Here is a 57,671-nt window from a genome sequence, read left to right on the forward strand (position 1 = left end):
GTTGGGTGGGTGATTGAGTAAACTTGGTTAAGTACTTCAATCGTAGCATAGTCATGGGACATTTTTGTGTCCAAAATTATTATTTCATACACCAGGAAACTATAAAATTTTTCTACTGTGGATAAGCGCTTCGACATCCAGCTCCAGCGCCTAGCCCCTCGAGGTCATAAGCCGCAAATGAATCGAAGACAAAGAACGTCTTCTATTCATTTGCGTCTTATGCTTGTCGGGGCTGATCAAGGCGCTTGCGCTTTTGTTCTTTTCCTAAAAAGTATATAAGTATTTATACATATGACATTATGGGATTTTTCGAAAAAATTGCGCAATTTTTATATAGATAAGATATACTAGTAATTATTCAAAGTAGGAGACGTTAGCCCTGCTCAAAGCTTGGAAAAAGATATAGGAGAGTAGCTATGACAGCACATGAACAAGATTACCAATCATTTATCGAAAATATAAAAAGAAAATCTGGAATCGATTTATCGTTATATAAAGAGGCGCAAATGAAAAGGAGATTAACTTCTTTATATGAAAAACGAGGATTTAAAAGTTTTTCTGATTTTTTTATCGCAATGTGTGAGAACAAAGAATTATACTATGAGTTTTTAGACAGGATGACAATAAATGTTTCCGAATTTTTCCGGAATTACAAAAGATGGGAAGTACTTGAAAACGAAATTTTACCTAAGATATTAAGTAAGAATAATAATCAAATAAAAGTATGGAGTGCTGCTTGTTCTACAGGTGAGGAGCCTTATACTATTGCAATGATTTTGTCTAATCTGATGCCACTTTCAAAAGTGAAAATATTAGCAACAGATATTGATGAGAATGTCCTTGCACGAGCAAAATTAGGTATTTATCCCGAGCGATCATTAAATGAGGTCCCTTCACATATAAAAACTAAATACTTTCATAAAGATGGTAGTAACTATAAAGTCGCAGATGAGATTATCCAAGCTGTTCAATTTAAAAAGCAAAACTTATTAGCAGACCCATTTGAATCACAGTTCGACCTAATCGTATGTCGTAATGTCCTAATTTATTTTACTGAAGAAGCAAAGGAAATCCTGTATAAAAAGTTTAGTGATGCTCTTAAGCCTGAAGGAGTCTTCTTTGTAGGAAGCACCGAACAAATTTTTAATGCCGACAATTATAATTTGTCTTCAATAGAAACGTTTTTTTATCAAAAGAAATAAAAATAGTATGTTTTTAAATATAGTTATGTTATATTATTACTTAAAAGCGTTAGTGCGTTGAAGGGAGAGAGAGTTATGAGATATTTAACAGCAGGTGAATCACATGGACCTCAGCTAACAGCGATAGTTGAAGGAGTTCCAGCGGGTTTAAATTTAACGGCAGAAGATATAAATATTGACTTAGCTAGAAGACAAAAAGGGTACGGCCGTGGTCGTAGAATGCAAATAGAAAAGGACCAAGTGAAGATTTTGGGTGGAGTAAGACACGGTAGAGCTTTAGGCTCGCCAATTTCTTTAGTTGTTGAGAATAATGATTGGAAGCATTGGACGAAAATCATGGGAGCCGAACCGATCTCTCAAGAAGAAGAACAGGAAGTAAAACGTCAGATTACTCGTCCAAGACCTGGACATGCAGACCTAGTCGGTGCGATGAAATACGGGCATCGCGATATGAGAAATGTACTTGAGCGTTCGTCAGCACGTGAAACAACAGTTCGTGTTGCTGTTGGAGCTTTAGCGAAGCAGATTCTATCAGAATTAGGAATAAAAGTGGTCGGTCATGTCTTAGAAATAGGCGGAGTTAGGGCTGAAAATCAATCATACAAAAATGCAGATGATTTACTAGCTGTTACCGAAGAGTCGCCAGTTAGATGCTATGACCGTGATGCTGAGACTAAAATGATGGAAGCAATTGATACAGCCAAAGAAAATGGTGACTCTATTGGAGGTATAGTTGAAGTTGTTGTTGAGGGGCTTCCAGCTGGAATAGGAAGTTATGTTCACTATGACCGAAAATTAGATAGCAAAATTGCCGGTGCAATTGTTAGTATAAATGCTTTCAAAGGTGTTGAATTTGGAATAGGTTTTGAGGCTGCGCGTAAGTTCGGTAGTCAAGTTCATGATGAAATTCAATGGAATAAAGAAGATGGGTATACTCGTAAATCAAATCGTTTAGGTGGTTTTGAAGGTGGCATGACAACAGGGATGCCAATTGTTGTGAGAGGTGTTATGAAGCCAATCCCAACATTATATAAACCATTACAAAGTGTCGATATTGATAGCAAGGAACCATTTACAGCAAGTATCGAACGCTCTGATAGCTGTGCAGTACCTGCAGCAAGTGTCGTAGCCGAAGCTGTTGTTGCATGGGAAGTTGCAAATGCGATTGTTGAACAATTTGGTGTTGATCGTATGGAGCTAATAAAGGAAAATGTTGATAAATTACGTGAATATATGAGGGGATTTTAATGGAGTCAATTGTTGTCAATACGTCTGTTGATACGTATCCGGTTATTGTTGGCAATAATGCAAAAAGTGAAATTCCGAATATAATAGAGAGCCTGTCTCCTTCTAAAATCCTTATTGTTACTGATACAGCGGTTGATTCATTATATGGTGAAGAACTCTTCACCATATTAGCAGCTAAGTGGCCAACATTCAAATTTGTAATAAAGAGTGGTGAAGCATCAAAATCATTTGAGTCATTTTATGAATTACATACGTATGCACTTGAGCAAGAATTGGACCGGAAATCAGTAATCATTGCTTTTGGTGGTGGGGTTGTTGGAGATTTAACTGGTTTTGTAGCTGCTACTTATATGAGGGGTATCCCATTCATTCAAGTACCAACGACTTTACTGGCACATGACAGTGCAGTTGGTGGTAAAGTAGCGATTAACCATCCGGAAGGAAAAAATATGATAGGTGCCTTCTACCAGCCCAAAGCGGTTGTATATGATACGTCATACTTGAAAAGTCTTCCAGAGAGTGAATTAAGATCGGGATTTGCAGAGGTTATTAAACACTCATTAATAAGAAGCAACTCTCTCTACCAATTTTTATATAAAGAAATTAAACTGTTAAAACATCTATCAACAGAACATCTTCAAAAAGTGATACTTGAAGGAATCCAAATTAAAGCTGATGTCGTTTCAAAGGATGAAAAAGAATTAGGACTACGTGCAATTCTTAATTTTGGGCATACACTTGGTCATGCAGTTGAAGCTGAGGCAGGGTATGGTAAGTTATCACATGGGGATTCAATTGCAATTGGAATGATATTTGCAACATGGTTAAGTAATAAGAAAATCAATGCAAATTTACCTTATAAACAACTGAAAACATGGTTTTCATCGCTAGGCTTTCCGACTGTCATTCCTAGCGAATATAAAACAGAACAACTTATAAGTAGAATGAAAAAAGATAAAAAAGCAAAATCTAATCAGATTACAATGATTCTATTAGAGCAAATAGGTAACACATCAATGGTGAAATTTACTGAACAAGAGTTGTTAGCACTATTAGACGAGTGGAGAGCTATAGAACGAGGTGACAAGCTTGATTAGAGGTATCAGAGGGGCAATAACGGTCAAGGAAAATACCAGTGATATGATATTAACTGCAACAAAGAAGCTAATAATGAAAATGATTGTTGAAAATCACATTAAACCAGATGCTGTTGCACAAGTAATCATGACTGTAACAAATGACCTAAATGCTGCATTTCCTGCAAAAGCATTAAGAGAATTAGAAAATTGGAATTATGTACCTGTAATGTGTATGCAAGAAATACCTGTTCCAAATAGTTTGGAAATGTGTATAAGAGTCATGATGACTGTTGAAACAGAGCTTAGTCAGGATGAGATTAATCATATTTATTTGGAGCGAGCTGTTATTCTAAGACCTGATTTAGCTAATCAATAAATATCTCATTTGGAAAACATTCTTGACATTAATTGGTTCGATGTAATACGATGAGAGAGAAGATTAGTAATGATATGAGCAGAGTAGAATAGTATAGGGTAGTTGAGAATGAGTTAGTTTAGCTGAGGTTTTTTTAAAATGGCACAAGTCTACCCAAAAACAAGGAATTGTTTTTGGGTTTTTTTAAACTTGTATTAGTGTGAATATTTAAGTATTTGTAAAATTTCTGAATATTCATATTGTCACTTTTTAATCTTCAATTGTTAACCTCCTAAATCCTCATTCTCCAAACAAATTTGGAGGAGTGAGCCTATTGAATTTTTCTTCTTTTACAACCTTTCGTGAAGACAGCAAACATTTTCGTACGATACCAATCGTGCAAAAATGTGAAGTGAATCAAATAACACCCATTCAATTATTTCAGCTATTTCAAAAGGAAGCTGTTTATTTATTAGAGAGTAAGGATGCGGAGTCGGAATGGTCTCGCTATTCTTTTATTGGCCTCAACCCTTTTTTATTTATTGAAGAGAGTCACGGTGAATTTTCTATTTTAAATGAGCAACGAAAAACGTTAACAAAATCACCATCTATAACTGAAATTTTTAAAAAGCTACAAAACCACTTATCTATAAAAATGCCAGAAATAAAATTACCTTTCGTAGGTGGTGCTGTTGGCTATATAGGATATGATACGGTTTCAATCTTAGAAAAAATAGAAACACATAAAGTGGATGATTTAAAACAGCAAAATTGTATGTTTTTTGTTTGTGAAACGATTATAGCTTTTGACCATCATGAAAATGAATTGTACTTTATTCATTATGAAAGAGTTAACCGAAATGAAGACGAGGAACAGCTGAAGGCAATTTATCAATTAGCTCAAGCAAAACTTAATAAATATGTCAGTAAATTAAATATAAAGGTTCAACCAGACAATTTACCTATCGAAGAAATTGAAGAATTTGAAGTGAATTTTGATGGTATTAAATCTAATTACGAAAAAGATAAGTTTTTAAAAGATGTCGAACGTATAAAAGAATATATTCGTGCCGGTGATATATTCCAAGGTGTGCTTTCGCAACGATTTGAAATTCCAATAACATCTAGTGGGTTTTCTTTGTATCGAATTTTAAGAATTGTGAATCCATCTCCGTATATGTTTTATATTCGCTTTAATGATACAGAGTTGGTAGGAAGCTCCCCTGAAAGACTTATATACATCCAAAATAAGCATCTAGAAATCCACCCAATTGCAGGTACGAGAAGACGCGGGAAAACGATTGAAGAAGATATCTATTTTGAAGAAGAATTGAAAAATGATGAAAAAGAAAAGGCTGAACATTATATGCTAGTTGATTTAGCACGTAATGATTTAGGTAGAGTTGCTGAATATGGTTCTGTCCAGACACCAATGTTAATGGAATGCGGCCGTTTTTCGCATGTTATGCATCTAATATCTAAAGTTACAGCTAGATTGAAAGACGATGTTCATCCTATGGATGCTTTACTTTCTTCTTTTCCGGCTGGAACAGTATCTGGTGCCCCGAAAATTAGGGCAATGCAAATTATCCAAGAATTAGAGCCAACAGCTAGAGGAAGCTATGCAGGTAGTGTCGCTTATGTCGGGTTTGATGGAAATATTGATTCATGCATAACGATAAGAACAATTACGGTGAAAAATAATATTGCATATGTGCAAGCAGGTGCAGGCGTTGTAGCAGATAGTGACCCGGCACTAGAATATAAAGAAACTCGTAATAAGGCAAGTGCATTAATTAAAACTATTCAATTAGCTGAGAAGGTATTTACTAAGGGAGGTAGCGAACATGAAGAATTTGTTAGCACAATGTATTGAAGGAACAACTTTAACTGAGGAACAGGCAGAGGAAGTAATGAACCTTATTATGACTGGTAATGCTACTCCGAGTCAGATTGCTAGTCTAGTTTCAATTATGAGATTACGCGGCGAAACGGTTGAAGAATTAGTAGGTTTTGCGCGCTCAATGAAAAAACATATGACTTCAATCCCTTATGAGCATGATGTTGTAGATACATGTGGTACTGGTGGAGATGGGGCATCCACTTTTAACATTTCAACAGCTGCAGCTATCGTTGTGTCTTCTTTTAGCGTAAAAGTTGCAAAGCATGGAAATCGTGCTTTTACATCGAAAAGTGGTAGTGCAGATGTTATTGAAAAGTTAGGTATTCAAATTCAAACGACACAGGAAGAAGCGATAGAAAACCTTAATAAACAAAATATGAGCTTTTTATTCGCTCCGATGTTTCATTCATCAATGAAGCACGCGGTAAATCCGCGAAAAGAAATTGGATTCCGGACAGTTTTTAATTTATTAGGCCCTTTAGCAAACCCTGCAAATGCAAAACGACAAGTTATTGGGGTATATTCAACGGTTTATGCAGAAAAGATGGCTGAAGCATTAAAACGATTAGGTGCAGAACATATCTTACTTGTTACGGGTAGAGACGGATTGGATGAAATCTCAATCACTACCGAAACAGATGTAGTAGAATTGAAGAATGGGATTATTTCAAGATATGTTTTACACCCTAATGATGTGGGTCTCTCGGAGGGATGCTTAGATGAGTTAAAAGTTTCAACCCCTGATGAAAGTGCACGTCTGATTGAATCTGTTTTTAAGGGAAGTGCACCAGAAAGTGCTAAAAACATAGTTGCAGTTAATGCGGCTGCAGCATTATATGTTGCAGGGTACGTCCCATCAATAGGTGACGGTGTCATCCTTGCTAAGGAAGCAATAGTAAATGGAGGGGCACTCCGTCAATTAGAAATGCTACGGAACCAAGTGGAGGAGAACTATGCTTAATAAAATTTTAGAATCAAAAAAGAATGAATTAAGAGAATTAATTTTACCTGAGGATAAAAAGTTACCTCGATATTCCTTTTATGATGCACTTAAGTCTCCAAAAAGAGATTTAGCTCTTATTGCAGAAGTTAAAAAAGCCTCACCTTCAAAAGGCTTAATAAAAGAAAATTTTCAACCTATAGATATTGCGTTATCCTACGAAAAGGGAGGGGCGGATTGTTTATCCGTTCTAACTGATGAACCATTCTTTCAAGGGAAAAGGGAGTACTTAACAGCTATTAAAGAGAATGTAAAACTGCCGATTTTACGTAAAGACTTTATAATTGACCATATTCAAATAGAAGAAGCGAAAAGAATAGGTGCAGATGCTATCTTATTAATCGGTGAAGCTTTAGAACCGACATTATTAAAGGAATTATATGATCATGCAACAGAATTGAGATTAGATGTACTAGTTGAAGTGCATGCTCAAGACGTCTTAGAGTCAGTTCTAAAAGTTTTAACTCCTAGAATATTAGGGGTGAATAATCGAAACTTAAAGACTTTTGAAGTGAATATTGAACAATTAGCAGATATGGCATCCTTAATTCCAACAGATACGTTGTTAGTAAGTGAAAGTGGCTTATACACTAATGAGGACCTAGTACAAGTCAAAAAATACGGGGCAAAGGCTGTTTTAATAGGCGAGTCACTAATGAGAAAAGACGACCAAATCATTGCAATAAAGCAGCTCTTTGGAGAATCGGTACATGTCTAATGCTTTGATTAAATATTGCGGTGTTCGCTCCTTAGAGGATTTGCAAATTGTATCTGCTTCAAGGGCTGACTTTATTGGGTTCATTTTTGCTGAAAGTAAACGCAAAGTTTATCCTTTACAAGTGAAACAATGGTTAGAGAAAGTAGATTTAAAAGGTAAAAGGTTAGTTGCTGTATTTGTAAATCCAACATTAAGTGAAGTAGAAGAAGTGTTGTCAAATCTAGCAATCGATGTCATTCAATTTCATGGCAATGAATTACCCGAGCTGATTGAAAAAACGAAAGTGGCCTTTACTGGATCAATATGGAAGGCACTACATCATCACCAAGAAACGTTACAAGAAATCGATTACTATAAAGATTTTGTCGATGGTTTTGTCATTGACTCAAGAATAGATGGTCAATGGGGAGGGACAGGTGTTAGCTTTGATTGGTCGGCTGTCCCTCATTATATTAACTATACAGCTAGTATAAAAAAAGCTCTGCTAATAGCAGGTGGTGTCAACGAAAATAATATCGAACAATTAGCTTCAATTAATCCTCCAGGTATTGATATATCTAGTGGAATAGAAGAAAATGATAGGAAAAGTAAAATAAAGATACGGTTATTAGAAGAGAGGATGTTTAGAAATGACAAATTATCCTGATATAAACGGACGTTACGGGGAATTTGGTGGGAGATTTGTACCGGAAACATTAATGACTCCACTAGCAGAGATAGAAAATGCTCATAAGGATGCAATGAAGGACCCAACTTTTATGGAGGAATATTTTTATCTATTAAAGGAGTATTCTGGTAGACCCACAGCAGTAACGTTTGCCGGTAACGTCACACGTAAATTAGGTGGAGCAAAAGTTTATTTGAAAAGAGAAGATTTGAACCATACGGGAGCACATAAAATAAATAACGCAATTGGTCAGGCTCTACTTGCAAAACGAATGGGCAAAACTAAGGTTATTGCCGAAACAGGTGCTGGACAGCATGGTGTAGCAACAGCAACAGTAGCAGCTAAATTTGGTATGGAATGCAAGGTTTTCATGGGAGAAGAGGATGTTAAACGTCAACAGCTTAACGTATTCCGAATGCAATTATTAGGTGCTGAAGTGATACCTGTAACAAGCGGCAATAAAACGCTTAAGGATGCAACAAATGAGGCGATGAGGTACTGGGTACAGAATTGTGAAGACCACTTTTATATCATAGGTTCTGTTGTAGGTCCACATCCATATCCTTATATCGTTAGAGAATTTCAGCGTGTGATTGGTGATGAGGCAAAAGCACAATTTTTAGAAATAGAAGGTCAACTACCAACTAAAGTAGTTGCATGTGTTGGTGGTGGTAGTAACGCTATTGGTATGTTTTCAGCATTTTTGGATGACGAAAATGTAGAATTAGTCGCTACAGAAGCAGCTGGACTAGGTGTCGAAACGGATATGCATGCGGCAACAATTACGAAAGGAACGAAAGGTGTCCTACATGGATCACTTACGTATCTACTACAGGATAAATATGGACAGGTAATTGAACCATATTCCATCTCTGCCGGATTAGATTATCCTGGAATTGGACCAGAACATGCACATTTATCTAGTATAGGTAGAGTGAATTATGAATCAGTAACTGACAAACAAGCATTAGAGGCTCTAGAGTTTTTAGCTAAGGAAGAAGGTATACTAGCGGCAATTGAATCGGCACATGCATTATCATCTGCCTTTGAACATGCTAAAAAAATGTCTAGTCAAGAAAGCATACTTATCTGTTTATCAGGTCGTGGAGATAAAGATGTTCATACGTTAATGTCACATTATCAGGAGGAAGTTAAATATGACAACACTCTTCAAGCAACCACTTCAAAATAAATTATTTATACCGTTTATTACAGCAGGTGATCCTGACCCAGATACAACAGTGGAAATTGCTCTTGCATTACAAAATGCTGGTGCGTCTGCAATTGAGCTAGGGATACCTTACTCAGACCCTGTAGCAGATGGTCCCGTTATACAAAAAGCCTCTAGTAGAGCATTAGCTAACGGAATGAATATAATACAAGCTATGGAGCTAGTCCCAAAAATGCGGAAAAAAGGATTGAATATACCGATAATTCTATTTACGTATTACAATCCTGTGTTACAATTAGAAAAAGAATCCTTTTTCGCTTTACTGCGCAAAAATACAATAGACGGTCTATTAATTCCTGATATACCATTTGAAGAAAGTGAGGAACTACGTAAACAATGTAAGGAACATTCGATTGCCTTCATTTCGCTTGTAGCTCCAACTTCTTCGAGCCGTATCAAAATGATTGCAGAACATGCAGAAGGATTTATATACTGTGTATCATCCCTTGGTGTAACGGGTGTTAGAAACACATTTGACCGTTCTATTACTACTTTCTTAGATGAAGTAAAGAAATATAGTAAAGTACCTGTCGTTGTTGGCTTCGGCGTATCAACAAGAGAACAGGTTGAAGAGTTTTGCAAAATTTGTGATGGTGTTGTAGTAGGTAGTGCTTTAGTTAGAGAAATTGAGCGATTACAACCAAATTTAGCCAATGAACATTTACGTAAAGAGGCTATTAATGACTTTACAACATATGCGCAAACTTTTGGAGCTTAAAGTAGTTAATCATCAATAACAATTTTGGAGAACTAATAGTAATTTGAAATTGTTTTAGAGTAGGAGAGATGTTTTCTATGCAAGTTAAAGAGCAGCTATTGACATTAAAACCATATCAACCTGGTAAACCAATTGAAGAAGTAAAAAAAGAATTTAACCTAGACAAGATAGTAAAACTTGCATCGAATGAGAACCCATATGGATGTTCACCGAAGGTTAAAGATGCAATCGTAGAAGAAATGAACCATTTAGCCATATACCCTGATGGTTACAGTGCACTTCTACGCACCAAGCTAGCTAGTCATTTACAGGTTGAAGAGGAGCAAATTATTTTCGGTAATGGCTCAGATGAAGTCATTCAAATCATTTGCCGAGCATTATTGAGTCCTGATACAAATACAGTTATGGCTACACCAACATTCTCACAATATAAGCATAATGCAGTTATTGAAGGTACAGAAATTCGTGAAGTACCATTAGTAAATGGGGACCACGATTTAGATGCAATGCTCTCGCAAATTGATGAGAAGACGGCTGTTGTGTGGGTATGTTCTCCTAATAATCCAACAGGTACATATGTTAAGGAAAATGCATTATTTGATTTTTTAAAAAATGTGCCTGAGCATGTACTTGTTGTTTTAGATGAAGCGTACTATGAGTATGTTGTTGCAGAAGATTATCCCGAAACGACACCACTTTTAAAGGACTATACGAATATTATCATTTTACGGACTTTCTCTAAAGCTTATGGTTTAGCTTCGTTACGAGTAGGTTATGGTATAGCAAACGCAGACTTGATACGTAAAATTGAGCCAGCTCGAGGTCCTTTTAATACAAGTCGAATAGGGCAAGCTGCAGCAATTGCAGCAATTGATGACCAAGAGTTTGTAAAAGCTTGTAGTGAAAAGAACCAAAGAGGTTTAAAACAGTTTTATCAATTTTGTAAGGAGTTAAACCTTGATTACTATAAATCTGAAGGTAACTTCATTTTAATAGATTTTAAACGGGACTCAGATGAGGTGTTTCATGCATTGCTTAAAAAGGGATATATTGTCCGTTCAGGAAATGCACTTGGATTCCCAACCCATTTAAGAATTACAGTTGGCTCTGAACAGGAAAATTCAGAAATTATTGAGGTATTAAAAGAATTTATTAGTTAATAAATATAGTCCTCTTTCAAAGTAAAGAGGACTATATTGTGTATCAACATACTTTCTTTGAAAGAGAAGGAACTTATACTACTTCATAGGATTTGAACAGACGCGTACGAAGGTGATAATGCTAGCAGATAGGCTGAAAAAGGTGATATTGTTGACGGAAAAGATATATATTATTGGTTTAGGTTTAATAGGTGGTTCCATTGCATTGTCAATCAAACAACGGAACCCATCAGTGCACATACTTGGATACGATATAAATAATGATCAGGTTAATTTAGCTAAGAAAATTGGAGCGATTGATGAAATATCTACTGAGCTCTTTCCATATCTTGCGGATATAGATATGATTTTTATTTCAACACCTGTTCAGCAAACGATTCAAATAATTGAACAATTACAAGCGGTTGAATTAAAACAAGGAGTTATTATTACAGATGTCGGTAGTACGAAGGCAAAGATAGTAGAAACTGCAAATCGTTATTTAAATGGAAGAATTAAGTTCATTGGAGGCCATCCAATGGCAGGGTCACATAAATCTGGAATACTTGCTGCAAAACCTCATTTATTTGAAAATGCATTTTACATATTAACCCCATCTGAATATGTAACCACTGAAGATGTAAATAAATTAAAAACTGTGTTGGCTGGCACGAAAGCAAACATTATTGAAATGACTCCTGAGGAACATGACAAAGTAACAGGCGTCATCAGCCATTTTCCTCATATAGTAGCCGCTAGTCTAGTATATCAGGCAGAAAACTATGAAGAACAATTTCCATTAATGAAAAGGTTAGCTGCTGGAGGCTTCAGAGATATCACTAGAATAGCCTCAAGTAATCCAGCAATGTGGAGAGATATTCTTTTACATAATAAAGAACCACTCCTACAATTGTTTAATGAATGGATTTTAGAGATGGAACGAATCAAGCAGTTTGTGAAAGATGAAAATTCTGACCAATTATTTAACTATTTTGCTAATGCGAAGCAATATCGTGATGGGTTGCCTGAGAAGCAAAAAGGAGCAATACCGTCCTTTTATGATTTATTTGTTGATGTACCGGATTATCCTGGTATTATTTCAGAAATAACTGGTTACTTAGCAAAAGAGGAAATAAGTCTTACGAATATCCGTATTATCGAAACGCGTGAAGAAATTTATGGTGTTTTAAGGCTGAGCTTTCAAACTGAAAGTGACCGTGAAGCAGCAATAGCTTGTATTGCTAAATATTCAGATTATGATACTTTTATCATATAAAACTAGTAAATTAATCGGGGTGAAGAGAATGTCTAGTAATAAAAATCTATCAAAAATTAGTCGTTTAGTTGGAAGTATTGAAATTCCAGGTGATAAATCGATATCACATCGTGCTGTTATGTTTGGCTCAATGGCTAAGGGGAAAACTGAGATTTCAAACTTTTTAATGGGGGCAGATTGTTTAAGTACTGTTTCCTGCTTTCAAAAAATGGGTGTAGAGATTCAAGTAGAAGAAAAAGTTGTTACTGTTGAAGGGAAAGGAATTGATGGACTAAAAGAACCATCAGATATTCTTGATGTCGGTAACTCGGGAACAACAACAAGGTTAATGTTAGGAATTCTTTCGGGTACACCTATTCATGCTTGCATCATCGGTGATGAGTCGATAGCTAGAAGACCTATGTCACGGGTTACAAATCCACTTCGCTCAATGGGAGCTTCAATAGATGGAAGAGAAAACGGTCAGTACACACCACTATCAATTCGTGGTGGTAATTTGAAGGGCATTACGTACGAATCACCGGTAGCGAGTGCGCAAGTAAAATCAGCGATACTCCTAGCTGGACTCCGAACCAATAATGAAAAAACAACGGTTATTGAACCACATAAATCTCGAGACCATACTGAAAGAATGTTAAGAGCATTCGGAGTCGAGGTACATGAAGATGAAACATCTGCAACCGTAATCGGTGGCAAAGAACTTACAGCAACTGATATTTTTGTACCAGGTGATATTTCATCAGCGGCGTTCTTCCTGGTAGCGGGTGCAATTGTACCTAACAGTGAAATAACCTTAAAAAATGTCGGTATCAATCCAACGAGAACTGGTATCTTGGATGTTCTTAAGATGATGGGAGCAACAATTGAAATTATCCAACACGACGGTCAATCGTTTGAACCAATCGCAGACATTATTATTAAGACATCGACATTAAATGGAACAATAATTGGCGGTGATTTAATCCCGAAATTGATAGATGAAATTCCTGTTATTGCGCTTTTAGCAACACAAGCAGAAGGAGAAACAATTATTAAGGATGCAAGCGAATTAAAAGTAAAAGAGACTAATCGTATCGATACGGTAGTTAGTGAGCTTACAAAGCTAGGTGCTAATATTAAAGCGACCGATGACGGGATGATTATTAGTGGACGAACAACATTGAAAGGGAATGCAACTGTATCTAGCCATGGAGACCATAGAATCGGAATGATGCTTGCAATCGCTGCATGCATTGCAGATGAGCCAATCCAATTAATAGATGCAAAAGCAATCGATGTTTCATACCCTACTTTCTTTGAACATCTAGCTCAATTATCGAAATAGTAGTTTAAAACTTAGAGGATGACTCAGGGAAGTCAGCTCCTCCACAAACACGATAGATAGTATTTTTATCTATATATTTTGTTTGAGGGGACTGACACTCTGGGCTATCCTCTATTTTTTATGGGTTTTCGTCCAACCATATATAAATCACAATAATGATAAAAAATTCTTAAAATACGTTTTACAAAATAATCATAATTGCCAAAGTACACTCATAGCTTGTCTAATAAGAAGGTCATTAGTTAACGTAAGCATGTTACTTGGTTTCAACCATTAACTTAAATTGGATAATAATTCCAAACTAGTTTTGGAATTATGAATTGCCACTCGGGATAATCAGTAAAACTCATGCTGATTGTTAAAAAGGATTACAACTATCTATCCGTGACTTCTCAAGTACTGAAAACTTAATTGATACTAACATTCATTAGAGTTTACATAAGTAAGACTAAATTGATAAGGTGGGGAGTATAGTGAGTTATATAATTGACCATGCAAGCTTAATAAAAAACGATGGGTTAAGAAAAATATCGTTGCTAATTAATAACAATCGTATTGAATTTATGCGGAGTACAATGGATAATTTTCGGTTTATGAGAATGGATATGAGTCCTTTTTTGCTAACACCCGGCTATGTCATGCTTGACTTCTCACTACAATCATCATTAACATTTAAAGAATATAAAAGTTATTTCATTAATAAATATATAAAAAAGGGTTGTACAACTCTGATTACCGTGACGGATATAAAGGACGAAAAGGAGCTTCTCTCCAAAGTTAAACAACGAAGACACCTTATGATAAATTCACCAATAGACTATTATATTGGTGTTAAAGTAGCTTTTAAAGCATTAACTCCGGCAGTTATAAGAAAATGTAAACGTTATAATATTAGTATTATATTTGTAGAGTTGAACGAACATGATGATTTAAAAAATAAATCTTGGGGTTGGCTTAGAGATGCAATGTTTTCAAATCCTGTTACATTGATTCCTTATGTCAATGATGAGAAGACGAATATGGCTAGAAAGCAAAAGATTTTAAATCTATGGAAAAAAATTATGGAGGAAAACAGGCTATCATCGATATCATCAACATTAAATGAAGGAATTCCTATATCAAAAGAAGTCCTAATGAGATTAGGGATATACCCGATAAAAGGTGATATACGTGTCGGTGGACAAGTTAACTATAATTTATATAAGATTACTGATGTGCACTTCCAAAATGGTAAACCATTACTAAACACGAATCCGACAGTTACCGTACACCAAGGGAAAATTCTTAATGTTAATGGATTGGTTTCCTATGTACCTGGTATTGGAGAAGAATGTTATATCTCAATTACGGGACGTTTTATGCCACTTTCTGAGTCGATATGATGTAATATATAATGTAGATACTTTATTATGTATAGGTTGTTTTATGGGCTAGTCTTTGTTACAGTACGCGCTTGCTGCGGGCGGGTGGTGAATCTGTCTAGGTTCGGAGGCACGTATAAGCAAACATCAGGTCATCTCCCTACGATAAGTCATCTGTTCCTGTCTGAGTTTGTACGTTGTTACGCCAGTGGGGTCTATTTTCTCACGCATCCCGCAGGAGTCTCGCGATCAGCTCCAACCAAACCCTAATAAAATTCGTGAAAACCACATACTCTTAAGCTGTAAGAATAATTAAACAATAATGAATGAATAGATAATGGTATGAGAGTAACGAACTAATATAAGTTGCCTCGGTAGCCTTTTGCTGATTATTATGCGATATTGTAGTTGACTAATATTACTAGTAAATTAGCTGGAATCAATTGTTGATAAATTGAATAAAATTTGCACTAAGAAGGGAATTTATAATGTTACATACAGTACTCAATGAAGCAATTAATCTTGTAAATGACGGAAAAACTGAACAAGGACTAGAACTATTAGAGAACATTTTACCAACACTTCATGATGAGGAGAAACTTCAACTTGCTGACCAATATTTTCAATGGGGAATTGTCGATAAAGCCCACGATATCGTGAGTGAACTACACTTTCTTTACCCGGAAGAAATTCAAATTTCCCTTTTTTTAGCTGAAATCTTTCTGGATTTAGAAAAAGAAGAGGAAGCAATTGATTTATTAAATACAATCCCCGAAAGTGATGAATCTTATCCACAAGCATTACTACTGCTGGCTGATTTATATCAAATGCAAGGATTAGCCGAAGTAAGTGAACAAAAGCTTTTGGAAGCAAAGGGACTACTACCAGAAGAATTAGTCATTGATTTTGCCTTAGGGGAATATTACTTCCACCATGCGCAATATAAACATGCTATCCCTTACTATGAACTAGTTATCAGAGAACATGAGGAAATATCTGGAGTTTATATCGCTCACCGTCTTGCTGAATGTTTGAGTGCGATTGGAGAATTTGAAACTGCTTTAGACTATTATAAAAAAGCAATAAAGAGACATGAGGATGTAGATACTTTATTTGGATACGGTATGACAGCTTTCCAAGGTGGATTTTATAAGACTGCGATTCAGCAGTTAACTACACTTAAAGAAGCGGATCCACATTATTCTTCCCTTTATTTATATTTAGGCAAAGCTTATGAACACGAAGGATATTTAGAAGAAAGCTTGGAAACTGTACAGCAAGGTATTAAATATGATGAATACAATAAGGAATTATATTACTTCGGTGGAAAAATAGCGATAAAATTAGGTTCTTTAGTAGTAGCAGAGCAATTATTACGTGAAGTAATTGCCATTGACCCTGGTCATTTAGAAGCTATAATCACCCTATCACAAGTTTTTTTACAAGAAGAAAAATACGATGATGTAATCGAATTAATTACTGAGTGTAAAAGATACGGAGAAGAAGACCCACAGTTTGATTGGATTTTAGCACGATCATACCACCAAAAAGAAGAGTATACTGAAGCATTAAAACATTATAAGGAAGCATATAATTCATTTAAGGAACAGCATGAATTTTTACATGAATATGCTCACTTTTTATTAGAAGAGGGGCTGAGGAGTGAAGCAAAAACTATTTTCAGCAAACTTCTCGTTGAAGACCCTTCAAATGTCGAAATAAACGAGATTTTGATGCAATTAGAGGAAGAGTTTTAACCTGAGAAAAGAAGGAGTATCTAATGGTTTTGTGGAATAATGTGAGTATAAAAGAAATTGAAATTGCAGAGGAGGGATTTGTATGGTGGCCCCTGTATCTGTCCACGAAAAGAAAGATTTTATCAGGTGGTTTTTAAATCATTATCAGCTTAAGAGAAGAGAGTGTGTCTGGATTTTAAATTATTTAATGAGCCACGATACGTTAATGGAAAAAGTCCACTTTGTAGAGCAAGCACAGTATTGTCCAAGAGGTATCATTATGTCAACACATTGTGTAGAAGAAGTTCCATTCCGCTTTTATAAGGAAAATGTAATGACCACAGATGCAGAAAAATCTTTTCATGATATTCGTTTAAATAAAGAGGAAGAGTTATTTATCCAACTTAATTTTCGCGCTGCCTATCAATCACCACAATATGCTGCAGTATTGGAAACGAACCCATTTATACCTGAGCATCTATACGGTAATGACAAAGACCGTGAAGTTGCTGAAAAATTATTAGAGCATTCACTTGAAACATTTCAAAAACAAAAATTATATGAATTAATTGATAAAGCGCTAGATGAACAAAATAAACAAGAATTTGAAAGACTGACAGCAAAATTACTTCAATTAAGCAAACTTGAATGATTGTTACATTTATACTGGTTATGAATGCTGTACTTCGCACTTACTAGTGAGTGGTGAACAGCATTTGAATAGCCAGTTTTTCTTTTGGAATAAGCTATGGTATATTATTATTGCAATTATGAGTTATACTTACGTACCTTACTGCTAGCAATCACAGCTATACATAAAAAGAAATGTAAAATAAACTAGATAAATATTTAGTATGACCAAAGAGGAGAGAAGCCAAATGAAATGGATTCTTACTGATGTAGATGCTTATAATCAATCAAAAGAATATGTAGACACTGCTATTATCCCATTAATACCAATAGCAGCGAATCCTGAATTTAAAGTGATTGTACAAAAAGGAGAATTTCTTTCACTCTTAGTAAACGAACTTGAAAGACAACTAAAGGGAAGAGTTTTTCTATTTCCACCGTATTCATATGTAAAAAATAGTGAAAATGTGTTTGAAAATTTAATAGAATGGAAAAATGAAATAAAGAAGGAATTTAAACATATATTTTTCATTACTAATGATGAGTACATAAAAAGTAATAAAACAGATGAATTATCTGATGAGTTAATATGGACTCCGACTGTTCCTATGGAAAATATGGATGATAGTCTTAAACGAAAATTATTAGCAGACCAAGTCGAACAAATTATTAAAAAATTACTACAATCTTGGAATAATTAAGAAAATTTTTTTATTTACGAATAACAAACGATGATTTTATTGACCTCATGTAAAGATTGATATATCATGAGTATGTCCTAGTTTTATATATCATTTCCGTATGTCCTATAATGGACTTAGCTTAAGATAGAGGGGGGAAAATGATGAGCGAGAAAAAACACCAAGTTTCAAGACGTCAATTTCTGAACTACACGCTTACTGGTGTAGGCGGTTTCATGGCTGCAGGTATGCTTATGCCAATGGTTCGCTTCGCACTTGACCCTGTGCTCCGACCAGCAGACGAGACAGAGTTAGTTCAAGTAGTAAGTGTAGACGAAATAACGGATGAACCACAACGCTTTGACTTTAAAATCAAACAAAAAGATGCTTGGTACGAGTCTGAAGAAACAAAATCAGCGTGGGTTTATAAAGAAGGGGATAAGATAACAGCGTTATCACCAGTTTGTAAACATTTAGGCTGTACAGTTGGATGGAATAATGACCCTTCTAACAAAAACAGATTTTTCTGCCCGTGTCACTATGGATTGTATGAAAAAGACGGGAAAAACGTTAAAGGAACACCGCCTTTAGCACCGCTTGATGTCTACGAGCATGCTGTAAAAGACGGTTATTTATTCTTAGGTAAAGCGAAACCACGAGGGGAGGCGTAATCTATTGCTTAACAAAATTTATGATTGGGTTGACGAACGTTTAGATATTACGCCAATGTGGCGCGATATTGCTGACCATGAAGTTCCTGAACACGTAAACCCAGCACATCACTTTTCTGCCTTTGTATATTGCTTTGGTGGATTAACATTCTTTGTAACCGTTATTCAAGTACTATCAGGAATGTTTTTAACAATGTACTATGTTCCAGATATTAAAAATGCCTGGGAATCAGTTTTTTATCTTCAAAACGAAGTTGCATTTGGACAAATCGTTCGTGGTATGCATCACTGGGGCGCAAGTCTCGTCATTGTTATGATGTTTTTACATACTCTACGTGTATTCTTCCAAGGAGCCTATAAGAAACCACGTGAATTAAACTGGATTGTAGGAGTACTTATCTTCTTCGTAATGCTTGGTTTAGGTTTAACTGGATATTTACTACCTTGGGATATGAAAGCACTATTTGCTACTAAGGTTACATTGCAGATTGCAGAATCGGTTCCGCTCATCGGGCCTACAATTAAAACATTGTTATCTGGTCACCCTGAAATTGTCGGTGCACAGACTCTTACACGTTTCTTTGCAATCCATGTATTCTTCCTGCCTGCTGCATTATTCGGTTTAATGGCAGCACACTTTGTTATGATTAGAAAACAAGGTATTTCGGGACCTCTATAAAAACTAATGTAAGATTTAGAAACTAATAAAAACAACTTAGTAAGGAGGGGAAATCATGCATCGCGGAAAAGGTATGAAATTTGTAGGTGACTCACGTATACCTGCTGAGAGAAAGCCGAATATTCCGAAAGACTACTCGGAATATCCAGGGAAAACAGAAGCATTCTGGCCAAACTTCCTATTAAAAGAATGGCTAGTTGGTGCGGTGTTCTTAATTGGTTTCTTATGTTTAACAGTAGCCCACCCGTCACCGCTGGAGCGTGTGGCTGACCCTACAGATGCTGGTTATATACCGTTACCAGACTGGTATTTCTTGTTCTTATACCAATTGTTAAAGTACTCGTTCGCATCAGGGCCGTATACTGTTATCGGAGCAATTGTTATTCCGGGTCTGGCTTTCGGTGCATTAATGTTAGCGCCGTTTTTAGACCGTGGTCCACATCGTCGTCCAGCAAAACGACCTGTCGCTGTTGGGATGATGATATTAGGTGTTGCGGCAACATTTTATCTAACATGGGAATCAGTAGTAACTCATGATTGGGAAGCTGCTGCTGAACAAGGGAAAATTAAAGCAGAAGCCGATATTGATAAAGAATCAGAAGGTTATGCTATTTATGAGGCACAAGGATGTATTCAGTGTCACGGAGAGAATTTAGAAGGCGGTCCAGCAGGGAAGGCACTTGTTGATAATGGATTAGAGCCTGATAAAATCGGAGACATTGCAAAAAATGGTCAAGGTACAATGCCTGCAGGAGTATTCAAAGGTACTGATGAGGAGTTAAAGGTACTTTCAGAATTTATTTCTAGCGTAACTTCAAAATAAAAAGCTGACATATCGTCAGCTTTTTTTCTGACTTATTTGAGATTCCTTGGACATTCATTACCCCTATGCTTGGGGAATGGGAGTAACTAGCTCTTTTTTTCAGTAAATTACATAATAGAATATGGTGATATCAATTGAAAATGATTCAATATATATTAGCATTAAAACCAGTATTATTCTTAGTCTTTGTCATTAACTTTTTTGGAACAATCTATGGCTACTTTTGGTACAATAGTCAATTATCACAAACACCTGCACACTTTATTCCATTCGTACCAGATAGTCCAACAGCAAGCTTGTTTTTTACAATTGTAATTCTTGCGTTTTTGTTTCGGAAAAATTTCCCCCTCATTGAAGCACTGGCAATTGTTACCCTTTTTAAATATGGAATTTGGGCTGTTATGATGAATCTGCTTGTCTTAATAGTTAATGGTGGACTGTCATGGCAAGGATATATGTTAATTGTTTCCCATTTTGGAATGGCAGTGCAAGGGTTGTTATATGCTCCATATTATCGGTTTAAAATAAAACATCTCATTTTTGCTGCTATTTGGACCTTACATAATGATGTGATTGATTATGTGTTTGAAATGATGCCAAGATACGGTAGTCTTATGAACTACATGAATGAAATTGGTTACTTTACTTTTTGGTTAAGTCTAATTTCTATTCTGATTGCTTACTTACTTGTGAATAATAAAAAAACATCATATCAGTTAACTTTACCTAGAATGTAGGTTGCTTTTTATAGCAGTGCTCATTTCTAGGTTTTTTCATTTAAGCAGGTTTCGTAAACATTGGTGCTTTTTGCTTCGTAGTTTCCAATTGTTCCATCATACAGTACCCAAGTCACAGGTTGGAGGGTCTCCTTGGAATGTGGGCTTAATGTATTACTTTTAAATTGTCCTGAAATTTAAATGGTTATGAAAAATATTTGGTCTAACCTTGTCCATACCTTCATACGATTTTTAATAGAAGTACTAGGGGGGACAAGAATGAAGAAATGGATACTGGCACTTTTTATCGGATTACTAATGATTCATCCTAAACAAGTACATGCAGAAGATACCTATGACTGGGAATCATTAAATGAAATATCTAATACAGCACTCCAGCTTGCAAAACAAGAGAGATATAGTGAGTCTGCCCAATTATTAGATTACTTTTCTATGAAATTTGAGGATATTCCAATAAATAATGAGTCTATTTCTATTGATCATTACCGAACAATGTCAAATACGTTAGATGATGCAAAAAAGAAGGTTCTCGATGAAAAAGCTAGTACAGAAGAAAAAGTCCGAACACTAACAAAGTTCCGCTTAGTAGTAGATGCAATGGTCTCAGAACATCAGCCTTTATGGGGATCGATGGAGTCTACGATTATGGAAACTTTTTCACAAATTAAGACAGACGTCCAAGAAGGAGATGTGCAATCCTTTCAACATGATTGGAACCAATTTTTAATGTTATATGAAATTATATATCCTAGTATTCAAGTTGATTTAGATATTCATCGTATTAAACAGATGGATGCCCACATCTCAGTAGTTGAAGACCGACTTTTTAACGAAATTTCTGAAACTAGTAAGGTTAAGCATTTAACGATTATGGAAACAGAACTAAAGGAGTTATTCGAACGAGTAAAGGAAGATGAAGCAGACCCATCTTTAATTTGGGTGATGATATCAACCGGTAGTATCATTTTGTTATCACTTTCATATTCGGGCTGGAGGAAGTATAAAGGAGAGAGAGAAAAGTTAGCGAAGCGAGAAAAAAATAAACAATAACAGTAAATTCTCTATTGAAATTAGAATTTATTATGCATTATATAGGGTTGATAGGTGAATCCTGCGGGCTGTTTTGGGGAGCTCATGAAGGCTGACGATTAAACATAGGGAGAGATTAACCTAGTGGTTGTTGTGGAATAATGAAAACCTCTTAGTGAAAAATGTGGGTGAACTGCCCCTCAATTGTAGACACATCTACAATTGGAGGTGCAGTTTTTATTTGTTTCTTACTGCCATACACCTGTGGAATGAGTATATGATTAGGTACTTGAAATATGTTAGCACAGTGTAACTGTTGATAACATAGAGATATATGAGCAATTTTATTAACGTTGTAGAGGCTTTTTGTTTTCATCTAGTGTAAATCCCTCACCTAATACATCGTGTACATCGCTTACTGCTACAAATGCATGGGGGTCAACTGAGTGGATAACATTCTTTAGGCGAACAATTTCATTTTTTCCTACAACGCAGTAAAGTACATCTAGGTTTTGTTTTGAGAAAGAACCTTGCCCTTTTAAAATCGTTACACCTCGATCCATTTCCTTCATAATTTTTTCGGCAATTAAATCGGGCTGTTTAGAAATAATTGTAGCACCTTTAGCGGCATATGCGCCTTCTTGCATAAAATCAATGACTCGTGCACCAACAAAAACGGCTACAAGTGTATACATGGCCTCTCGATATGAAAGATATGTAATTAATGATAATGTAATCACACATAAATCAAATAGAAACATTGTTTTACCCATGCTCCACCCAAAATAGCGATGAACTAGCCTTGCAATAATATCAACACCACCAGTAGTCCCACCATATCTAAATATAATACCAAGACCAATTCCTAATGAGACTCCTGCAAAAAGTGCTGCAAGTGTTAAATCTTCATTTAATGGCATGTTTATCTGATACCTTTGAAATACCCACAAAAATACAGATAATCCTACCGTCCCAATAATTGTATATACAAATGATGTTCTTCCCAAAACACGCCAACCAATGAAAAAAAGTGGTATATTTAAGACGAGATTACTTATGGATGGATCAATGTGGAAGAGAAAAAATAGCATTAATGTAATACCAGTAAATCCACCTTCTGCTAAATTATTTTGCATATTAAAATGGACTAAACCAAAGCCGAATATCGCAGAACCAATAATAATAAAAATAATATTTTTTACTCGTACGTCCCCAAGCATAGGACACCTCCAATAGTTTGTATGGCGTAAAATATTATAGATGATAGAATGTCAAGGTGCAAATTTTCAAAAAAACATAACGAAATAATTGTAAAACTTAATTGTATTAGCTAACATTGATAAAGAAAGCAAATGAGGTGAAAAGAATATGGAGAAAAAAACAATGAATGACCTTCAGTGTGAAGTTGATCATTATATAAGAGGTTTTAAGGAGGGATACTTTTCTCCACTAGCTATGATGGCTCGAATCACTGAGGAAGTGGGTGAATTAGCAAGGGAAATAAATCATTATTATGGTGAAAAACCAAAAAAATCGACAGAAACAGAAAAGGCAATCGAAGAAGAACTAGGAGATGTCCTATTTGTTCTAATCTGTCTTGCCAATTCTTTAAATATAGACTTAGAGCAATCGCATCAACTTGTTATGAATAAGTTTCAGACAAGAGATAAAGATAGATGGACAAAAATAAAGGATTGAAGGAGAATAAAATTATGGAACAAATCAAAATCGTAATTGCGGGTGCACGTGGAAGAATGGGAAGCGAAGCAGTTAAACTTGTTGAATCGACGACTGAATATACTTTAGTTGGTGTAATCGATCATAAGTTTGATGGTAAACGATTAAAGGACTTAGATGGCTTCGATAGTGATGTTCCTATTTATACTGATATCGAAACATGCTTTTTTGAAACAAATCCACATGTATTAATCGATTTAACAACACCTGAAATAGGTAAAATACATACGAAAATAGCTTTGCAACATGGAGTTAGACCTGTAGTAGGTACAACAGGCTTTTCTGATGAGGATTTAAAGGAATTAGAAGGACTCACGATTGAGAAAGGAATCGGAGCAATTATAGCGCCAAACTTTGCAATTGGAGCAATTTTAATGATGAAATTCTCACAAATGGCTGCAAAATATTTTCAAGATGTTGAAATTATTGAACAACATCACGACCAAAAGCTCGATGCACCTTCAGGTACAGGGCTTAAAACAGCCGAGATGATTTCGAATGTAAGGGAAGAAAAACAGCAAGGTCATCCTGATGAGAAGGAACTAATTGCGGGTGCACGTGGTGCTGATTATAAGGGTATTCGTTTACATAGTGTTCGACTTCCAGGCTTAATCGCGCATCAGGAAGTTTTGTTTGGTGGAGATGGACAAACATTAAAGATTCGACATGATTCCTACAATCGGGCTTCATTTATGTCAGGTGTAAAACTGGCTGTCGATAATGTCTTGAAGATAGATATTCTTGTATATGGGCTAGAAAATATTATTGAATAGTAAAGGGGAAACAATTATGAAAATTGCATTAATCGCACATGATAAGAAGAAAACAGACCTTGTCCAATTTGTATTAGCATATAAGCCAATCTTCGAAGACCATGAACTTTTTGCAACGGGTACAACTGGGTTACGTGTTCAAGAAGCTAGCGGTTTAAATGTACATCGTTTTCAATCAGGTCCACTAGGTGGCGACCAAGAAATTGGTGCGTTAATTGCGAAAAATGATATGGATCTTGTTATATTTTTCCGAGATCCATTAACGGCACAACCACACGAGCCTGATATCACAGCACTAATTCGTTTATGTGACGTCTATTCAATTCCATTAGCAACAAATATGGGTACTGCAGAAATATTGGTAAGAGGGCTTGAACGCGGTGACTTGCATTGGCGTGAAGTAATTGAGAATGAAGAATAATTATAAGGAAGGGATAGTGATAGCGCATCCTATCTCTTTTTTTTAAGCTCTTTTCTAATAGCTCATTTCTAAAAGATTGTGGCTTTTTACACTAACCTTTTTAAGGGTTTGTTGGAGCGGAAGTGCGAGACTCCTGCGGGATGCGTGGGAGAGGTGAGACCCCGCAGGCGTTTACGCTGAGGAGGCTCACCACCCACCCCGCGGAAAGCGAGCACTGTAGCGGAAATAAACCCTAAACGACAACTCAGTTAAAAGCAACAATGTTTACGAAAACAGCCTTTCTAAAAGATTGTTGCTTTTTGCACTAACATTTTTAAGGGTTTGTTGGAGCTGATTACGAGATTGCTGCGGATGTGTGGGAGAGGTGAGACTCATGCAGGAGTTTATTCCGAGGAGTACGAAAAGCGTATGTGCTTGTCCATCGACGTACAAACTGTAGATGACCTGAAGTTTACTTGTTCATGCCGAAGGAGCTATGAGGCTCACCACCCACCCCGCTACCCGTGAGTACTGCAAGAGGAGACAAACCACAAAACGACAACTCAGTTAAAAGCGACAATGTTTACGAAAAAAGCCATTTTTATAATTTAAACTTGGTAAGGATACATAATTGTAAATAGTTAAACAAAGGGAGAGAAATATGGAAAACAAGCTAGACATACTTGCATTCGGAGCTCATCCGGATGATGTAGAAATAGGCATGGGTGGAACAATTGCCAAATACATAAAAAAAGGATATAAAATTGGCATATGTGACTTAACAAAAGCTGAACTATCATCTAACGGCAATGTTCAATCTAGGCAAGAGGAAGCTGGGAAGGCTGCAAAAATTTTAGGTGTAACAGAGCGTATCCAGCTTACTTTACCAGACCGTGGGCTATACATAACTGATTCAGCGATTCAAGAAATCGTCAAGGTTATTAGAACGTTTCAACCAAGTGTAATCTTCACACCTTATTTTGAAGATAGACATCCTGACCATGGTCATTGCACAAAGTTAGTTGAAGAAGCGATATTTTCTGCAGGAATTAGAAAATATCAACAAATTGAAAAACTACCGGCACATCATATTGAAAATAACTACTATTATATGATAAATGGTGCTCATCAGCCGGACTTTGTTGTTAATATTACTGAAACAATGCAGGCCAAAATAGATAGTCTTAACGCCTATGAAAGCCAATTTGTAAAAATAAGTGATTCAATTGATACCCCGTTAACGAATGGTTATATTGAAACGGTTAAATCTAGAGAACGATTATTTGGACAACAAGTAGGGGTTCAATTTGCCGAAGGGTTTAAAATAAAGAAACCACTATTAATAAATGAGGATTTAATCGGTGAGCGACTATGAAAGATAAGTTAAAAATAGGAATTACATGTTATCCCTCTGTAGGGGGTTCTGGCGTTGTTGCGACTGAACTTGGAAAGCTGTTAGCCGAGCGAGGTCATGAAATCCATTTTATTACTTCGAGCTTACCATTTCGGTTAAATAAAGTTTACTGTAATATCACATTTCATGAAGTAGAAGTGAATCAATATTCCGTCTTTAAATATCCACCATATGATCTTGCGTTAGCAAGTAAAATGGCTGAAGTTGCCAAACGAGAAAAGCTTGATTTATTACATGTACATTATGCCATTCCACACGCAATTTGTGCGATTTTAGCTAAACAAATGGTCAATGAGAACTTAAAAATAGTGACTACTTTACATGGCACTGATATTACAGTACTAGGATACGACCAATCATTATCAGATTTAATTAAGTTTGGAATTGAATCATCTGACAGGGTAACGGCTGTATCTAATTCATTAGTAGAACAAACATATGAGCTAATCCAACCAAATAAAGAAATTGATACTGTTTATAATTTTATTGATGAGCGTATTTATACTAAGAAAGATGCTTCACATCTTAAGCGGGAATATGGAATTAAAGACGATGAAAAAGTAATCATTCATGTCTCTAATTTCCGTAAAGTAAAACGTGTCCAAGATGTCGTCTATTCATTCCAACTAATACAACGAAAAATACAATCAAAATTGTTATTAGTTGGCGATGGTCCTGAAATGTCGTTTGTCAGTAAGCTTGTTCGTGAATTAGGTCTTACTGATAAGGTCTTATTCTTAGGGAAGCAGGATAATTTAGAAGAGTTATACTCATTAAGTGACCTTATGCTTTTATTGTCTGAAAAAGAGAGCTTTGGTCTAGTTTTACTAGAAGCAATGGCCTGTGGTGTTCCTTGCATTGGTACGATTGCTGGTGGTATACCAGAAGTAATTCTTGAAGGTGAGACAGGTTATTTATGTGAGGTTGGTGATATCGAAGCAATCTCCTTTAAAGCAATTCAATTGCTGCAAGATGAGGCTTTACACCAACAAATGTCTATGTATGCTACTCAAGTAGCACATAGTTCTTTTCACTCTGATAAAATTGTCTCTCAGTATGAATCATTATATTATGAGCTATTAAATAAAAATGACCAACACTAAGATAAAAGGAGCATGAAATGGATACTCCATTTGCTGAGGCAAAGCCGATATTACAAAAGCTTCATCTTGAAGGCTATGAAGCATATTTTGTAGGTGGAGCAGTTCGGGATTCTTTGTTAGAGAAAGAGATTGGCGACGTGGATATTGCAACGTCTGCAGAACCACATGAAGTGCAACGTATTTTCACTCATACAGTCGATGTCGGTGCTGAACATGGAACGATAATCGTATTGTTTAATGAGTCTCAATACGAAGTCACTACATTTCGTACAGAATCGGAATATGAAGGATTTAGAAAACCGAAAAGCGTTACTTATATTTCTTCTCTAAAAGAGGATTTAAAACGCAGGGATTTTACAATAAATGCGATGGCAATGGACATTAATGAAAAGATTTATGATTATTTTGATGGTAAGAGAGATTTAGAAAACCGGTTAATTCGAACTGTTGGTGAACCATCCGAACGTTTCGCTGAGGATGCATTAAGAATGCTAAGGGCAGTACGTTTTGTAAGTCAATTGAATTTTACAGTTAGTAGCAATACTGTAGAGGCAATAAAAGATAATGTGCACTTATTAAAAGAGATATCTGTGGAAAGAAAAACTGTCGAATTTATAAAAATATTGAAAAATAACCATTATCAAGTTGCAATAAAGTTATTAATTGATACAAATATTCATAAATATTTACCTGGTTTAGAAACTTGTAGGCAACAATTAATGTCCTTCTCATGCTTGCCCCTTTCAGTTTTGAATAATGAGGAAATTTGGGCATTGCTTTTATATAAGATAAAACCAGCATCTGTTGAATCTTTTTTAAGATTGTGGAAACTTCCAGTGAAGTTAATCAAGCACGTATCAAAGATGTTGATTTTCATAGATTACCTGTCGGAACAAAAAAAATGGACAACGGAACTTCTATATTCAGCAGGTATTGACATAGCTGTTTCGGTTGAACGAATATTTGCTATTGTAAATGACTGCTATGATGAAAAACGTATAAATAAAGTAGTTGAGCAATTTTCACGTCTGCCTATCAAGTCAAGAAGAGAATTAGTGATAACTGGACATGACATTATTAAGCTATTTCATAAAAGACCAGGTCCATGGGTATCTGCTGCACTAAGTTCTATAGAAAAAGAAATCCTTTCAGAAACACTTAAAAATGATCGTGAAGCAATAAAGGAGTGGCTTTTAACATGCAATCTGAACTTCGAGCAAAATTATTAGAAGCCTTTTCAGAAGCTAATGGTGAATTTATATCAGGGCAGAAAATTAGCGAATATATTGGTTGCTCAAGAACTGCGGTTTGGAAACATATAGAAAGTTTAAGGAAAGACGGCTATGAACTAGAAGGGGTACGAAAGTTAGGGTATCGTATTACGAAAAAGCCAGATAAAATAAGTAGCAACGAAATACAATTAGGATTAAAAACAGAATATATGGGAAGAAATATATTCTTTGAAGAAATAGTTGATTCAACACAAAAGATAGCCCAAAATTTAGCTGCTGATGGTACTCCAGAAGGGACGATTGTGGTTGCAGATATGCAGTCAAACGGTAGGGGCAGGATGTCACGAAAATGGTATTCGCCCAGTGGAACCGGGATATGGATGAGTATGGTGATTAGACCAAATATTCCAGTCATCGATACGCCTCAGCTGACTTTATTAACTGCAGTGGCCGTTACACAAGCGATTGAAGAAATTACACCTTTACATCCAAACATAAAATGGCCGAACGATATATTATTAAATAACAAGAAGATTGTTGGTATTTTAACAGAACTTCAAGCTGAAGCCGATCAAGTTCATGCCGTCATTATAGGCATCGGAATCAATGTTAATCAAAGAACTGAGGATTTTCCAGAAGAGTTACAATCGATTGCAACTTCGCTTCACCGTGAAACTGGAAATACGATTGAAAGGGCAAAGTTAATCCAAGCAATCTTATTGAAATTTGAACAACTGTATACTTTGTATATATCAAAGGGATTTTTACCAATTAAACTACTCTGGGAGAGTTACTCAATTAGCCTTAAAAATGAGTTGATTGCCAGAACATTAACTGGAACAATTCAAGGAAAAGCAATTGGAATAGATGATAATGGCGTCTTATTGCTTGAGGACAATGATAAGAAAATACATCGAATTTATTCAGCAGATATCGAATTACTCGAATAACTAAATCAAATATAAATAGTAAAAATATTTTGATTCTGCTATAATTTTTTACAGGGTAGTATCTAATTTTAGAACTACACCTTATGGTGATTACGTTACAGTATGTGGAATTTTTGAAAAGTTGATATTCTGCCTTGATCCACAAGGACTAGGACAGAGGGATAAAATTAATAATGCATATTCAAATCCTTCTTTCTATTTTGAAAGGGGATTTTTTATTTCTCTCTTCTAACTCTAAGTGAATGGTAACGTTAACACCATTTAATAATTTAGAGCAACAATTAAGTAGTATAGGAGGGAATAAATTGAAAAAGAACCGATTAGATTTTATGAAAATGAAACAGGGCAAAGAACCAATTACAATGGTTACAGCTTATGACTTTCCTAGTGCAGTTCATGCAGAATCTGCTGGAGTCGATATGATTTTAGTTGGGGATTCATTAGGAATGGTCGTATTAGGGTATGATTCAACAATTCCTGTTACAGTTGAAGATATGATCCATCATACGAAAGCTGTGAAACGTGGTGCAAACCGTACGTTTATCGTAACAGACATGCCATTTATGTCATATCACATTTCAACATCTGATACGTTAAGGAATGCAATGAGGATTATGCAAGAAGGCGGAGCAGATTGTGTCAAGATTGAAGGTGCTGATGTAACAGATAAGATTAAGTTATTAACGAATGGCGGTATTCCTGTAATTGGACATCTTGGCTTAACGCCACAATCTGTAAATGTACTTGGAGGCTATAAAGTACAAGGGAAAGACATGGAAAAGGCTAAAGAACTGATAGAAGACGCCAAACGTATACAGGACGCAGGAGCAATAGCTCTCGTTTTAGAATGTGTTCCACAGCAACTTGCTGAACTCATTACTGCTCAATTAGAAATACCAATTATCGGAATTGGTGCAGGAATAAATACAGATGGCCAAGTGTTAGTATATCATGATTTAATCGGTTATCAATTAGGTAAGGTTCCGAAATTTGTAAAACAATATTCTTCTGTGGCAAATATAATTGTTGAATCATTAAAAGAATATGTCGATGATGTTAAAGCAAGAGCTTTCCCAGATGAGAGTCATTCTTTTAATATGAAAATAGATGAAAAATTAAGTATTTATCGTGAGGTAAAAAAATGATCGTTGTTAAAACTGTTCAAGAACTTAAAGATAATATCTGGGCATATAAGCAGGGGAATCAAACAATTGGGTTTGTACCGACAATGGGGTATCTCCATGAAGGGCATAGACGATTGTTAGAAGAAGCTAGGAAAGAAAATGATATCGTAGTATTAAGCGTGTTTGTAAATCCTCTACAATTTGGTGTAGGTGAAGATTACGAATCATATCCGAGGGATGAAGAAAGAGATGAAGAGGTCGCAAAGAAAGCAGGAGTAGATGTACTATTCCTACCACCTGTTCAAGAAATGTACCCTACGAACCCTTCATATTCCGTATCAGTTAAATCTAGGGTTAATGTTTTATGTGGAAAAACACGTGCTGGCCATTTTGACGGTGTTGCAACCGTATTAACAAAATTATTTAATCTTATCTTACCTGACAGGGCTTACTTTGGTATGAAAGACGCACAGCAAGTTGCAGTTGTAGAAGGTTTAGTCAAGGAGTTTAATTTCCCTCTCGTTGTCATTCCAGTTGAAACAATGAGAGAAGAGGATGGCCTAGCTAAAAGTTCTCGTAATGTATACCTAACTTCGCATGAAAGGCATGAGGCTCCAACTATTTACAGAAGCTTGTTACAAGCAAAACGAGCAATTTTAGAAGGATGTCACAACCAAGAAGAAATAAAATCGGTCATTAAAGCCGAAATACAATCAAAAACTAGCGGTCAAATTGACTATATAGAGATTTTATCGTATCCAGAATTGTCCGAACTTATGAAGTTAAAAGGTAGAATCATTATAGCTGTAGCTGTTAAATTTTCGAAGGCAAGGTTAATTGATAATATTACTTTTCAATTATAGGGTGAAGAAATTGGAGGGGAAATGGATGTATCGTACGTTATTAAATGCAAAAATCCACCGAGCGAGGGTTACAGAAGCAAATTTAAATTATGTTGGTAGTATAACAATTGATGAAGATATTATTGATGCTGTAGGAATGGTAGCAAATGAGAAAGTTCAGATAGTCAATAATAATAATGGTGCTCGTTTTGAAACTTATATAATTCCAGGAAAAAGAGGAAGTGGTGTTATATGTTTAAACGGTGCTGCAGCTAGACTTGTCCAAGAAGGTGATATCATTATTATACTAACATACACAATGATACCAGAAGAGCAGGTTGGCACTCACAGGCCAAAAATTGCTGTAATGAATGAGGATAATCAAATTGTTCAAATGCTTGGACATGAACCAGACAGAACAGTCATTACGTAACAAAATCTACGAAAAGAAATCATTTGAAAAAGTGATTTCTTTTTTTTATCTCATTCATGACAATTCTATATTAAAAGATGAATCTGGTTAATTTTTGTTAAGAGCATTTAGGATTACAGAAGTTTTTGTAGGATTACCACTATAACAGAGTGATCAAATTAATGGGTATGATGTATAAGGGGTTCTTATCTATTTTATATGGAAGGAATTATCATAAAAATATGATATAGTTAAAGAATATATATACAAATTAACTAAAAAAGACTTTGTGTGTAACGCTTGAATTTATGGAAAATTTTAGGTTTGATATGACGGTGTGAATTTACAAATGTAGAAACACATGACCACTTTTTCGGTTGTCTAATCTCACCTACGTAATGAAAAATCTCTGATTATTAGGCACTTTTCTAAAAGATTGGGACTTTTTTACATAAACGATAGACAACAACTCTGTAAAAAGTCAACATTGCTTGCGAAAATAGCCTAAATATAAATTCATAAAGTTTTACCCAATATATAGGAGTGTCATGAATGAATGTACAACGTTATGTAGTTGTAGACTTAGAAACGACCGGAAACTCGGCAAAAAAGGGCGATAAAATCATCCAGATTGCTGCAATTTTGATTGAGAATGGTAAAATTGTTGACCGGTATATGAGCTTTGTTAATCCTTTACAAAAGATTCCAACCTTCATTGAACAACTTACAGGAATTTCTAATGAAATGGTTGAATCTGCTCCTACTTTCAATGAGATTGCAAATGATTTACAATCATTTCTTGAAAACTCAACATTTGTTGCTCATAACGTTTATTTTGATTTAACTTTTTTACAAGAGGAGTTATCGAATTATGGATTCCAATTCACTGGTCCAATTTTGGATACTGTTGAATTGTCTAGGATTGTATTTCCAACAAACAAAAGTTATAAATTATCTGATATTAGTGATGAATTTAATATTTTGCATGAAAATCCTCATCGTGCAGATAGTGATGCCGAGGTAACTGCCCTTCTATTATTGAAGATTTTTGATAAATTGAAAACTTTACCAATTATTTCATTGCAGCAACTCTCCCGTCTATCAAGATCATTTATTAGTGATATTGAGGAAATATTAGAGGGTTTTATTGCTGAAAAACTAATTAGTTTGAAAAAAAGAGAAGAAAGAACGGATCTAGAAGTCGTTCGATCATTAGCTCTTAAAAAAGAATATGACTTAATAGCTGATGAAATAGAAGTGGGTAAATGGGATTTATCTGATATATTGGCTATTTTTCAACAAGACAACGGTAAAATAAAAAGTGTTTTTCCTAGCTACCGTGTACGTGAAGAACAACTTCAAATGATGCAGGAGATATATGAAAGTCTGACTACACATCAACATGAATTAATAGAAGCAGCAACAGGTAGTGGTAAATCACTTGCTTATCTTGTTCCTTCTCTCATTTTTTCTAAGAACGAAAAAAAATCGATACTAATAAGTACGTTTACAACGAATCTTCAATCACAATTACTAGAAGGGGACATTCCCTTATTAAAAAAGGTATTACCATTTCAATTTACTGCAGCGATTTTAAAAGGGAGACGGCATTACTTATGTTTGCAAAAATTCGAACAAATATTAAAAGAAACAGAAAATAATTATGATTATAATTTGACAAAGGCCCAAATCCTAATTTGGCTAACAGAAACCATTACTGGGGACTTGGATGAACTAAACATTCCTTCTGGTGGAAAGGCTTTATGGAATCACTTGCATGTCGATGATTCCTCGTTTGTCAAAAACCCTTTCGCCGAACATTGTTTTTATCAAAGGGCAAAGGAAAAGGCTAATAAAGCAAATTTAATTATTACAAATCATGCATTATTAATAAGTGATATTCATCGCGAAAAGAGAATTCTCCCTGATTACGAAGAAGTTATCATTGATGAAGCACATCATTTTCACCGGGTAGCAACTGAACAGTTAGGAATGAGATTTTCTTATGTAAATGTCCATATCTTATTGAATCAAATTGGGACAAGTCAATCAAATGGTAATGTTCATAAATTTTTACAAATTCCAGAGATAGATGAAAATAAACATCAACATTTACTTGCTATTGATGAACTAGTTACCGAGGTTCAGGAAGAATGTGACCAATTATTTTCTAGCATACACTCTTATGTGTTAGTAAGACAGAGGGACACATCAATGAACCGGATTTCTTATCGTTTTAATACGGACGTAGAAAATAATCGGGCGTGGTCTGCGATACTTGAGCTTGCTAAAAGAGTGACTTTTAAAATGTCCGATATGATTCGTCTAATTGAAAAATCGTTGCAAATTTTAGATGATAAATTTGAAGAGACACTTTCAATAAAGGATAAAATAGTTTGTGAAGAATTTAAGTCGAATTTTCAGAAACTAAGTGATTCCAAATGTAAATTAGAAAATATCCTGTTTACACAATCAGAACAAAACGTTACATGGATAGAAATTGATGCAAAAGGTGCTAAAAATGCTGCCTCGCTTTATGCGCAACCACTTCAAGTAGCTGATTTTTTGGCGGATGAGTATTTTGCAAAAAAACAAAGTGCTATTTTAACATCGGCAACATTAACTGTTAAACATTCATTTACTTTTATTATTGATATGATAGGGTTAACTGATTTTTACCCTAAGCGATTAAAAATCGATTCTCCATATGTATATAAGAAACAGGTTAAACTATTTATACCAAACGATATGCCGCAAGTAAATGAAGTATCCCTTGACGAATATTCTGAAGCAGTTGCTGCGAATATTGGAAGTGTCGCCCAAATAACCGAAGGGAAAATTTTAGCGTTATTTACTTCGTATGAGATGTTGCGTAAAACTTATCAATTATTAAAGGAAGATGAGACGTTAGAAGATTATATGATTTTAGGACAGGGTACTGGTAGTGGAAGTCGACTAAGATTAACGAAAAATTTTAAACAATTTGAAAAAGCAATTCTCCTTGGTACAAGTAGTTTTTGGGAGGGAGTAGATTTTCCAGGTGAGGATCTTACAGCATTGATGATCGTTCGCCTTCCATTTGCATCACCAGATAATCCAATCGTTGCTGCAAAATCTGCACAATTGGAGTTAGAAGGACGAAACGCTTTTTACGATTATTCATTACCTGAAGCAATCCTCCGTTTTAAACAAGGCTTTGGAAGACTAATTAGAAATGAAGATGATCGAGGCATTTTATTTGTTTTAGACAATCGCATAATTACTGCAAATTATGGCAAGGATTTCATAAATTCCATACCAGAACTTGAAATTGAGAAAAATCCTATGCATATACTGACACATTCCATTGATCAATGGATTAGTAAAAAATAGCTACAAAAAATGGCTGATTCATCATTAGAATCAGCCTTAAATGGTGTGAGTTAGGAGAAAATTTTGTATCACGCAAAAGTGTTTACACTGTTATAATGGAATTTAGTGAGATACAACTTGTGATTTCGTTGTAATGTTATTGTGTCCAGACAAAACAGACATATTAGTAACAATTTTTGTGTGAAGTAGGAGGAAAATGTTATGGGAAGGGATATAAATCTACTCTCAACTGTTACAGTTAATCATTCAGATGACTTGTATAAAATAGTCAGTTTACTAAATCGTACTTTAAAGCATAAAGATATCATGTTCGGTTTGGCACTTGATAAAAGCGACCAAAAAAAAGCAGTTTTCACTATATATCGTACATAAGAAAGCAGGATTTGTATGAAAAAAAATATCATTATTACGTTTATCTCAATAATAATTTTAATCATTATTGCAATTGTCGTTTTCTTCACAATTTTCCAAAGTGCGAGAGAACAATATACGAGTGAACAACAACAATCAATAGATTTGGCTTTGGAAAATAAGGGAGTTACATCAATTGATAAAGTTGATACGTTTCATGGGAAAATAAAATACCATGTATTGTCAGGAATTAACGCGGAAGAACAAAATATTTATATTTGGATACCCAAAGCAAAAAATAAGGATGATAACAAGGATAAAAAGATGATTGTAAAAAAACAATCAGAAGGAATAACTAAAGAAGAAGCGATATCGATCGTATCGAAGGAATATAATATGGAAAAACTCATTAATGCTAAGTTAGGTATGGATGAAGGTATACCGATATGGGAAGTGAAATACCGGGACAAGTCTGAGCGCTATACAATCGATTATGTTGATTTTAAAAGCGGAGCGATTATTAAACATATGGCGTTAAAAAAAGAAATGAACCCATAGTAGTATAACTCTTTTTTAATATAACAAAATGCATTAGAGTTACGTAAATGTCCTTCAGTATTGTGAATAATAAGCGACGATAGCTACAAATCATTGCGCTCAAAATATAATATAAGTATAATATTAACTGGTTGGATACATATTGATGAGACATCGGAGTTTTGGAGGTAATATATAATGAAAACAACTATTGCACAAGTTGGCAAATTTGTTGGGCAAGAAGTAAAAATAGGTGTTTGGTTAGCAAATAAGCGTTCAAGTGGAAAGATTGCTTTTTTACAATTACGTGATGGAACGGGCTTTATACAAGGGGTTGTAGTAAAAGCAGAGGTAGCCGAAGATATTTTCCAAAAAGCAAAATCAATAACACAGGAGACATCTCTCTACGTAACAGGAATTGTTAAAGAAGATAGTCGTTCTCCATTTGGATATGAATTAGGTGTAACGGATATAGAAATAATAGCTGAATCTGTTGATTATCCAATTACACCGAAAGAACATGGTACAGAGTTCTTAATGGATCACCGCCACTTATGGTTACGTTCAAAACGTCAACATGCAGTCATGAAAATAAGAAATGAAATCATACGTGCTACATATGAATTTTTCAATAACGAAGGTTTTGTGAAAGTAGACCCGCCGATATTAACTGGAAGTGCACCTGAGGGTACGTCTGAACTATTCCATACAAAATATTTTGATGAAGATGCTTATTTATCGCAAAGTGGACAATTATATATGGAAGCTGCTGCAATGGCGTTAGGTAAAGTATTTTCGTTTGGCCCGACGTTTCGTGCTGAAAAATCAAAAACTCGTCGCCACTTAATTGAGTTTTGGATGATTGAACCAGAAATGGCCTTCTATGAATTTGAAGAGAATCTTCAAGTGCAAGAAAATTATGTTTCGTATATCGTGCAAAGTGTGTTAGAAAATTGTAAGTTAGAATTAAATACATTAGGTCGTGATGTATCAAAATTAGAAAAAATAAAAGCTCCATTTCCGAGAATTACATATGATGAAGCGATTAAGTTTCTCCACAAACAAGGATTTGATGACTTAAAATGGGGAGATGACTTTGGTGCACCGCATGAAACGGCAATAGCTGAGTCATTTGATAAGCCGGTATTTATAACGCATTATCCTACAAGTTTAAAGCCATTCTATATGCAACCTGATTCGAGTCGTGATGATGTTGTATTATGTGCGGATTTAATTGCTCCTGAAGGTTATGGTGAAATTATCGGTGGTTCAGAGCGGATTCATAATCCGGAATTATTGAAAAAGCGTATTGAAGAACATCAACTTGATGAAACTGCATATGAGTGGTATTTACAGTTGAGGAAATATGGGTCAGTTCCTCATTCAGGCTTTGGGTTAGGCTTAGAAAGAACGGTAGCTTGGATTAGTGGTGTAGAGCACGTAAGAGAGACGATACCATTCCCTCGTCTATTAAATCGTTTATATCCGTAAGTAGAAGTGTACGGAATGTATATTTGTTTTACTTCATATTAATATTGATGAACTGTCATGTAAGAAATTTATATATGGCAGTTTTTTTTGAATGAATTTATTATACATAAAAAAGTATACTGATAAAGATTTGGTAACTTTATAAATATCAAATGTCATTGCAGCTAGATGCAGACAATATTGAAAGCAAAATCGAATAAAAAACTAGCCTGAAGAAAAGCTAAACGAACTAAAACAAATAATCACTTACGATATAATTTATATTCACCATTCTTGGTAATAACAACCGGATTCATTTTGTTCAATGTTCCTTGCAGACATGTTATACTTGTTTATGAGGTGTGTTTTTACATGAATAGAGAGCATTTTATTTATTTACAAGAAACAGGAAGTATGTCAATTCCTGTTATTTTAATTCAATATTATACTAAGCTTGGGTTAACTGAAGAAGAATTCATGGTTATTTTACAAGTTCAATCATTTAAGCAAATTGGCAATCACTTTCCTACGCCTACACAACTTTCAGAACATATGTCTATTTCCACTTCTACCTGTACATCATTATTAAGAAGCTTAATTCAAAGAGGATTTCTTTCAATTGAGGAATGTGAGGAAAATACTATACTTTTCGAGAATTACTCGTTAAAACCACTCTGGGACAAGTTATTTAACTATTTGTCTCAAGCTCAACATCAAGAAGCTAAAGAGCAGAGTGAGGAAGCAGAGGAGAGTCTATATACAATTTTCGAAAATGAATTTGGCCGACCATTATCTCCAATTGAATGTGAAACATTATCGATCTGGATTGATCAGGAAGATTATGACCCGATAATTATTAAAGCTGCACTTAGAGAAGCAGTCATGAGTGGGAAATTAAATTTCCGTTACATCGACCGAATCCTTTTTGAATGGAAAAAGAACGGGATTAAAACGATTGAACAGGCTAGAAATCATTCGAAAAAGTTTCGACAACATCAATTAAAACAAACAAATGAAATAGATAATAATCAGGAAGGCTATAAGCGAAAGGTACCTTTTTATAACTGGCTAGAGAGCTAATACTAGCTCTCTTTTTTACATTTTGGTATAACGCAAACTAAGTATAGAGCAACAATATCTACGAAAACAGGCCTGTATTTTAGGCTTCTATAAAAGAAGGTGTGAATATATGTTAACAAAAATTCAAATACGGGAATGCTTAGATACATTTGCAGATATGTTCCCTGAGGCACATTGTGAACTTGTGCATGATAACCCTTTTGAACTAGTTATAGCGGTTGCTTTATCTGCACAATGTACTGATGCACTAGTGAATAAAGTTACGAAAAACTTATTCCAAAAATATAAAAAGCCTGAGGATTATTTGGCAGTCTCGTTAGAGGAGCTCCAATCAGACATCAAATCAATTGGGTTATTTAGAAATAAAGCAAAAAATATAAGAAGTCTTTGCAAAACATTAATAGAGGACTACAATGGTGAGGTTCCAAAAGAGCATGAAGAATTAGTTAAGCTTGCCGGAGTTGGAAGAAAAACAGCAAATGTTGTTGTATCAGTGGCTTTTGGTGTTCCTGCCATTGCGGTAGATACACACGTTGAGAGAGTCAGTAAAAGATTAGGTATTTGCAGGTGGAAAGATAGTGTATTGGAAGTTGAGAAGACTTTAATGCGAAAAATACCAAAAGAAGAATGGTCGGATACGCATCATCGTCTTATTTTCTTTGGACGTTACCATTGCAAAGCGCAAGCACCAAAATGTCAAGAATGTCCTTTATTACATCTATGTAGAGAAGGCCAAAAAAGATTGAAGAAGGATAAGAAGCATGCCTAACATCCCTTCAACTTTTTTAAATAAGCCCTTTTTTACTGAGCGTAATACGTTTGAAAAACTACCTGATTCGCTTCCAGTAAAGGAAATTTTTAAAAAAGAACCTTTATATTATGAATTTCAAGGTGCTCCTCAGTATTTACCGTGGAATAATACTGACGAAACATTCCCACTAATAATCAGCTTATGGAAGGGGAATTTGCAGATTCTTAAGATTAGCTATGATACGAGACAAAAAAATCGTGATAGAGAAGAATTACTTATCCATTCAATTACTTTATTCGTTTGTGGTTTATTTTGGGCAAACAATAAGCCTGTACAAACATTAAAACTTGATGATATGAATATTTCAAGCTTGCCTATTAAACCAATTAATTGTGAAGAAAGACTAGGATTTGTATTAAACTACTATCAAAAATATCATGCATTTGTTCAGTTACAGCAATTATTCTCTGAACTAGAAAAGGTATATTTTAAACATAAAGCAATAAAAAGTTTAAATGAAAGAAAGTAAAGGTGTATTATATACTCGTTTGATTTTTATGTTATATGAATGAAAAACCCAAGGATGCACCCTTGGGTTTTTCGTTTGGAATGATGAATCAGTTATTCAACTGATTCATCATTCTCATTTCTTCCATTCGTAGGTGGGGTAGTTACTTCGGTAGACGGTGGAGTATTTCCTCCATCTTCCTGCTTCTCATCACCGTCGTCTTGTTCTTGTTTATCTTCTTCCTTTTTATCCTCATTATTATTACCATTTCCATTATTACCATTGTTGTTTTTATTGCCATTGCCGTTTTGGTTGCCGTTCCCATTCCCATTGCCATTGTTTTGATCCGGCTTTTGATTACCATTACCTTCTTGTTCTTCTTGTTGTTCTTCATTCTCGTCAACTAAGTCTTCCTCGATCGGAAGTTCTGGTATATCAACATCTGGTGATGGTACTTCTATTTTCGTAGCTGCTTCGTTACTGCGGTTATCTCCATCTACTGCAGCAACTTTAAAGGAGTAAACAGAGCCTGGTTTTACATCAACTGTTGTATAACTTAACTCTTTCGATTGACTGACAACTTGATAAGCACCATTATCTACTGATTGACTTACTTCAAAGTTCACATCTTTATCTGAATATTTCCAGTTAATCGTAATTGAATTTGATTCCTGGTCATAACTAATATTCAGTCCAGATGGCTTATCAAGCTTATCAAATTTTTTCGATACTTTTTTCGGTTCTGCTCCTTTGACGAAGTATTCATAAGCTTTTTGGCTTTCAGGGGTATATTTACTTGCGAGTACAAGATCTTTTGAGCCTTTTTCAACAGCCAATTTTACAACACTGTTTGGCTGCTCAAAATCAGATCTATCACCATCTGCTACAGTTTTAAATACTTCTTTAAACATTTGTTGTGCAAGTTTTTGCTCTGAGCCACGCTCTAAATATATCTTTTCACTATCTTCTGTAGCATTATACCCGGTCCAAACAGCTGCAGTATAATTCGGATTGTAGCCAACAAACCAAGCATCCTTAGCAGCGCCATTAGGTATATTATATTTTGCTTTTGTTTCATCATCAAAGTTGGTTGTACCAGTTTTACCAGCAATATTAATGCCAGGTATTCTAGTGGCTGTTCCTGTACCATATTCTAAAACAGATTTCATCATATCTGTCACCATGAAGGCAGTATAATCACTCATCGCTGCTTCTGATTTCGGCTCGAGACTTATTTCTGTTCCATCACTTAAAACAATCTTTTTCACAGCGTGTGGCTCATTATAAATGCCGTTGTTTCCAAAAGCACTAAATGCTCCTGCCATTTGGAGAGGGGATACACCTTCATTAAATCCACCAATAGAATATGGTTCATAAATTTCTTTAGGCAGTGGAATTCCAAGTCCCTGTGCGAAGGTTTTTGCTTTTTCTTTTCCAACTGCTTGGAAAGCTTTTAATGCAGGTATGTTCCGCGAATATGCTAAAGCATCACGCATGGACATCCAACCTTTGTAGCTGCGGTCCCAGTTGTTAATTGGAGTTTTTCCGTCACTATATGTGTAAGGTTCATCATTAATTGGTTCAGCTGTTGACCATTTTTCATGTTCAATAACAGGTCCATAATCCAATACTGGTTTTATTGTTGAACCAGGCTGTCTTTTAGCATCTGTTGCATAGTTGAATCCGCCAACTGGCTGATTACGTCCGCCACCAATAGCTCTTATTTCACCTGTTTTTGTATCGATTAATGCAATACCTGCTTGCATTTCATCATCCGGGTAGTTAATTGAATCTCCATTTAAAACTTCTTCTACCGTATCTTGTGCTTTTGGATCAAGGGTAGTATAAATTTTCAATCCCGCTGTTCCTGCATCAATATCTGTTTTTTCCTTAACTTCCTCAAGTACTTCTTCAACAAATGCATGATATGGATTTGCCTTTTCACTTGGTGCCTTTACTGTTGATGTCACTGGGATTTTTTTAGCCTCTGCTGCTTCTGCCTCAGTTATATAACCATGCTTTGCCATCAAGGTTAATACGATATTTCGTCGTTTTTCCGCACTTTCCGGATTTGTTCTTGGATTATAGTTGTTAGGGCTTTGTGGCATACCTGCGATCATTGCTGCTTCATGGAGTTCAATTTTGCTTAAATCTTCTATTCCGTAAAATGATTCAGCTGCTTTTGCCACACCATAAATGTTACCAGGATAATAAATTTTGTTTAAATACATTTCGAGTATTTCTTGTTTGGAATACTTTCTCTCTAATTGAAAGGCTAACCAAATTTCTTGAACTTTTCGGGTAACAGTCTTATCAGTCGTTAAAATCGAATTTTTAATAACCTGTTGTGTAATCGTACTTCCACCTTCTGCGCCGAAGCCTTCTTGGACATTGGCAACAAATGCTCCGCCAATACGGATAAAGTCAACACCGTTATGGTCAAAGAAACGTGCATCTTCTGTTGCTAAGAAAGCATTTCGTAGTACTTCAGGTATATCATCGTATGAGACATATGTTCTCTTAAACTCCCCAATTTCAGTAATTTCTTCACCATTAATATCATAAAGTGTCGAGGAGAAGGAGTCCTTTAATTTTTTGTCATCTAAAGGAGGTGCTCCAGATACAATAACTGCAAATGTGACACCGCCACCAATCATACCAATGATTCCGATAACTAATATTGTTAATAATATTTTCTTCCAAAGTGGGGAGCCTTTATGATTTTTTTGTTTTTTCTGTTTAGTTTTCTGTTGTGTCTGTTGTCGTTTTCGCTCTTGGCGACTATTATATTGTTCTGACATATTACGACCAACCTTTCATAGCAGGATACCATCCTTATTGGTTCCTTGTGAGTAATAAAGAATAATATTCTTTATATAGTTAATACTACAGGCTCTGAAATAGTTTAAATATTGTCGTTTTTGCTAGTTCCTATTATGGGTTATCTTTCGCTTATTGTACTTAACGCGACAGTTATCGCAATAGAATGTTAAGCTGAAACGCAATCTTATTCTAAGAGAGCCAACTATATAAATATTTCCTAAAAATATAGTTTATCGATAATTTTAAGATAGTCAATCCTTGCTTGATAACTAGTAGGGATTATATGTGCAAAATCATCTATTTCATTTTTCGTAATCGATTTTCTTCCGCCAGAAGCTTGCCGATTCCAAAAGGTGAAGAGATGTTCGGCTTCTAATAAATAATAACTAGAGAAAGCCGATAAAATGACAAAGCAAATGCCGCCTTGATTTTTAACATTTTTCATATGAGTGATTTGATGCTCATGGAAATTTTGTAAAGGAAATGATGTATTATTTTTCGTTTCCTTCGCTTCAAAATCTATATATTTCCCGTTATAAATTCCGTTATAATCAGTTGTTGAGCTTTGTTTAAAATAAGCTTCTTTTATAACTGCTGCACTTCTCCTAGGATAGTCAACATTTACAATTTGTATAGGTGTCGGCTTCTTATGTATGACAGCTATTTCATTATCTAAATAATATTGATTCGTCACATTTATATCTTCTTCGAGCGTCATTCCTCGATTGCTATAAGTGAGTGATTGTTGTTTTCTCTCCTTTTTTTGCTCGGTTGGCTTGTATGGCTTGCCGTTTGGGTAATGCAAAATCATTTTGTTCCTCCTCTTTAAATCTACATCTATCATACCAAAAATATTTGAAATGTAATGTTATAAAAGTTTTATATTTGTTAATGTGTACACAAATAATATTAGGAAACGCTAACTATAGAGGTGGAATAATGTATTATCGTAAAAAAGCTAACATATCAGAAGATAAAATGATTACATCTATAGTTAATACGACAAAAGTAAAAAATTATGACAATATTTCAAGAACAAAAGCATATGAAAACTATTATTTTCAAAACGCCGAGATTACATGGTCCTATCTTGCTAGTATGGTATCGAGAAATGCTGGTTGGAGTATGACCGATTTAAAAGGGAAATGGTTTCAAAAAGCGTTAACTAGTGAGCAAAGAAGCATGTTGTTTATGACGTATGAACGTGCAAATTGGCTCATATTTCATGATGCATTTCCACAGCTGTTATTATACGAATGGTCAAAACATCTTAATCGACCACTTTTTCATTTATTGAAATATTTTCATGTGTCTCGTTTTATGGAAACTGAATGGAATTACTTCTGGGAACACCATGAAAAAGAAAGGCTGCTTACTGCCTTGATAATTAATGAGCAAAATGTCATACAAAAGCCTGTAATTGAAAATAGACAATATAAATACCATGTATTCTCAACACTTCCATATAAACTTCAAGACTATTTACATTTTAGTAGTGTAATATTCCCAACCGTTTCAGGAAAACTTTTTGGTTTTACAGCAAGTGATTTCCAACGATTATCGAGTCGGATAGAATTAGGTAAACGGTTGGCTTGGCTTCTTTTCCATGCCGGCTTATATGAACAATTTATTGTTTTTTCAAAAACAGTTGAACATTCGGGTTCTAGGTATGACTACGAAAGATACTTTCCGGATAAAAGAAAACGGGAAACACCATTGTTACGGACGAGTTTTCCAATCGTTTCACATACAATAGACGAAAATAGAGAAGATTGGTTTCATGGACAGAAAACAAAAAAGTGGTTTAAGGAAAGAAAAATACCGAAAGATTACGAAATAACGGATTGGTTTAATAATAAGCAGAATCAATTACATTTACTAACATTACTTCAAGAATATAAGGGAAGGAAAAAAGGGTGACTCAGTTGGTTCAGACCTAACCTATAGACACTATATATAGAATGACCTTATTAAGTCTATATATTGGTGTTTAGGGGTCTGGTCCTTTAAATTGAGTCACCCTCTTTTCACTAAATCAAGTTTAAGTAGATGGACGGTTTGGACCATTTAATTTTTTGTCATCATTATTACGAGCTTTTTCCTCTGAAGCCTGTTGCTTCCCTTTGTTTTTCTTAGCCATAATAGCACCTCCTAAAGATTATTGTGTACAAGCTCTAGGTTTTCCATTCAGCATGTAAAATTTGTCGATCAATGGTTATATTTACTTTCTTTGCCGAATAACAACTAGTTTTGTCAAGTGTGAAGGGAGTAGCGAGTTACTAGCGAATACTACTCCTAAGAGGAGGGAGAAAGGTGAAAACTATGATTGATAAATGTATAATTGAAGCAAAACTGGCGGACTTAGAAAGAGAATTACAAACACTTGAGGAAGTTTTCATGGAGAAAAGTAGTTTTAATAAGTTGGAAAATCAAGTGTATAGTGAGGCAATCCGAATAGAAGAACAATTATCAACAATGATGGTTAAATTAAGTGAACAAGAGCAACAAGTGAATAAAAAAGCACTAAAAACATCGACTTCCCGAATTGCGATTGCAACATATATGTAAAAGTTAGCTTGAGATGGTATGATTAAGCAGAGGTGATGATGTTGACGATAGAAGTTACTTCAAGGAAGCTTCTGCAAGAGCTCATGAAATGTAAACAACGTTTCGAACAATTAGAAACAAAACCTGAAAAATCAGAGACATATTTTTATCATAATGTAAAACCTGCATTTGAACATATAATGGAAATCGTTTCACTTTGGGAACCAATGGCGAGGAAGTGGGTTTTAGTAAATAAACCTAAAAATATTCACACTTCCCAAATTGATTCAACTGTTGAAAATATTGAACATATCGTTTTACAGTCTTTCTATAAGGATACAAATAAACAAAGGTTTCAAAATATGTATCATTCAGTAGAATTTGTCATTACTGCAATTTTCACTGGAGTAGAATTAAAAAAACAATAAAATAGTCAGACCCTAGGACGCAACTTTCTAGTTGAGAATAAGGGTCTGACTTTAATTACGTCTTTATTACTTTTTCTCAACTTTAAACGAGACAGGTAGTTTGTTCTCTGTAGCAACAGGTTCAATTGCATACTCTACATATTCTTCAACCTTCCTAGGTACTTCTTTACCACGCTGTTTTATTGTCGGTGTATGACCTTTTTGTTTATGATTAAAGTGCTTTCCTCTAGCCATTATATAACCACCTTTATAAGATTGATTTTTTTCACCTCTTAGGCCTTTTAAACATAAAATATAACCAACAAAGGCTTTTTTCTATGGAATAGATCCTTACTTAACATTCAAAAGGAGGGTGTGAATTGTATCATCCATATCCAAATCCATATCCAATTCTACAGAATAGAACAGGCTCCACTGTAAATAATGTGAATTATACACATGTAAATCCTTATCAGTTTACACAGTATGAACAACCAATCATGCCAAACTATACTCAACAACAGTATGCACAGCAGGATTTTCCCCCCCAGCAACAAATGGCTTTTATGAATAGTCCGCTACCTTCGATTAGCGATAATTATTATGGACCGACACCATATATGTCACCATACCCTAAGCCGGCACCATTCATAAAACCTGCATCACCAGTACAATCGTTATTATCACAATTTAAAAAATCAGATGGCCAAGTCGATTTCAATAAAATGATTGATACTGCAGGTCAAATGATGAATGCAGTGAATCAGATGGGGGGGTTATTTAAGGGTGTTACTTCACTATTCAAATAATTTATTAAGAGCATGTGATGTAGCTAAAGCATCCTTGCTCTTTTATTTTTAAAACAGTAATTCATATACTTCATTGAGTTGGTTTCCTCTTATAAAATCTTGTTCATTGAATGCATATTTAATCTCTTTCGGAAGTACATTGTTTAGGAAATGAATCTCTTCCTCATCTAATACCCTTACAAATTCTACTTCAGAGTTGTAATCCTTTGTTTTTAACTTTTTATATATGCGTAAACAAATTGCGTTATCTTCATAATTTGAAAGTGCTTCTCTTAAATACCCTAAAGTAAAATCCAACGTAAATCATTCCTTAAAAAAGTTTTTAAATTTAGATGAAGGTTCTTTACCCTGTATATATGGATTTTCATTTGAAACATTTTCTGTATCTAGATTAGTTTTAATGACTAAGCTCGGGGAGTGAGATGGTTCTGCGATTAACCTGTCACTTAATTCATTAAAATCAGGAAGGTTCTGCTGCTCTTTATTGTTCATATAAACACCTCCTGTAATAGTGTTCGTTTTCTTTAATATTTTATCTAACGTAAAAATTGTTAATTAAAACATAATGTCAATGAAATGTGAAAGAATATAGTCTGAGGTGAAGACATGGAGAAAAAACAAAGCCGTGTAAAAAAGTTTAACGAAGTTACAGCTTCAGCAAAGGACTTGTCTAAAGATCCAACACCGGAAAATAATCCTAAGTATGGGAGTAAGTCACATAAAAATAGCTGAAAAAGATGAATCATAGGATGTATAATCCTATGATTCATCTTTTTATTGGTTGTTTTCATAATCCAAAATTAACCTTCCTCAATCTTAATCTGCTTAGATTTTTTTGGGATAGTTATAAGAAGTGTACCTTCTTTAAAAGAGGTTTTCATTTCATTTTCCTTTACTGCATACGGTAGTATAATCGTCCTAGTGATACTGTCGTGTGATGTAAAGCTTCGGAATGTTGATGAATTTTCATTATACTCTTTATACTCTTCGTGATTCGAGATTGAAATCGTCAAATATTCGTTAAATAGCTCTAATGACAATTGTTCCTTTTTTACAGGCGGAAATTTTAAATCAATGTGATAATTAAGATCCGTTTCATACGTATTGACATGAATTTGACGTTCGGGAAAAGAATCAAGGACAAAATGGTCAATGTCATTCATAAATTGCTTTAACGGTTCCGAACGGAAGAACTGGTCTACAATTTGAAAAAAGTCAATTGGCTGGTTAGCATGATTAGACTTACTGTCTATATGTTTATCCTTTTTACTCATTATTTTCCTATCCCCCTAACTAGCATTTTTTATCATATTATATGAACTTTACAAAAAAAGGTTTATGTATCTACATCTTTTCTATAGGCTCTTTTCTTGTGCTATTTATGAAAACAAATTTGTTAATCCTAAATGGTAAACAATAGTCCGAATGTAAATAAATGTTGTTGTAAACAAATGCTAAGAAGTTTCACTTCCATTACGAACGTTCATTCGATAAAATAGAAAAATACAAATGGTCGAGAGTGGGAGGACTTTGAGGTGGAATTTAGAAAATCATTAGAGACACTAATAGAGTCATTAAAGCAAGAAAACGAATTTCGTGAACAAATTGTACATTGGCATACAATTCCTCCAAAACAAGCAGAAACAGTTAGCATGCCGAATTCAATTGATAACCGGTTGCAACAAGCTTTAAAGAAACGGGGAATATTAGAATTATATACTCATCAGGCTGAAGCTTTTCAACATGCTATTCAAAATCGGAACTTTGTTGCAGTGACTCCGACAGCCTCTGGTAAAACATTATGTTATAACCTTCCAGTTCTTCAACAGGTCATTGAGAATGAAAGTAGTCGGGCATTATACTTATTTCCAACAAAAGCATTAGCTCAAGACCAGAAATCAGAGCTCAATGAACTTATAACTGAAATGGGAGTTCAAATTAATTCTTATACGTATGATGGAGACACGTCACCAGCAATACGGCAAAAGGTGAGAAAAGCAGGTCATATTGTCATTACAAACCCTGATATGCTCCATTCTGCCATTTTACCTCATCATACAAAATGGGTTGCACTTTTTGAAAATCTAAAATATATTGTGATCGATGAACTTCATATATACCGGGGGATATTTGGTAGTCATGTGGCAAATGTGATAAGAAGGTTAAAAAGAATTTGCAGGTTCTATGGAAGTAATCCACAATTTATATGCACTTCTGCTACAATAGCAAATCCACGAGAATTAGCTGAAACATTAACTGGTGAAAAGATGGAGTTAATTTCACATAATGGTGCACCATCAAGTAGAAAGCATTTTATTTTTTATAACCCTCCGATTGTAAATAAGCCACTTAATATTAGGAAAAGTGCAACTTTAGAGGTTAGAAAATTAGCGGCTCACTTTTTAAAAAACAAGATACAAACAATTGTCTTTGCAAGAAGTAGGGTCAGAGTTGAGATTATTTTGACTTACCTACAAGAGTTAATAAAAAAAGAAATAACACAAAAATCAATTCGTGGTTATCGTGGCGGATACTTACCAAAACAGAGACGTGAAATTGAACAGGGACTAAGAAATGGGGACATATTAGGGGTTGTAAGTACTAATGCTTTAGAACTTGGAGTTGACATCGGTCAATTACAGGTGTGTATTATGACGGGCTATCCTGGGACAATTGCCAGTGCATGGCAACAAGCAGGGAGGGCTGGCAGAAGGCAGGGAGAGGCCGTAATTATTATGGTTGCTAGCTCTAGTCCACTTGATCAATATATTATTAAAAACCCCGATTACTTTTTAAAACAGAATCCAGAAACTGCAGTAATTAATCCGAACAATTTAGTTGTACTTGTGGATCACTTGAAATGTGCTGCTTTTGAGCTTCCCTTTAACGATACAGACACATTCGATGGTTTAGAATTAGAGGATATCCTTCAATTTTTAGCAGAAGAAAGAGTGCTGCATTATAATGACCATAAATACTATTGGATGAATGATTCATTTCCAGCACATAATATAAGTTTGCGGTCTGCATCACAAGAAAATGTTGTCATTATTGATCAATCAGATCTCGCTAAAGTAAAAGTTATCGGGGAGATGGATAGATTTAGTGCGATGACACTTTTACATGATGAAGCTATTTATTTACACCAAGGCGTCCAGTTTCAAGTAGAAAAACTAGATTGGGAAGAAAAAAAAGCATTTGTTCGAGAAGTGAAAGTAGATTATTTTACCGATGCAAATTTAGCGGTTCAATTAAAAGTGTTAGAAGAAGATAACAAAGAAATCTTTGAAAAAATCGAATATGGTTTTGGTGATGTGACTGTTCAAGCAATGGCAACGATATTTAAAAAAATTAAATTTGATACACATGAAAATATTGGCTCAGGTCCTATTCACCTTCCAGAAGAAGAACTGCATACGAATGCTGCGTGGGTAAGTCTAAATGATAGTATTACAGTTGATTTTAAAGAAAAGCGACTTGAAGAATCTCTAATCGGTGTTGCTAATGTCATACAGCATGTTGCACCATTAAAGGTAATGTGTGATCCATCAGATTTACATGTCATTGCACAAATAAAGGCTATCCATAATCAAAAGCCAACGATTTTTTTATATGACCGATATCCTGGTGGTGTTGGACTCGCTAAGAGATTATTCGAATCTTTTGATATCGTAATAGATGAGGCGCTCCGTTTATTAACCGCGTGTCCATGCCAAGAAGGGTGTCCGTCTTGTATAGGAACCGATAGTAGTTCAAAATCAATCAAACTAGATACGCTTACTCTTCTGGAATTTTTAAAGGATGAAATGTATGTCACTAAAAAATAAACTCAATCGTATGAAAAAACATATGGTAAAAGAAGAAGAGCAATCTTCTTCACAAAATAATTTTCCGTCCGACAAAAAAGTAGACTGGGAGAAATATCAAACAACAATCTTTTCATATGAAAAGCAGTATTGTTTCATTAGGGAAGTAACATACCCATTAGAATATCAACACGGTCTATATAAATTAAGTGATATTCATCGTGTTGTAGCAATGTGGAATAATAGCAATTCAACACATCCTCTGTCTTGTAAAGGTCACGTGGCGAGTGATTTATTCTTTTTTGATACTGAAACGACAGGTCTCGGTGGTGGGGTAGGGAATACAATCTTCCTATTAGGCCAAGCACAAGTCTTTCATGACCGAGTTGTCGTAAAACAATATTTATTACCTGGACCAGGTAATGAAGTCGCACTATATCAGAGCTTTTTGCAAGATATTAATAGCAAGACACTTGTTACTTACAATGGTAAGGCTTTTGATTGGCCACAAGTGAAAACAAGGCATACTCTTTTAAGAGAGTCTGTTCCGAAATTACCAGCCTTTGGTCATTTTGATTTATTCCATGCATCTAGAAGACTTTGGAAACAAGAACTAGATTCAGTAAAGTTGGCTAATGTTGAAAAGGAAATATTAGGTATTAAACGGAAGGATGATATACCTGGATACTTAGCACCTATGATATACTTCCAGTTTGTAAAAGATAATCAACCAGATATAATCGAAGGTGTCTTAAAACACAATGAAATTGACGTATTATCCTTAATAACATTATATATACATTTGTCGTTAAAACTATTAAATGTTGATAATGAAGCGAGTGAAGATGAGCATTATCAGATTGCTAGATGGTTAGATTATATTGGTGATAATAATTCAGCTATTTCTGCCTATCACTCTCTAATGGACAAAGGGAACCATCATGAAGTGAATTCAAAATTCCAATTGGCCTATCATTATAAAAAGCGTAAAGAGTGGAAAATGGCAACAATGTACTGGATAGAAGTGATTAACGCCGCAAACGATGACATATTAATGATTAATGCTGCGATAGAGCTTGCCAAATATTACGAACATCAAGAAAAAAATTATGTTCAAGCAATATACTATACAAAAATTGCATGTGATCAATTAATGTGTAACAATACAGAGGATACTAAACATAAATATTTGTCAGACATTGAAAAAAGACTTGAGAGGCTAAAACGTAAAAGTAGCTAATATTCCCCGGGGAAGCGCAAAAAACGAGTAATTTCGTCAATGTTTAATGTTGTGTTAACTATCTTTAGACGAATTAATCAATCTGACTATTATTAGTCAATTAAAGAGAAAATAGGTAGTTGCATTAGTACATGTATATCCCTTTCATCATAGGCTAGAAGTGTAAGATAAGATAAATGACTGAAAGGAGAATGTATTATGCATTGTAGACCAAAAGTTATGGCTCCAATCGTACACCCTACTAAATGTTGTGTTGATAATAATTATTCTGAGACAGTTGTACCACACATCCATCCGCAACACACAACTGTTGTAAATCATGAATTTTTCAAGCATCAACATTATTTTCCACAATCACAATCGGTTGTTAATACGGCATCACATCAACATTTTAACGTGTACGGTCCTACACCAGGATTTGGTGGTCCAAGACCTCGTCCGGGGTTCGGTCCAGGTCCATTCGGTAGATAATGATATAAATGGAGCTGAGTTCTTTCAGCTCCTCTTTTGTTACTAAGAAATATTAGCATGCATGGACCAAATTAGATATCTATAGAATTTATCATCAACATTAGAATCATAAGCTAGGTGAAAAAATGAATATTATAACAATTTCAGGATATAAAGCTTTTGAATTAGGGATTTTCAAAAATGATGATAAAGCAGTTCATTATATTAAAAAGGCAATAGAAAAATCATTACACCCAATGATAGAAAACGGTTTGGAATGGGTACTAATTAGTGGACAATTAGGTGTTGAGTTGTGGGCTGCGGAAGTTGTTTATGAATTGCAAGGACAATACCCAAATCTAAAGCTCGCCATTTTAACTCCCTTTCTCAATCAGGAAAATAAATGGAATGAAACAAATAAAGAATATTATGAATTTGTGCAATCTCAAGCGGATTTCATAGATAGTATCTCAAAGAGGGAATATGAAAATCCGTTACAATTCAAGCAAAAAAATGAATTTCTAGTTAGAAAAAGTGAAGGTATTCTCTTAATTTACGATGAAGAAAAACAGGGATCACCTAAGTACATATTAGATGTTGCTAAAAAAAAGAGAGAAAGAAATAATTATTTCATTGAAATAGTTGATTTTTCGGATTTACAAGTAGTCGTTGAAGAAGAGAATATGAAAAACCAAGATTTTTGGTAAAATTAGTCGAAAGGTCGCATTAAAGGACGATGAAATGAAATTGACAATTTAACATATTTCTGAAAAAATAAAAGTTGATGATTTCGCTATAATGAGGTGAAAGAAATGCTTTCAGATAAAATAAAATTAACAGCAAAAGAAATTTTAGAACGAGAATTTAAAACAGGTGTACGAGGCTATAAACAAGAGGAAGTTGATAAGTTTTTAGACTTAATTATTAAAGACTATGAAACTTTTCATCAAGAGATTGAAGACCTTCAACAAGAGAACCTGAGATTAAAAAAACAACTAGATGATACTTATAAAAAACAACCGACTACTCAGACAAACACAACAAACTTTGATATTTTGAAAAGACTTTCGAACTTGGAGAAACATGTTTTTGGAAGTAAATTATACGATTAAATAATACTTCCAAATGTCACCACTTGTGTTATTCCATACAATTAGGTATACTTATTTTTGTTCAGTAACGTTCAGGTAATCGCTGCAATTCTTTATGAGTTGTAGAGGAAAGTCCATGCTCGCACGGTGCTGTGATGCCCGTAGTGTTCGTGCCTAGCGAAGTCATAAGCTAGGGCAATTCATGTTTATGGATTGACGGCAGGGAAAAAGCCTAAGTCCTTCGGATATGGCTTGAATACCTTGAAAGTGCCACAGTGACGGAGTCTTACAAGAAATTGTAAGAGTGGAACGAGGTAAACCCCACGAGCGAGAAACCCAAATAATGGTAGGGGCACCTTCTTGGAGGAAATGAACAAAGAGAAGGACAGATATTTTATCTGTAGATAGATGATTACCACCTGAGTACGAGGTATTGCCGTTTGTAGTACGATGGAACAAAACATGGCTTATCGAACGTTATTAAACAGTATTAAATAACACATACTACTTAAGGGGGCTGAACTTTCAGCCCCTTTTTATGTATACATATTACCAAGTATAATAAGTCAGTTTTTGCAGACATTGATATTATTTACTGAAATCACATAGGTAGTAAAGTGTGTTTATTTTTGTTGTAACAGCTGTATGAGGTACCGTTGGATTTCTTTACTACTATTCATAATTTCAAATCAGCATTTGTTAGTGCAGTATTTAACTGTATGCCAATAATAAAGAAACTAAAATAAGGTATGGTGAAGGATGAAAAAACTATCAATAATAGCAACATCTGCAATGGGTTTAGAATCAATTGTAGCTAAAGAAGTAAGAGACTTAGGGTATGAATGTGTTGTTGAAAATGGGAAAGTAACGTTTGAAGCAGATGAAATGGCAATCTGCCGCGCAAACTTATGGTTACGGACAGCAGACCGAATTAAAATTAAGGTTGGAGAGTTTAAGGCAAGAACATTTGATGAACTATTTGAGGGTACGAAAGCATTAAATTGGGGGGATTATCTACCCGTTGATGCGGAGTTTCCTGTTATAGGGAAATCGGTAAAATCAACATTGGCTAGTGTTCCTGATTGTCAAGGGATTGTGAAAAAGGCAGTTGTAGAAAAGTTAAAACAACATTATAAAACGACAGGATGGTTCAATGAGAATGGTCCATTGTATCGTATTGAAGTTGCCTTATTAAAGGATATAGCAACGATAACTCTCGATGCTAGTGGTGTTGGCTTACATAAACGTGGATTTAGAATTGACCAAGGAGGTGCCCCGATTAAAGAAACATTAGCAGCAGCATTAGTGCTTTTGACTAAGTGGACACCTAATCGTCCTTTCGTTGACCCTTTTTGTGGCTCAGGTACTATTCCAATCGAAGCGGCTTTAATTGGACAAAATATTGCCCCTGGATTTAATCGTGAATTTGCCTCAGAAAAGTGGCATTGGATTGGAAAAGAAAAATGGGATTTAGCAAGAGAAGAAGTAGAAGACAAAGCAAATTATGATCAACCTCTTGATATTCAGGGCTCTGATATCGATCACCGAATGATAAAAATTGCAGAAGCTAATGCAGATGAAGCAGGATTACAAGGGTTAATTCAATTTAAGCAAATGCAAGTGAAGGACTTTACAACAACAAAACAGTATGGAACAATTGTTGGAAACCCTCCATATGGTGAAAGACTTGGAGAAAAAAGAGCTGTAGAGAATATGTACAAAGAAATGGGACATGCATTTGCACCACTTGATTCTTGGAGTATATATATTCTTACTTCTAATGAAAACTTTGAACAAGTTTATGGGAAACCAGCAACAAAAAAAAGAAAACTATTTAACGGCTTTATAAAGACAGATTACTATCAATATTGGTCGTCAATACGTCCCCCTAAAAATAATCTAGAGTAATTTATAATTGTACTATATGATAGAGATGATAGGCTTAAAATATGACAGGGAGGTGCGGAAATGAGTTCAACACAATTAGGACAAAAATATTTTTCGTTGGATGCTGCTCGCGTAGATGCGAGTCCGACTGAAATCATCGTTTCTAATGATGGGAATACATATTATATTATTACACCTGAGGAAATGACTGAAGAAATAAAACAACAAGGCTATAAAGAAATCGAAGGCGGAGAGTAATTTACTCTTCGTTTTTTTATTTGATTTTTTTCTATATATGTTGACATAAAGGGTAGCCGCAAGGAGCTATGAGGCTCACCACCCACCCCGCTATTGCTGAGTACTGTAGCGGAGACAAACCCTAAACGACAACTCAGTTAAAAGCAACAATGTTTACGAAAACAGCCTTCTATTAAAAACTCTCTTCTATTACGAAATGGTGTTGAGGCTACGATGATGGCCTACCTGTTATAGCGACAACATGTATATAATAGGCATAAAAACACTATATGATGTACATAATAAGAATATGTTTTTTTGTGAATTTTTTTGAATTTTTACGAATATACATTTACCAGTAAAAGGATTTTACGGGAGCTAAGTATCAAATTAAGAAAGGTGGAATATTGTTTGATTGAGGATCAACAATTCAGATTGATTTCAAAAGCGTTAAGTTCAACACAAAAATCACTCGAAGAACAAGAAGGCCATACGTCACCTGCTGTTCTTCAAATTTCCCAAGCAAGGGAAGAAATGATAAAGGCATTAACACATGCAACAGAAATTGAACATCAAAGTATAATTGAAACGCTGCTAGAACAGTAAAAGGATTGAGTCGCCATTGGCAACTCTTTTTTTGTGATTTATAGATATATTAATCAAAATAAATAACAAACAAGACAAAAATTTTATCAGATTACAGAATGATGAATGGGTAGTTCTGACTAACTATTTGATTAGTTTTTTATAGGGTTAACATTTATAAGTATCAGAATTGACAAATAGACTTCATCATTAGATAATTGCTTTTTATCCATTTTATATTCACATTTAGATTCAGTACAGTACTATAGTCTATTACTTTAGACAACTGAAAGTTATGGAGGTTCATTATATGGTTACGGCCCGTTTACCCTTTGCAATTAATAAAGAAGAGAATTTTTATCAGGCATTAAGTAATTGGATTGGTGATGTCTTCTACGATATCCTTCCTGAAAATGGTTTTGAATTAAGAGATGAACAAATTTTCATGGCTTTTCAATTAGAAAGAGCTTATCAAGACAAACAAGTCATGTTTGCTGAAGCAGGGGTCGGTACGGGAAAAACAATTGTTTACTTGCTTTATGCATTAGCCTATGCAAGATATACAGGTAAGCCTGCTATTATTGCTTGTGCAGACGAGACGTTAATTGAACAACTTGTTAAGCAAGAGGGAGATATAGCAAAGCTTTCGGAAATATTAAATATAGAAATGGATGTACGGCTTAGTAAAACACATAGTCAGTATTTATGTCTAAATAAACTTGATGACGTCCTTCAAAGAACGGGTGATGACAAATACTTGGATGTATATCAATCATTACCTAGCTTTGTTCATGAAAAAGCAGGAATGCAACATTTTACCCCATATGGAGATCGGAAAGAATTCAATCATTTATCTGATGAAGAATGGGACAAGATCGGTTGGGATACATTCCAAGATTGTTTTACATGTTCTAATCGCCATCGTTGCGGTTTAACGTTATCTCGTGACTATTATCGAAAAGCGACAGATATTATCGTTTGTTCACATGATTACTTTATGGAACACGTATGGACATCCGAATCAAGAAAAAGAGAAGGACAACTTCCATTATTACCAGATTATAGTAGTGTTGTTTTTGATGAAGGACATCTATTGGAATTTGCTGCACAAAAGGCACTAACTTATCGGGTCAAGCAAAGTTCTTTGCAATTATTTCTCGAGCGTTTGTTACAAAATGAAATACGTGAAGAATTGGCCTATTTGGTTGAGGATGGGTTAGCTATTAATGATGAATTCTTTTACCAACTTAGTCTCTCTTCTGCTGCTGTTGATGGGTCGGAACGTTTAAAGATAAATAAAGAGGATAATATACAAAAATTAGCAGTGAAGCTACAAAGTAAATTATCCGAAATTAGTGAAGCGTTAGTCTTTGAAGGAGAGCTTTACACGATCGATGACTATGAGTTGAAGATTGTAGAAGAATATATTGACCAAATGGAATACTCGTTATCATTATTTACGAAGCGAAACAATGCTGTTAGCTGGGTTGAAGAAAAGAATAATGATTATAGCTTAGTCATCATGCC

General features: G+C 34.9%; 61 protein-coding genes and 1 other RNA gene (1 of these 62 running past the window's edge). 54 read left to right on the forward strand and 8 right to left on the reverse strand.

Annotated elements, in window-relative coordinates:
• Nucleotides 1-416 precede the first annotated feature (416 nt).
• The 22 genes from J2S19_RS00005 to ypjB all read left to right on the forward strand — a co-directional run bounded on the left by J2S19_RS00005 (nucleotide 417) and on the right by ypjB (nucleotide 22,227).
• Nucleotides 417-1,202: a CheR family methyltransferase gene (locus J2S19_RS00005; protein ID WP_307335342.1), complete on the forward strand. Its 786-nt coding sequence runs from the start codon at nucleotides 417-419 to the stop codon at nucleotides 1,200-1,202.
• Nucleotides 1,203-1,277: 75 nt separating this feature from the next.
• Nucleotides 1,278-2,450, forward strand: a complete 1,173-nt coding sequence (aroC, locus tag J2S19_RS00010) for a chorismate synthase (RefSeq protein WP_307335345.1) — start codon at nucleotides 1,278-1,280, stop codon at nucleotides 2,448-2,450.
• Complete coding sequence (aroB, locus tag J2S19_RS00015) at nucleotides 2,450-3,547, forward strand: 3-dehydroquinate synthase (RefSeq protein ID WP_307335347.1); 1,098 nt, start codon at nucleotides 2,450-2,452, stop codon at nucleotides 3,545-3,547. Before aroC ends, aroB begins: the two co-directional genes overlap by 1 nt.
• On the forward strand, nucleotides 3,540-3,905 hold the full coding sequence (gene aroH / locus J2S19_RS00020; protein ID WP_307335349.1) for a chorismate mutase: 366 nt from the start codon (nucleotides 3,540-3,542) through the stop codon (nucleotides 3,903-3,905). Before aroB ends, aroH begins: the two co-directional genes overlap by 8 nt.
• Before the next feature lie 313 nt (nucleotides 3,906-4,218).
• The gene (trpE, locus tag J2S19_RS00025) at nucleotides 4,219-5,760 is read left to right on the forward strand and encodes an anthranilate synthase component I (RefSeq protein ID WP_370874991.1); all 1,542 of its coding nucleotides are present in this window, start codon (nucleotides 4,219-4,221) and stop codon (nucleotides 5,758-5,760) included.
• Nucleotides 5,732-6,748, forward strand: a complete 1,017-nt coding sequence (gene trpD / locus J2S19_RS00030; protein WP_307335355.1) for an anthranilate phosphoribosyltransferase — start codon at nucleotides 5,732-5,734, stop codon at nucleotides 6,746-6,748. The genes trpE and trpD overlap by 29 nt, the downstream gene beginning before the upstream one ends.
• Entirely contained in the window at nucleotides 6,741-7,505 is a 765-nt protein-coding gene (trpC, locus tag J2S19_RS00035; protein ID WP_307335357.1) for an indole-3-glycerol phosphate synthase TrpC, read from the forward strand. The genes trpD and trpC overlap by 8 nt, the downstream gene beginning before the upstream one ends.
• A complete protein-coding gene (locus J2S19_RS00040) occupies nucleotides 7,498-8,151 on the forward strand; it encodes a phosphoribosylanthranilate isomerase (RefSeq protein ID WP_307335360.1) in 654 nt (217 codons plus the stop codon). The genes trpC and J2S19_RS00040 overlap by 8 nt, the downstream gene beginning before the upstream one ends.
• Complete coding sequence (gene trpB, locus J2S19_RS00045; RefSeq protein ID WP_307335363.1) at nucleotides 8,135-9,364, forward strand: tryptophan synthase subunit beta; 1,230 nt, start codon at nucleotides 8,135-8,137, stop codon at nucleotides 9,362-9,364. Before J2S19_RS00040 ends, trpB begins: the two co-directional genes overlap by 17 nt.
• Entirely contained in the window at nucleotides 9,330-10,121 is a 792-nt protein-coding gene (gene trpA / locus J2S19_RS00050; protein ID WP_307335366.1) for a tryptophan synthase subunit alpha, read from the forward strand. Before trpB ends, trpA begins: the two co-directional genes overlap by 35 nt.
• Before the next feature lie 77 nt (nucleotides 10,122-10,198).
• Nucleotides 10,199-11,281 (forward strand): histidinol-phosphate transaminase, encoded by a 1,083-nt coding sequence (hisC, locus tag J2S19_RS00055; protein ID WP_307335371.1) that lies wholly within the window; start codon nucleotides 10,199-10,201, stop codon nucleotides 11,279-11,281.
• Between the two features lie 151 nt (nucleotides 11,282-11,432).
• Entirely contained in the window at nucleotides 11,433-12,536 is a 1,104-nt protein-coding gene (locus J2S19_RS00060; RefSeq protein ID WP_307335374.1) for a prephenate dehydrogenase, read from the forward strand.
• Between the two features lie 28 nt (nucleotides 12,537-12,564).
• Nucleotides 12,565-13,860, forward strand: coding sequence for a 3-phosphoshikimate 1-carboxyvinyltransferase (aroA, locus tag J2S19_RS00065; RefSeq protein WP_307335377.1), 1,296 nt, complete (start codon nucleotides 12,565-12,567; stop codon nucleotides 13,858-13,860).
• A gap of 473 nt (nucleotides 13,861-14,333) precedes the next feature.
• Nucleotides 14,334-15,242 carry a hypothetical protein gene (locus tag J2S19_RS00070; RefSeq protein ID WP_307335381.1) on the forward strand — a complete coding sequence of 303 codons (909 nt, stop codon included), beginning with the start codon at nucleotides 14,334-14,336 and terminating at the stop codon, nucleotides 15,240-15,242.
• Nucleotides 15,243-15,709: 467 nt separating this feature from the next.
• Entirely contained in the window at nucleotides 15,710-16,978 is a 1,269-nt protein-coding gene (locus tag J2S19_RS00075) for a tetratricopeptide repeat protein (RefSeq protein WP_307335384.1), read from the forward strand.
• 82 nt (nucleotides 16,979-17,060) lie between these two features.
• Nucleotides 17,061-17,609, forward strand: a complete 549-nt coding sequence (locus tag J2S19_RS00080; RefSeq protein WP_307335388.1) for a ReoY family proteolytic degradation factor — start codon at nucleotides 17,061-17,063, stop codon at nucleotides 17,607-17,609.
• Between the two features lie 226 nt (nucleotides 17,610-17,835).
• Nucleotides 17,836-18,288, forward strand: coding sequence for a YpiF family protein (locus J2S19_RS00085; protein ID WP_307335389.1), 453 nt, complete (start codon nucleotides 17,836-17,838; stop codon nucleotides 18,286-18,288).
• A 143-nt stretch (nucleotides 18,289-18,431) separates the two neighbouring features.
• Nucleotides 18,432-18,938: a Rieske (2Fe-2S) protein gene (locus J2S19_RS00090; protein ID WP_307335391.1), complete on the forward strand. Its 507-nt coding sequence runs from the start codon at nucleotides 18,432-18,434 to the stop codon at nucleotides 18,936-18,938.
• A 4-nt stretch (nucleotides 18,939-18,942) separates the two neighbouring features.
• Nucleotides 18,943-19,617: a menaquinol-cytochrome c reductase cytochrome b subunit gene (qcrB, locus tag J2S19_RS00095; protein WP_095301147.1), complete on the forward strand. Its 675-nt coding sequence runs from the start codon at nucleotides 18,943-18,945 to the stop codon at nucleotides 19,615-19,617.
• 55 nt (nucleotides 19,618-19,672) lie between these two features.
• Complete coding sequence (locus J2S19_RS00100; protein WP_307335393.1) at nucleotides 19,673-20,440, forward strand: menaquinol-cytochrome c reductase cytochrome b/c subunit; 768 nt, start codon at nucleotides 19,673-19,675, stop codon at nucleotides 20,438-20,440.
• Between the two features lie 134 nt (nucleotides 20,441-20,574).
• Nucleotides 20,575-21,177 carry a lipoprotein heptaprenylglyceryl N-acetyltransferase LhaT gene (gene lhaT / locus J2S19_RS00105; RefSeq protein WP_307335396.1) on the forward strand — a complete coding sequence of 201 codons (603 nt, stop codon included), beginning with the start codon at nucleotides 20,575-20,577 and terminating at the stop codon, nucleotides 21,175-21,177.
• Nucleotides 21,178-21,435: 258 nt separating this feature from the next.
• The gene (gene ypjB / locus J2S19_RS00110) at nucleotides 21,436-22,227 is read left to right on the forward strand and encodes a sporulation protein YpjB (protein WP_307335399.1); all 792 of its coding nucleotides are present in this window, start codon (nucleotides 21,436-21,438) and stop codon (nucleotides 22,225-22,227) included.
• 326 nt (nucleotides 22,228-22,553) lie between these two features.
• Here the strand turns inward: ypjB and J2S19_RS00115 are convergent, their stop codons facing one another.
• Entirely contained in the window at nucleotides 22,554-23,426 is an 873-nt protein-coding gene (locus tag J2S19_RS00115; protein ID WP_307335402.1) for a YitT family protein, read from the reverse strand.
• A gap of 148 nt (nucleotides 23,427-23,574) precedes the next feature.
• On the opposite strand from J2S19_RS00115, the gene J2S19_RS00120 reads away from it, so the two are divergent.
• From J2S19_RS00120 to J2S19_RS00200, 17 genes are all read left to right on the forward strand, one after another.
• Entirely contained in the window at nucleotides 23,575-23,904 is a 330-nt protein-coding gene (locus J2S19_RS00120) for a nucleotide pyrophosphohydrolase (RefSeq protein ID WP_307335405.1), read from the forward strand.
• Nucleotides 23,905-23,918: 14 nt separating this feature from the next.
• Nucleotides 23,919-24,716, forward strand: coding sequence for a 4-hydroxy-tetrahydrodipicolinate reductase (gene dapB / locus J2S19_RS00125; protein ID WP_307335407.1), 798 nt, complete (start codon nucleotides 23,919-23,921; stop codon nucleotides 24,714-24,716).
• 16 nt (nucleotides 24,717-24,732) lie between these two features.
• On the forward strand, nucleotides 24,733-25,137 hold the full coding sequence (mgsA, locus tag J2S19_RS00130) for a methylglyoxal synthase (protein WP_307335409.1): 405 nt from the start codon (nucleotides 24,733-24,735) through the stop codon (nucleotides 25,135-25,137).
• A gap of 640 nt (nucleotides 25,138-25,777) precedes the next feature.
• Nucleotides 25,778-26,491 carry a bacillithiol biosynthesis deacetylase BshB1 gene (gene bshB1 / locus J2S19_RS00135; protein ID WP_307335411.1) on the forward strand — a complete coding sequence of 238 codons (714 nt, stop codon included), beginning with the start codon at nucleotides 25,778-25,780 and terminating at the stop codon, nucleotides 26,489-26,491.
• Nucleotides 26,488-27,633 carry an N-acetyl-alpha-D-glucosaminyl L-malate synthase BshA gene (bshA, locus tag J2S19_RS00140; RefSeq protein ID WP_307335414.1) on the forward strand — a complete coding sequence of 382 codons (1,146 nt, stop codon included), beginning with the start codon at nucleotides 26,488-26,490 and terminating at the stop codon, nucleotides 27,631-27,633. Before bshB1 ends, bshA begins: the two co-directional genes overlap by 4 nt.
• A 17-nt stretch (nucleotides 27,634-27,650) precedes the next feature.
• Nucleotides 27,651-28,862: a CCA tRNA nucleotidyltransferase gene (locus tag J2S19_RS00145; RefSeq protein WP_307335417.1), complete on the forward strand. Its 1,212-nt coding sequence runs from the start codon at nucleotides 27,651-27,653 to the stop codon at nucleotides 28,860-28,862.
• Nucleotides 28,832-29,815, forward strand: a complete 984-nt coding sequence (locus J2S19_RS00150) for a biotin--[acetyl-CoA-carboxylase] ligase (RefSeq protein ID WP_307335420.1) — start codon at nucleotides 28,832-28,834, stop codon at nucleotides 29,813-29,815. Before J2S19_RS00145 ends, J2S19_RS00150 begins: the two co-directional genes overlap by 31 nt.
• Before the next feature lie 305 nt (nucleotides 29,816-30,120).
• Nucleotides 30,121-30,960: a 3-methyl-2-oxobutanoate hydroxymethyltransferase gene (gene panB, locus J2S19_RS00155; RefSeq protein WP_307335423.1), complete on the forward strand. Its 840-nt coding sequence runs from the start codon at nucleotides 30,121-30,123 to the stop codon at nucleotides 30,958-30,960.
• The gene (panC, locus tag J2S19_RS00160; RefSeq protein ID WP_307335426.1) at nucleotides 30,957-31,802 is read left to right on the forward strand and encodes a pantoate--beta-alanine ligase; all 846 of its coding nucleotides are present in this window, start codon (nucleotides 30,957-30,959) and stop codon (nucleotides 31,800-31,802) included. Before panB ends, panC begins: the two co-directional genes overlap by 4 nt.
• Before the next feature lie 25 nt (nucleotides 31,803-31,827).
• Nucleotides 31,828-32,214, forward strand: coding sequence for an aspartate 1-decarboxylase (gene panD / locus J2S19_RS00165; RefSeq protein WP_307335428.1), 387 nt, complete (start codon nucleotides 31,828-31,830; stop codon nucleotides 32,212-32,214).
• 531 nt (nucleotides 32,215-32,745) lie between these two features.
• Nucleotides 32,746-35,565, forward strand: coding sequence for an ATP-dependent DNA helicase DinG (dinG, locus tag J2S19_RS00170; protein ID WP_307335431.1), 2,820 nt, complete (start codon nucleotides 32,746-32,748; stop codon nucleotides 35,563-35,565).
• A 201-nt stretch (nucleotides 35,566-35,766) separates the two neighbouring features.
• Nucleotides 35,767-35,937 carry a YpmA family protein gene (locus tag J2S19_RS00175; protein WP_307335434.1) on the forward strand — a complete coding sequence of 57 codons (171 nt, stop codon included), beginning with the start codon at nucleotides 35,767-35,769 and terminating at the stop codon, nucleotides 35,935-35,937.
• A 15-nt stretch (nucleotides 35,938-35,952) separates the two neighbouring features.
• Nucleotides 35,953-36,474: a cell wall elongation regulator TseB-like domain-containing protein gene (locus J2S19_RS00180; RefSeq protein WP_307335437.1), complete on the forward strand. Its 522-nt coding sequence runs from the start codon at nucleotides 35,953-35,955 to the stop codon at nucleotides 36,472-36,474.
• A gap of 177 nt (nucleotides 36,475-36,651) precedes the next feature.
• Complete coding sequence (gene asnS / locus J2S19_RS00185; protein ID WP_307335440.1) at nucleotides 36,652-37,944, forward strand: asparagine--tRNA ligase; 1,293 nt, start codon at nucleotides 36,652-36,654, stop codon at nucleotides 37,942-37,944.
• A 351-nt stretch (nucleotides 37,945-38,295) separates the two neighbouring features.
• On the forward strand, nucleotides 38,296-39,003 hold the full coding sequence (locus J2S19_RS00190; protein WP_307335443.1) for a DnaD domain-containing protein: 708 nt from the start codon (nucleotides 38,296-38,298) through the stop codon (nucleotides 39,001-39,003).
• Between the two features lie 109 nt (nucleotides 39,004-39,112).
• The gene (gene nth, locus J2S19_RS00195) at nucleotides 39,113-39,772 is read left to right on the forward strand and encodes an endonuclease III (RefSeq protein WP_307335446.1); all 660 of its coding nucleotides are present in this window, start codon (nucleotides 39,113-39,115) and stop codon (nucleotides 39,770-39,772) included.
• Nucleotides 39,765-40,283, forward strand: a complete 519-nt coding sequence (locus J2S19_RS00200) for a YpoC family protein (protein ID WP_307335449.1) — start codon at nucleotides 39,765-39,767, stop codon at nucleotides 40,281-40,283. The genes nth and J2S19_RS00200 overlap by 8 nt, the downstream gene beginning before the upstream one ends.
• Before the next feature lie 92 nt (nucleotides 40,284-40,375).
• Here the strand turns inward: J2S19_RS00200 and J2S19_RS00205 are convergent, their stop codons facing one another.
• Both J2S19_RS00205 and recU read right to left on the reverse strand, forming a co-directional pair.
• Nucleotides 40,376-43,063, reverse strand: a complete 2,688-nt coding sequence (locus J2S19_RS00205) for a PBP1A family penicillin-binding protein (RefSeq protein WP_307335452.1) — start codon at nucleotides 43,061-43,063, stop codon at nucleotides 40,376-40,378.
• Nucleotides 43,064-43,302: 239 nt separating this feature from the next.
• Nucleotides 43,303-43,893 (reverse strand): Holliday junction resolvase RecU, encoded by a 591-nt coding sequence (gene recU / locus J2S19_RS00210; RefSeq protein ID WP_307336559.1) that lies wholly within the window; start codon nucleotides 43,891-43,893, stop codon nucleotides 43,303-43,305.
• Nucleotides 43,894-44,024: 131 nt separating this feature from the next.
• On the opposite strand from recU, the gene J2S19_RS00215 reads away from it, so the two are divergent.
• Complete coding sequence (locus tag J2S19_RS00215; protein ID WP_307335453.1) at nucleotides 44,025-45,005, forward strand: DUF2515 domain-containing protein; 981 nt, start codon at nucleotides 44,025-44,027, stop codon at nucleotides 45,003-45,005.
• A 121-nt stretch (nucleotides 45,006-45,126) separates the two neighbouring features.
• Here J2S19_RS00215 and J2S19_RS00220 read toward each other — a convergent pair whose 3' ends face one another.
• Entirely contained in the window at nucleotides 45,127-45,225 is a 99-nt protein-coding gene (locus J2S19_RS00220) for a spore protein (RefSeq protein WP_307335455.1), read from the reverse strand.
• Between the two features lie 173 nt (nucleotides 45,226-45,398).
• Between J2S19_RS00220 and J2S19_RS00225 the strand changes: the two genes are divergently transcribed.
• Nucleotides 45,399-45,653, forward strand: a complete 255-nt coding sequence (locus J2S19_RS00225) for a hypothetical protein (RefSeq protein WP_307335459.1) — start codon at nucleotides 45,399-45,401, stop codon at nucleotides 45,651-45,653.
• A 41-nt stretch (nucleotides 45,654-45,694) separates the two neighbouring features.
• On the forward strand, nucleotides 45,695-46,060 hold the full coding sequence (locus J2S19_RS00230; RefSeq protein WP_307335463.1) for a DUF1798 family protein: 366 nt from the start codon (nucleotides 45,695-45,697) through the stop codon (nucleotides 46,058-46,060).
• 66 nt (nucleotides 46,061-46,126) lie between these two features.
• Here J2S19_RS00230 and J2S19_RS00235 read toward each other — a convergent pair whose 3' ends face one another.
• Nucleotides 46,127-46,294 carry a hypothetical protein gene (locus J2S19_RS00235; RefSeq protein ID WP_307335466.1) on the reverse strand — a complete coding sequence of 56 codons (168 nt, stop codon included), beginning with the start codon at nucleotides 46,292-46,294 and terminating at the stop codon, nucleotides 46,127-46,129.
• 125 nt (nucleotides 46,295-46,419) lie between these two features.
• Here J2S19_RS00235 and J2S19_RS00240 point away from each other — a divergent pair, with 125 nt between their 5' ends.
• The gene (locus J2S19_RS00240) at nucleotides 46,420-46,848 is read left to right on the forward strand and encodes a YppG family protein (protein WP_307335469.1); all 429 of its coding nucleotides are present in this window, start codon (nucleotides 46,420-46,422) and stop codon (nucleotides 46,846-46,848) included.
• Nucleotides 46,849-46,896: 48 nt separating this feature from the next.
• Here the strand turns inward: J2S19_RS00240 and J2S19_RS00245 are convergent, their stop codons facing one another.
• On the reverse strand, nucleotides 46,897-47,145 hold the full coding sequence (locus J2S19_RS00245) for a sigma-G-dependent sporulation-specific acid-soluble spore protein CsgA (RefSeq protein WP_307335472.1): 249 nt from the start codon (nucleotides 47,143-47,145) through the stop codon (nucleotides 46,897-46,899).
• Nucleotides 47,146-47,151: 6 nt separating this feature from the next.
• Nucleotides 47,152-47,340 carry a hypothetical protein gene (locus J2S19_RS00250; protein ID WP_307335474.1) on the reverse strand — a complete coding sequence of 63 codons (189 nt, stop codon included), beginning with the start codon at nucleotides 47,338-47,340 and terminating at the stop codon, nucleotides 47,152-47,154.
• Between the two features lie 114 nt (nucleotides 47,341-47,454).
• On the opposite strand from J2S19_RS00250, the gene J2S19_RS00255 reads away from it, so the two are divergent.
• Nucleotides 47,455-47,580: a hypothetical protein gene (locus tag J2S19_RS00255; RefSeq protein WP_307335478.1), complete on the forward strand. Its 126-nt coding sequence runs from the start codon at nucleotides 47,455-47,457 to the stop codon at nucleotides 47,578-47,580.
• Between the two features lie 68 nt (nucleotides 47,581-47,648).
• Here J2S19_RS00255 and J2S19_RS00260 read toward each other — a convergent pair whose 3' ends face one another.
• Entirely contained in the window at nucleotides 47,649-48,122 is a 474-nt protein-coding gene (locus tag J2S19_RS00260) for an Hsp20/alpha crystallin family protein (RefSeq protein WP_307335480.1), read from the reverse strand.
• A gap of 261 nt (nucleotides 48,123-48,383) precedes the next feature.
• On the opposite strand from J2S19_RS00260, the gene J2S19_RS00265 reads away from it, so the two are divergent.
• From J2S19_RS00265 to J2S19_RS00310, 10 genes are all read left to right on the forward strand, one after another.
• The gene (locus J2S19_RS00265; RefSeq protein WP_307335482.1) at nucleotides 48,384-50,675 is read left to right on the forward strand and encodes a DEAD/DEAH box helicase; all 2,292 of its coding nucleotides are present in this window, start codon (nucleotides 48,384-48,386) and stop codon (nucleotides 50,673-50,675) included.
• Nucleotides 50,659-51,894, forward strand: coding sequence for a ribonuclease H-like domain-containing protein (locus J2S19_RS00270; protein WP_307335485.1), 1,236 nt, complete (start codon nucleotides 50,659-50,661; stop codon nucleotides 51,892-51,894). The genes J2S19_RS00265 and J2S19_RS00270 overlap by 17 nt, the downstream gene beginning before the upstream one ends.
• A gap of 198 nt (nucleotides 51,895-52,092) precedes the next feature.
• Nucleotides 52,093-52,365 (forward strand): CotD family spore coat protein, encoded by a 273-nt coding sequence (locus tag J2S19_RS00275; RefSeq protein ID WP_307335488.1) that lies wholly within the window; start codon nucleotides 52,093-52,095, stop codon nucleotides 52,363-52,365.
• A 125-nt stretch (nucleotides 52,366-52,490) separates the two neighbouring features.
• Nucleotides 52,491-53,051 carry an SLOG family protein gene (locus J2S19_RS00280; protein WP_307335491.1) on the forward strand — a complete coding sequence of 187 codons (561 nt, stop codon included), beginning with the start codon at nucleotides 52,491-52,493 and terminating at the stop codon, nucleotides 53,049-53,051.
• Nucleotides 53,052-53,156: 105 nt separating this feature from the next.
• Entirely contained in the window at nucleotides 53,157-53,456 is a 300-nt protein-coding gene (gene gpsB, locus J2S19_RS00285; protein WP_307335494.1) for a cell division regulator GpsB, read from the forward strand.
• A gap of 67 nt (nucleotides 53,457-53,523) precedes the next feature.
• Nucleotides 53,524-53,910, forward strand: an RNA gene (gene rnpB, locus J2S19_RS00290) — RNase P RNA component class B.
• A 284-nt stretch (nucleotides 53,911-54,194) separates the two neighbouring features.
• The gene (locus J2S19_RS00295) at nucleotides 54,195-55,343 is read left to right on the forward strand and encodes a THUMP domain-containing class I SAM-dependent RNA methyltransferase (protein WP_307335499.1); all 1,149 of its coding nucleotides are present in this window, start codon (nucleotides 54,195-54,197) and stop codon (nucleotides 55,341-55,343) included.
• Nucleotides 55,344-55,403: 60 nt separating this feature from the next.
• On the forward strand, nucleotides 55,404-55,580 hold the full coding sequence (locus tag J2S19_RS00300) for a hypothetical protein (RefSeq protein WP_307335501.1): 177 nt from the start codon (nucleotides 55,404-55,406) through the stop codon (nucleotides 55,578-55,580).
• A gap of 390 nt (nucleotides 55,581-55,970) precedes the next feature.
• Nucleotides 55,971-56,165, forward strand: a complete 195-nt coding sequence (locus tag J2S19_RS00305; RefSeq protein WP_307335504.1) for a hypothetical protein — start codon at nucleotides 55,971-55,973, stop codon at nucleotides 56,163-56,165.
• A 289-nt stretch (nucleotides 56,166-56,454) separates the two neighbouring features.
• Nucleotides 56,455-57,671: the 5' portion of an ATP-dependent DNA helicase gene (locus J2S19_RS00310; protein ID WP_307335506.1), read on the forward strand. The gene runs 706 nt beyond the window's last position; only the first 1,217 of its 1,923 coding nucleotides appear in the window; its start codon is at nucleotides 56,455-56,457; the stop codon falls past the right edge of the window.

The organism is Metabacillus malikii, assembly GCF_030813355.1.
Taxonomy (GTDB): Bacteria; Bacillota; Bacilli; order Bacillales; family Bacillaceae; genus Metabacillus; species Metabacillus malikii.

What these genes read in the sequence shown, in the direction of transcription:
- J2S19_RS00005 (WP_307335342.1), top strand. Translation starts at nt 417, where the DNA reads ATGACAGCACATGAACAAGATTACCAATCATTTATCGAAAATATAAAA.
- aroC (WP_307335345.1), top strand. Translation starts at nt 1,278, where the DNA reads ATGAGATATTTAACAGCAGGTGAATCACATGGACCTCAGCTAACAGCG.
- aroB (WP_307335347.1), top strand. Translation starts at nt 2,450, where the DNA reads ATGGAGTCAATTGTTGTCAATACGTCTGTTGATACGTATCCGGTTATT.
- trpD (WP_307335355.1), top strand. Translation starts at nt 5,732, where the DNA reads ATGAAGAATTTGTTAGCACAATGTATTGAAGGAACAACTTTAACTGAG.
- trpC (WP_307335357.1), top strand. Translation starts at nt 6,741, where the DNA reads ATGCTTAATAAAATTTTAGAATCAAAAAAGAATGAATTAAGAGAATTA.
- J2S19_RS00040 (WP_307335360.1), top strand. Translation starts at nt 7,498, where the DNA reads ATGTCTAATGCTTTGATTAAATATTGCGGTGTTCGCTCCTTAGAGGAT.
- trpB (WP_307335363.1), top strand. Translation starts at nt 8,135, where the DNA reads ATGACAAATTATCCTGATATAAACGGACGTTACGGGGAATTTGGTGGG.
- trpA (WP_307335366.1), top strand. Translation starts at nt 9,330, where the DNA reads ATGACAACACTCTTCAAGCAACCACTTCAAAATAAATTATTTATACCG.
- hisC (WP_307335371.1), top strand. Translation starts at nt 10,199, where the DNA reads ATGCAAGTTAAAGAGCAGCTATTGACATTAAAACCATATCAACCTGGT.
- aroA (WP_307335377.1), top strand. Translation starts at nt 12,565, where the DNA reads ATGTCTAGTAATAAAAATCTATCAAAAATTAGTCGTTTAGTTGGAAGT.
- J2S19_RS00075 (WP_307335384.1), top strand. Translation starts at nt 15,710, where the DNA reads ATGTTACATACAGTACTCAATGAAGCAATTAATCTTGTAAATGACGGA.
- J2S19_RS00080 (WP_307335388.1), top strand. Translation starts at nt 17,061, where the DNA reads ATGGTGGCCCCTGTATCTGTCCACGAAAAGAAAGATTTTATCAGGTGG.
- J2S19_RS00085 (WP_307335389.1), top strand. Translation starts at nt 17,836, where the DNA reads ATGAAATGGATTCTTACTGATGTAGATGCTTATAATCAATCAAAAGAA.
- J2S19_RS00090 (WP_307335391.1), top strand. Translation starts at nt 18,432, where the DNA reads ATGAGCGAGAAAAAACACCAAGTTTCAAGACGTCAATTTCTGAACTAC.
- J2S19_RS00100 (WP_307335393.1), top strand. Translation starts at nt 19,673, where the DNA reads ATGCATCGCGGAAAAGGTATGAAATTTGTAGGTGACTCACGTATACCT.
- ypjB (WP_307335399.1), top strand. Translation starts at nt 21,436, where the DNA reads ATGAAGAAATGGATACTGGCACTTTTTATCGGATTACTAATGATTCAT.
- J2S19_RS00115 (WP_307335402.1), bottom strand. Translation starts at nt 23,426, where the DNA reads ATGCTTGGGGACGTACGAGTAAAAAATATTATTTTTATTATTATTGGT.
- J2S19_RS00120 (WP_307335405.1), top strand. Translation starts at nt 23,575, where the DNA reads ATGGAGAAAAAAACAATGAATGACCTTCAGTGTGAAGTTGATCATTAT.
- dapB (WP_307335407.1), top strand. Translation starts at nt 23,919, where the DNA reads ATGGAACAAATCAAAATCGTAATTGCGGGTGCACGTGGAAGAATGGGA.
- mgsA (WP_307335409.1), top strand. Translation starts at nt 24,733, where the DNA reads ATGAAAATTGCATTAATCGCACATGATAAGAAGAAAACAGACCTTGTC.
- bshB1 (WP_307335411.1), top strand. Translation starts at nt 25,778, where the DNA reads ATGGAAAACAAGCTAGACATACTTGCATTCGGAGCTCATCCGGATGAT.
- bshA (WP_307335414.1), top strand. Translation starts at nt 26,488, where the DNA reads ATGAAAGATAAGTTAAAAATAGGAATTACATGTTATCCCTCTGTAGGG.
- J2S19_RS00145 (WP_307335417.1), top strand. Translation starts at nt 27,651, where the DNA reads ATGGATACTCCATTTGCTGAGGCAAAGCCGATATTACAAAAGCTTCAT.
- J2S19_RS00150 (WP_307335420.1), top strand. Translation starts at nt 28,832, where the DNA reads ATGCAATCTGAACTTCGAGCAAAATTATTAGAAGCCTTTTCAGAAGCT.
- panC (WP_307335426.1), top strand. Translation starts at nt 30,957, where the DNA reads ATGATCGTTGTTAAAACTGTTCAAGAACTTAAAGATAATATCTGGGCA.
- panD (WP_307335428.1), top strand. Translation starts at nt 31,828, where the DNA reads ATGTATCGTACGTTATTAAATGCAAAAATCCACCGAGCGAGGGTTACA.
- dinG (WP_307335431.1), top strand. Translation starts at nt 32,746, where the DNA reads ATGAATGTACAACGTTATGTAGTTGTAGACTTAGAAACGACCGGAAAC.
- J2S19_RS00175 (WP_307335434.1), top strand. Translation starts at nt 35,767, where the DNA reads ATGGGAAGGGATATAAATCTACTCTCAACTGTTACAGTTAATCATTCA.
- J2S19_RS00180 (WP_307335437.1), top strand. Translation starts at nt 35,953, where the DNA reads ATGAAAAAAAATATCATTATTACGTTTATCTCAATAATAATTTTAATC.
- asnS (WP_307335440.1), top strand. Translation starts at nt 36,652, where the DNA reads ATGAAAACAACTATTGCACAAGTTGGCAAATTTGTTGGGCAAGAAGTA.
- J2S19_RS00190 (WP_307335443.1), top strand. Translation starts at nt 38,296, where the DNA reads ATGAATAGAGAGCATTTTATTTATTTACAAGAAACAGGAAGTATGTCA.
- nth (WP_307335446.1), top strand. Translation starts at nt 39,113, where the DNA reads ATGTTAACAAAAATTCAAATACGGGAATGCTTAGATACATTTGCAGAT.
- J2S19_RS00200 (WP_307335449.1), top strand. Translation starts at nt 39,765, where the DNA reads ATGCCTAACATCCCTTCAACTTTTTTAAATAAGCCCTTTTTTACTGAG.
- J2S19_RS00205 (WP_307335452.1), bottom strand. Translation starts at nt 43,063, where the DNA reads ATGTCAGAACAATATAATAGTCGCCAAGAGCGAAAACGACAACAGACA.
- J2S19_RS00215 (WP_307335453.1), top strand. Translation starts at nt 44,025, where the DNA reads ATGTATTATCGTAAAAAAGCTAACATATCAGAAGATAAAATGATTACA.
- J2S19_RS00220 (WP_307335455.1), bottom strand. Translation starts at nt 45,225, where the DNA reads ATGGCTAAGAAAAACAAAGGGAAGCAACAGGCTTCAGAGGAAAAAGCT.
- J2S19_RS00235 (WP_307335466.1), bottom strand. Translation starts at nt 46,294, where the DNA reads ATGGCTAGAGGAAAGCACTTTAATCATAAACAAAAAGGTCATACACCG.
- J2S19_RS00250 (WP_307335474.1), bottom strand. Translation starts at nt 47,340, where the DNA reads ATGAACAATAAAGAGCAGCAGAACCTTCCTGATTTTAATGAATTAAGT.
- J2S19_RS00255 (WP_307335478.1), top strand. Translation starts at nt 47,455, where the DNA reads ATGGAGAAAAAACAAAGCCGTGTAAAAAAGTTTAACGAAGTTACAGCT.
- J2S19_RS00260 (WP_307335480.1), bottom strand. Translation starts at nt 48,122, where the DNA reads ATGAGTAAAAAGGATAAACATATAGACAGTAAGTCTAATCATGCTAAC.
- J2S19_RS00270 (WP_307335485.1), top strand. Translation starts at nt 50,659, where the DNA reads ATGTCACTAAAAAATAAACTCAATCGTATGAAAAAACATATGGTAAAA.
- J2S19_RS00275 (WP_307335488.1), top strand. Translation starts at nt 52,093, where the DNA reads ATGCATTGTAGACCAAAAGTTATGGCTCCAATCGTACACCCTACTAAA.
- J2S19_RS00280 (WP_307335491.1), top strand. Translation starts at nt 52,491, where the DNA reads ATGAATATTATAACAATTTCAGGATATAAAGCTTTTGAATTAGGGATT.
- gpsB (WP_307335494.1), top strand. Translation starts at nt 53,157, where the DNA reads ATGCTTTCAGATAAAATAAAATTAACAGCAAAAGAAATTTTAGAACGA.
- J2S19_RS00295 (WP_307335499.1), top strand. Translation starts at nt 54,195, where the DNA reads ATGAAAAAACTATCAATAATAGCAACATCTGCAATGGGTTTAGAATCA.
- J2S19_RS00300 (WP_307335501.1), top strand. Translation starts at nt 55,404, where the DNA reads ATGAGTTCAACACAATTAGGACAAAAATATTTTTCGTTGGATGCTGCT.